Annotated in this window: 37 protein-coding genes and 2 pseudogenes; 18 read left to right on the top strand and 21 right to left on the bottom strand. The window is 60.1% G+C overall.

Features of this window, described 5'->3' with window-relative positions; translation table 11 throughout:
* Positions 1-2,619, top strand: a 2,619-nt coding sequence (locus tag AC1D1M_RS30250) for a beta strand repeat-containing protein (protein ID WP_477778519.1), incomplete at its 5' end; no start/stop codon positions are given.
* Between the two features lie 154 nt (positions 2,620-2,773).
* Positions 2,774-3,538: a tetratricopeptide repeat protein gene (locus AC1D1M_RS30255; RefSeq protein WP_477778520.1), complete on the top strand. Its 765-nt coding sequence runs from the start codon at positions 2,774-2,776 to the stop codon at positions 3,536-3,538.
* 85 nt (positions 3,539-3,623) lie between these two features.
* On the opposite strand, the gene AC1D1M_RS30260 is transcribed toward AC1D1M_RS30255, so the two are convergent.
* Positions 3,624-4,364: a Mut7-C RNAse domain-containing protein gene (locus AC1D1M_RS30260; protein ID WP_477778521.1), complete on the bottom strand. Its 741-nt coding sequence runs from the start codon at positions 4,362-4,364 to the stop codon at positions 3,624-3,626.
* Between the two features lie 262 nt (positions 4,365-4,626).
* Between AC1D1M_RS30260 and AC1D1M_RS30265 the strand changes: the two genes are divergently transcribed.
* From AC1D1M_RS30265 to AC1D1M_RS30290, 6 genes are all read left to right on the top strand, one after another.
* Positions 4,627-4,968, top strand: a complete 342-nt coding sequence (locus tag AC1D1M_RS30265; RefSeq protein WP_477778522.1) for a hypothetical protein — start codon at positions 4,627-4,629, stop codon at positions 4,966-4,968.
* A gap of 99 nt (positions 4,969-5,067) precedes the next feature.
* Positions 5,068-6,324, top strand: a complete 1,257-nt coding sequence (locus AC1D1M_RS30270; RefSeq protein ID WP_477778523.1) for a TolC family protein — start codon at positions 5,068-5,070, stop codon at positions 6,322-6,324.
* A complete protein-coding gene (locus AC1D1M_RS30275) occupies positions 6,321-7,802 on the top strand; it encodes an efflux RND transporter periplasmic adaptor subunit (protein ID WP_477778524.1) in 1,482 nt (493 codons plus the stop codon). Before AC1D1M_RS30270 ends, AC1D1M_RS30275 begins: the two co-directional genes overlap by 4 nt.
* The gene (locus tag AC1D1M_RS30280; RefSeq protein WP_477778525.1) at positions 7,799-10,957 is read left to right on the top strand and encodes an efflux RND transporter permease subunit; all 3,159 of its coding nucleotides are present in this window, start codon (positions 7,799-7,801) and stop codon (positions 10,955-10,957) included. The genes AC1D1M_RS30275 and AC1D1M_RS30280 overlap by 4 nt, the downstream gene beginning before the upstream one ends.
* Positions 10,954-11,304 (top strand): copper-binding protein, encoded by a 351-nt coding sequence (locus tag AC1D1M_RS30285; protein ID WP_477778526.1) that lies wholly within the window; start codon positions 10,954-10,956, stop codon positions 11,302-11,304. The genes AC1D1M_RS30280 and AC1D1M_RS30285 overlap by 4 nt, the downstream gene beginning before the upstream one ends.
* Positions 11,305-11,634: 330 nt before the next feature.
* Positions 11,635-12,369, top strand: a complete 735-nt coding sequence (locus AC1D1M_RS30290) for a hypothetical protein (protein WP_477778527.1) — start codon at positions 11,635-11,637, stop codon at positions 12,367-12,369.
* A 148-nt stretch (positions 12,370-12,517) separates the two neighbouring features.
* On the opposite strand, the gene arsH is transcribed toward AC1D1M_RS30290, so the two are convergent.
* Genes arsH through AC1D1M_RS30310 form a run of 4 tightly spaced genes read right to left on the bottom strand, consistent with a single transcriptional unit; the run spans position 12,518 to position 15,378 of the window.
* Positions 12,518-13,213, bottom strand: a complete 696-nt coding sequence (arsH, locus tag AC1D1M_RS30295) for an arsenical resistance protein ArsH (protein WP_477778528.1) — start codon at positions 13,211-13,213, stop codon at positions 12,518-12,520.
* A gap of 11 nt (positions 13,214-13,224) precedes the next feature.
* The gene (locus tag AC1D1M_RS30300; protein WP_477778529.1) at positions 13,225-13,695 is read right to left on the bottom strand and encodes an arsenate reductase ArsC; all 471 of its coding nucleotides are present in this window, start codon (positions 13,693-13,695) and stop codon (positions 13,225-13,227) included.
* A 28-nt stretch (positions 13,696-13,723) separates the two neighbouring features.
* Positions 13,724-15,007: an arsenic transporter gene (locus AC1D1M_RS30305; RefSeq protein ID WP_477778530.1), complete on the bottom strand. Its 1,284-nt coding sequence runs from the start codon at positions 15,005-15,007 to the stop codon at positions 13,724-13,726.
* 23 nt (positions 15,008-15,030) lie between these two features.
* Positions 15,031-15,378: a metalloregulator ArsR/SmtB family transcription factor gene (locus AC1D1M_RS30310; protein WP_442100536.1), complete on the bottom strand. Its 348-nt coding sequence runs from the start codon at positions 15,376-15,378 to the stop codon at positions 15,031-15,033.
* A gap of 159 nt (positions 15,379-15,537) precedes the next feature.
* On the opposite strand from AC1D1M_RS30310, the gene AC1D1M_RS30315 reads away from it, so the two are divergent.
* A complete protein-coding gene (locus AC1D1M_RS30315) occupies positions 15,538-16,044 on the top strand; it encodes a GNAT family N-acetyltransferase (RefSeq protein WP_477778531.1) in 507 nt (168 codons plus the stop codon).
* A 46-nt stretch (positions 16,045-16,090) separates the two neighbouring features.
* Here the strand turns inward: AC1D1M_RS30315 and treR are convergent, their stop codons facing one another.
* Positions 16,091-16,795, bottom strand: coding sequence for a trehalose operon repressor (gene treR / locus AC1D1M_RS30320; protein ID WP_477778532.1), 705 nt, complete (start codon positions 16,793-16,795; stop codon positions 16,091-16,093).
* A gap of 227 nt (positions 16,796-17,022) precedes the next feature.
* Between treR and treP the strand changes: the two genes are divergently transcribed.
* The 6 genes and pseudogenes from treP to AC1D1M_RS30350 all read left to right on the top strand — a co-directional run.
* Entirely contained in the window at positions 17,023-18,465 is a 1,443-nt protein-coding gene (treP, locus tag AC1D1M_RS30325; RefSeq protein WP_477778533.1) for a PTS system trehalose-specific EIIBC component, read from the top strand.
* Positions 18,466-18,516: 51 nt separating this feature from the next.
* A complete protein-coding gene (gene treC, locus AC1D1M_RS30330; protein ID WP_477778534.1) occupies positions 18,517-20,166 on the top strand; it encodes an alpha,alpha-phosphotrehalase in 1,650 nt (549 codons plus the stop codon).
* A 94-nt stretch (positions 20,167-20,260) separates the two neighbouring features.
* A complete protein-coding gene (locus AC1D1M_RS30335) occupies positions 20,261-21,484 on the top strand; it encodes a carbohydrate porin (protein WP_477778535.1) in 1,224 nt (407 codons plus the stop codon).
* A 61-nt stretch (positions 21,485-21,545) separates the two neighbouring features.
* Positions 21,546-24,080 (top strand): phosphoenolpyruvate--protein phosphotransferase, encoded by a 2,535-nt coding sequence (gene ptsP / locus AC1D1M_RS30340; RefSeq protein ID WP_477778536.1) that lies wholly within the window; start codon positions 21,546-21,548, stop codon positions 24,078-24,080.
* Positions 24,081-24,082: 2 nt separating this feature from the next.
* Positions 24,083-24,379, top strand: a complete 297-nt coding sequence (locus AC1D1M_RS30345) for a PTS sugar transporter subunit IIB (protein WP_477778537.1) — start codon at positions 24,083-24,085, stop codon at positions 24,377-24,379.
* A 23-nt stretch (positions 24,380-24,402) separates the two neighbouring features.
* Positions 24,403-24,516: pseudogene (locus AC1D1M_RS30350) on the top strand (aldehyde dehydrogenase family protein); the annotation flags it as partial.
* Between the two features lie 27 nt (positions 24,517-24,543).
* Here AC1D1M_RS30350 and AC1D1M_RS30355 read toward each other — a convergent pair.
* The 8 genes from AC1D1M_RS30355 to argH form a co-directional block, all read right to left on the bottom strand.
* A complete protein-coding gene (locus tag AC1D1M_RS30355) occupies positions 24,544-25,722 on the bottom strand; it encodes an MFS transporter (protein ID WP_477778538.1) in 1,179 nt (392 codons plus the stop codon).
* A 78-nt stretch (positions 25,723-25,800) separates the two neighbouring features.
* The gene (locus AC1D1M_RS30360) at positions 25,801-27,150 is read right to left on the bottom strand and encodes an MmgE/PrpD family protein (RefSeq protein ID WP_477778539.1); all 1,350 of its coding nucleotides are present in this window, start codon (positions 27,148-27,150) and stop codon (positions 25,801-25,803) included.
* The gene (locus AC1D1M_RS30365) at positions 27,147-28,034 is read right to left on the bottom strand and encodes a polysaccharide deacetylase family protein (RefSeq protein ID WP_477778540.1); all 888 of its coding nucleotides are present in this window, start codon (positions 28,032-28,034) and stop codon (positions 27,147-27,149) included. The genes AC1D1M_RS30360 and AC1D1M_RS30365 overlap by 4 nt, the downstream gene beginning before the upstream one ends.
* Positions 28,027-28,875: a polysaccharide deacetylase family protein gene (locus tag AC1D1M_RS30370; RefSeq protein ID WP_008001403.1), complete on the bottom strand. Its 849-nt coding sequence runs from the start codon at positions 28,873-28,875 to the stop codon at positions 28,027-28,029. Before AC1D1M_RS30370 ends, AC1D1M_RS30365 begins: the two co-directional genes overlap by 8 nt.
* A 166-nt stretch (positions 28,876-29,041) precedes the next feature.
* On the bottom strand, positions 29,042-29,866 hold the full coding sequence (locus tag AC1D1M_RS30375; RefSeq protein ID WP_477778541.1) for an ABC transporter substrate-binding protein: 825 nt from the start codon (positions 29,864-29,866) through the stop codon (positions 29,042-29,044).
* A gap of 39 nt (positions 29,867-29,905) precedes the next feature.
* Positions 29,906-30,670 (bottom strand): amino acid ABC transporter ATP-binding protein, encoded by a 765-nt coding sequence (locus AC1D1M_RS30380; protein WP_008001408.1) that lies wholly within the window; start codon positions 30,668-30,670, stop codon positions 29,906-29,908.
* Between the two features lie 10 nt (positions 30,671-30,680).
* Positions 30,681-31,559: an amino acid ABC transporter permease gene (locus tag AC1D1M_RS30385; RefSeq protein ID WP_057396441.1), complete on the bottom strand. Its 879-nt coding sequence runs from the start codon at positions 31,557-31,559 to the stop codon at positions 30,681-30,683.
* A 67-nt stretch (positions 31,560-31,626) separates the two neighbouring features.
* Positions 31,627-32,994 carry an argininosuccinate lyase gene (gene argH / locus AC1D1M_RS30390; RefSeq protein ID WP_477778542.1) on the bottom strand — a complete coding sequence of 456 codons (1,368 nt, stop codon included), beginning with the start codon at positions 32,992-32,994 and terminating at the stop codon, positions 31,627-31,629.
* A 295-nt stretch (positions 32,995-33,289) separates the two neighbouring features.
* Here argH and AC1D1M_RS30395 point away from each other — a divergent pair, with 295 nt between their 5' ends.
* Both AC1D1M_RS30395 and AC1D1M_RS30400 read left to right on the top strand, forming a co-directional pair.
* Entirely contained in the window at positions 33,290-34,255 is a 966-nt protein-coding gene (locus AC1D1M_RS30395) for a LysR family transcriptional regulator (protein WP_477778543.1), read from the top strand.
* A 165-nt stretch (positions 34,256-34,420) separates the two neighbouring features.
* Positions 34,421-34,657 (top strand): annotated as a pseudogene (locus tag AC1D1M_RS30400) (diguanylate cyclase); the annotation flags it as partial.
* A gap of 110 nt (positions 34,658-34,767) precedes the next feature.
* Here AC1D1M_RS30400 and AC1D1M_RS30405 read toward each other — a convergent pair.
* From AC1D1M_RS30405 to AC1D1M_RS30435, 7 genes are all read right to left on the bottom strand, one after another.
* Positions 34,768-35,673 carry a DUF2950 domain-containing protein gene (locus AC1D1M_RS30405; RefSeq protein WP_477778544.1) on the bottom strand — a complete coding sequence of 302 codons (906 nt, stop codon included), beginning with the start codon at positions 35,671-35,673 and terminating at the stop codon, positions 34,768-34,770.
* Between the two features lie 26 nt (positions 35,674-35,699).
* Positions 35,700-37,223, bottom strand: coding sequence for a DUF3300 domain-containing protein (locus AC1D1M_RS30410; RefSeq protein ID WP_477778545.1), 1,524 nt, complete (start codon positions 37,221-37,223; stop codon positions 35,700-35,702).
* A 160-nt stretch (positions 37,224-37,383) separates the two neighbouring features.
* A complete protein-coding gene (locus AC1D1M_RS30415) occupies positions 37,384-38,661 on the bottom strand; it encodes a flavohemoglobin expression-modulating QEGLA motif protein (RefSeq protein WP_477778546.1) in 1,278 nt (425 codons plus the stop codon).
* Between the two features lie 152 nt (positions 38,662-38,813).
* Positions 38,814-40,352 (bottom strand): DHA2 family efflux MFS transporter permease subunit, encoded by a 1,539-nt coding sequence (locus AC1D1M_RS30420; protein ID WP_477778547.1) that lies wholly within the window; start codon positions 40,350-40,352, stop codon positions 38,814-38,816.
* Positions 40,345-41,424, bottom strand: coding sequence for an HlyD family secretion protein (locus AC1D1M_RS30425; protein ID WP_477778548.1), 1,080 nt, complete (start codon positions 41,422-41,424; stop codon positions 40,345-40,347). Before AC1D1M_RS30425 ends, AC1D1M_RS30420 begins: the two co-directional genes overlap by 8 nt.
* Entirely contained in the window at positions 41,417-41,830 is a 414-nt protein-coding gene (locus AC1D1M_RS30430; RefSeq protein ID WP_477778549.1) for a MarR family winged helix-turn-helix transcriptional regulator, read from the bottom strand. The genes AC1D1M_RS30425 and AC1D1M_RS30430 overlap by 8 nt, the downstream gene beginning before the upstream one ends.
* Positions 41,831-42,024: 194 nt before the next feature.
* Positions 42,025-44,151, bottom strand: coding sequence for a TonB-dependent receptor family protein (locus AC1D1M_RS30435; RefSeq protein WP_477778550.1), 2,127 nt, complete (start codon positions 44,149-44,151; stop codon positions 42,025-42,027).
* Positions 44,152-44,406: 255 nt separating this feature from the next.
* Here AC1D1M_RS30435 and AC1D1M_RS30440 point away from each other — a divergent pair, with 255 nt between their 5' ends.
* On the top strand, positions 44,407-44,979 hold the full coding sequence (locus AC1D1M_RS30440; protein WP_477778551.1) for a hypothetical protein: 573 nt from the start codon (positions 44,407-44,409) through the stop codon (positions 44,977-44,979).
* Positions 44,980-45,398: the final 419 nt, after the last annotated feature.

Raw genomic sequence — 45,398 nt, forward strand, 5'->3', positions numbered from 1 at the left:
GATGCATTGGGTTCAGAAACGCTCAGCCTGAGTGGGGCCGATGCTGCTTCGTTTGCGATAGTCGGCAACGAACTGCGCTATGTCGGCGCATCGCCCAATTTCGAGGTGAAATCGTCCTATAGCGTGACGGTAAATGCCAATGACCCGACTGTCGGTGGCAATCCAGATGCGGCGCAGAGCTTCACGCTCACTATCAATGATGTTGTCGAGGACAGCACAGCGCCGACGGTGACAGGTGGCAGTTATGGTACTAACGATGGCACGGTTAAGGCAGCTGAGACGGTGACGCTGAACATCACCTTCAGCGAAGCCGTACTGGTCACCGGTTCGCCGACGCTCAATCTGAACACGGGCGGGACGGCGAGCTACACAAGTGGTTCAGGCACCAATACGTTGACATTCACCTACACAGTGACTGCGGGTCAAAATACCGCCGATCTTGCCCTTGCTGCGTCGCCATTCACCCTAGGAGGCGCGACGATCAAAGATGCTGAGGGGAATAATGCCGATCTTGCAGGTGCCAATAGTCTCAACCCAGCTACCACGCTGATCGTCGACACACAGGCACCTACGGAAAATCCTCCAGGAGGGATTAACAATACTTGGACCAGTCCGACTTTCTCACTTGGGGTTGCCGATAATCTTTCCGGTGTGACCTCGGTGCATGTCGACACGGTTCGTTCCTCCGGGCCGCAAGTGTCTTTCGATGCATCCTTGACCAGCGGTTCCTCAACCAGTGGAACTTGGACGCATTCGACTACAGCGCTCGTAAACAATGAAAACTTAAATATTAAGTTCACCGACGCTGCAGGCAATATGGTCACAGTGACAGGCAAGGCCCCTGCCGGTGCCGCCGGAGAGCCCATCAATCTGGCCCTCGAGGTACCCGCCGCAGGGATAAGCGGCCTGATTACCCTGATCATCAGAGGTCTGCCCGCAGGCTGGCTGTTAAATGTCGGCACCGACAACGGCGACGGCACCTGGACAGTGCAAACCAATGACCCTGGCTCACTGACCGTTACCACCCCATCGGACTTCGCCGGTGCGTTGGTCCTCGGCGTCAACATGAGCTGGACCAATGCCGACGGCAGCATTGGCAATGCCTACGTGGCTGACAACGTCGAAGCCTTTGCCCCTGGCAATCCAATCTTCGCCTTGTCGACAGACGACAACCTGACCGGCTCGTCCGGTGCCGACACCTTCGTGTTCGCCCAGCCAATCGGCAACAACGTCATTCACAGCTTCGACGCGGCGGCGGACAAGATCGACTTGATCGGCTTCACGGGCGTCAACGGCATGGCGGATGTGAGTATCGCCAACGACGCGAACGGCAATGCCGTGCTCAGCATCAGCGCCGACCAGACGATCACGGTCAAAGGTGTGGATGCTGCGGCGTTGAGCGGGGCCAATCTGCTGTTCGATGTGGACCCGGTCACGACTAATACGGGCACCATCACCATTGCCGACGGCGCGATCATGCCGTTCGGTGGCCGCATCGACAACAGCGGCACCATAGCGCTCGGCTCCACCGGCAGCGGGACCGATCTTGAGATCCTGTTCCGTGGCGCGACGTTGAGCGGTGGCGGGCAAGTGGTGCTGTCCGACAGCGCGCAGAACGTGATCTTTGGTGGCAGCGCGGACACGGTGCTCACCAATGCCGACAACACCATCTCGGGTGCCGGCAAATTGGGAGCGGGGCAGATGATGCTGGTCAACTCCGGCCTGATCCTTGCCAGCGGCGTCAATGCGCTGGTGATCGATACCGGTAGCAGCGCCGTCACCAACACGGGTGTGCTGCAAGCCAACGGCAGCGGCGGATTGGTGGTTGAAAGTGCGCTCGTCAACAGCGGCAGCCTGTGGGCGAACGATGGCAACATCACCGTCCACGCAGATGCCAGTGGCGCGGGAAGCGCGACGATCAGCGGTTCGGCGATGCTGGAGTTCGGTGCTGCCTCCGATCAGCATGTGACGTTCGACAGCGGCGCAGCAGGCACGCTCAAGCTTGATGAGTCGACGGCGTTCAGTGGCAGCGTCAGCGGTTTTGCCGCAGGTGACACGCTGGACTTTGGCGATGTTGCGTTCGGCGCCAATACGCAGATCACTTATGCAGCGAACGACACAGGCACCGGCGGCATGCTGAGCGTGAGCGATGGTGCGCATGTGGCGCAGGTCGCGCTGAATGGCCAATATGCGGCCGCGGGTTTGCAGGCGAACGCCGAGGGCAGCGGCAGTGAGCTGGCCTATGATGCAGCGGCGGCAAACCACACGATGCTGGGCGGCCAGGCCAACGACATTCTGGTCGGCGGCGCGGGTGACGATCTGTTCTTCGGCGGGTTGGGCAACGACACGCTCAACGGCGGCTTCGGCAACGATACCTTCATGTTTGCTGCGGCAGGCTTCGGCAACGACTCGATCCAGGACTTCGATATCGACCCGGCCGGAGGGCAGGACTTGCTCAATATCGTGGGGCTGGGGATCAGCAGCGAGACGTTCGCTGCCAACGTGAGCATTGCGGCTGACGGGGCAGACACAGTGATCGGGATCGGAATGGACTCTATTCGCCTTGTCGGTGTTAACAGTGCAGGTATCGATCAGGCGGACTTTATCCTGGCAACATGAGGCCTTTGCTGCTGGCCGCACGTTGCTACGCGGTTTCAGCGGGAACTTCAGGGTCCTGGCCAGGTCAATTGGGGCCCTGTATTGGAGATGTCGAGCAGCGCTGTGGTCTGTTTTACTTCAGTGCTGTCCGAGATCAGTCGAGTCCGCCCCCCTGATGCCAACCAAGAGTTTTCTGTCGGGTCTTATCCTGGTGTTCTGCGCCGTCGCGTCGCTTTGTTCGGTTGCTGCCGAGCGAAGAGCGCCCGCGCAAAGTAACAGCGCATCCACCACCCTGATCGAAACCGCCTCGCGGCAGTATGAAAATGGCCAGTTGGACCAAGCCGCTGCCACGCTGGAGCGTGCCCTGCATATCCAGCCGAACAATCCCGCGACGCTGCATTACCTCGGTGTGTTGCGTCTTCAGCAGGGGCAGTACCAGCAGGCTGAAACCTTGGCGGCGCGCTCGAACATGCGGGTTGGACGCAACGTCGAGCTCCGCAACCGCAACTTCCAATTGATCCAGGCAGCGCAGCAGGCCCAGTCTTCGAATACCCCACCCAATGCCAAAGAGGACCTGCTCGCAGTACAGAAGGGGCTGGAGGAGGAGGCCCAAAAGCACCGCGAAGCAGACATGGCCGTTGCTCAACAATCCACTGCGGACAATGGGCGCGACGCTGGCAACTTCGCTCGCGCAAAGGCCGATTGGACATCGGATTCACCGACGGCTGACAGGCAACAGCCCGAAGGAGAAGTGCAAGTGGCTTCCGCCCCGCCGGCGCCCGCGTACGGTGAGGTTGAGATTCCCCGCGGCTATTTACCGCCTCCGGGTAAATGCCGGATCTGGTTCCCTGATCGCCCGCCGGGGCATCAGCCCGCACCCGGCAAATGCAAGAAGCTGCGATATCGGGTTCCGTCAGGGGCCTACCTGGTGCACGGTTGAGTTTCCGAGTGCCCACTTCTGGCTGTTATCTACCTGATGCAAAAGCCAGTTATCCCTGGCAACGCAGCCGGCCCGATGCGCGCGGCTATCGGTTCAGCAGCGGTGCCAGCAATGCACACATACCGCGCCAGTGCGAACCCTCCCAGTAAACCCGTTGGCAGGCGTCGCAGCGCAGGAAGTGCGAATAGAGGGCGCCAATGCGTGGCGGCACCTGCGTCAGGGCCAGTTCCAGGCTGATCTCGTGCAGCGGCAGGTTGCAATGAAGGCACAGGCTGAATGGCCGCGCACTACGCGCCAGGTCGAGGCGCTCGTACAATTCGCGCAGCTGCAGCGACGGTTTCAGGGCGTGCACATAACAGCCGTGGCTGATGATTCGCCGCTTGAGCAGTTCGCGGTCGCGGGTCAGCACGATGCGTCCTTGCTGCGCAGCGATCTCGGCGATCTCGCCATCCTCGAAGCCATTGTCGTAGAGCGTGTCGAAGCCGCTCATGCGCAGCAGGCTGGCCAGCCCGCCAAGGTGCGCATCAGCGACGAAGCGCAGCACCCGTAAAGGTTGCGCACGAACCTTCAGCAGGGGGCTGATGTCCAGCGCTTCGAACTTGGGATACACCGCCAGCCGGTCACTGTCGAGGATCACCCGCTCGAAGCCCGCCGACTCGCCGTTGAGCAGCACCAGCTCGACCTCGGTGTGCGGCACCCCGAGCGCCTCGATCATGTGCTTGACCGTCGCCCCTTGCGCGCACTGGCAGGTAAAGGTTTGCCGCCGCCGGTCGGCCGGCAGGAAATCGTTGAGCTCCTCGTAGAAGCGGAAAGTTGCACTGGTCATGTTGAACAGTATGGCAGGGCTGCAGGATGAGCGAGTCTGGTCCGGACATTTTCTCCGGCAGGCCCCAAACTACCAAACACCCGCTGAATGTTGCCCATGCGACGTGATCCCGAGAGTGGGCTGACGAACTATTTTGTGTCAGTAATGCTGGCTTAATACTGATTCGCTGATATCACGCGCAATCGGCGCCTTGCGCAAGGCAACCGAGAGCATGCGTTCAATTGATTGTTAGTACTATTTCTGACGGCTACACTCCAACCCCATGAAACGCTACCTGCGGTTTTGCCTCATTTTCGTGATTAGCCTGGCGCTTCCCCTCAGCGGGATGGCGGGCGTTCAGGCACCGACAGAACCTTGCCCGATGAAGACCATGGGCATGGCGATGATGGACGACATGGGGATGGACTGCTGCAACGATATGAAAAGCCCGACCGAGCACGGCAAACCCTGCAAACCGGGCCAGGAATGCAAGACTGGCGGTATGCTGCAAGTCTCGATCGGCAAACCTCCTGTTACGTTGTTCAGCCCTGTAGTGCTTTCCTCTTCCAGCGATTCCGTACCGGTACCGACCCCGTCCGGGGTATGGCGACCGCCTCGCGTTTGATTCCTGTCCCACATTGAGCCTCATTCCGCATTAGCGGGATGGACTAGCTGTGCGCATGTCTTTTGACGCGTGCAGTGGATGATCACAGGAAGCGTAAACATGAACTCCAAGTGCTATTGCACAGGTTGGCCCCTGGTGGCCGGTCTGGTGGCAAGCGTATTGGCATTGCCGAGCTTCGCAGCCGTATTGACACTCGATGAAGCGTTGCGGCTGGCCGAAAACAATGCACCGTCGCTGGCCGCACAAGATGCAAAAATTCAGGCTGCCAGCAGTGCGGCTATTCCAGCGGGTGAATTACCCGACCCCAAGTTGCTGGCAGGTGTGCAGAACTACCCCATCGGCGGTCCGGATCGCTGGAGCATCAACGATGACTTCATGACCATGCAAATGGTCGGAGTCAGGCAGGAGATGCCCAACGGCGACAAGCGAAAAGCTCGCATCGAGGTCGCCAGCGCCGCCGTTGATCGTGCTGCCGCCGAGCGTCGGGTCGAACGTCTGAACGTGCGCCAATCCACGGCACTGGCCTGGATCAGCAGCTATTCGGTTGAGCGCAAAGATGCACTGTTCCAGGACTTCTACAAAGAGAACCGTCTGCTGGCGGACGTGGTACGGGCGCAGATTGCCGGTGGCCGCGCTCAACCTGCTGATGCAGTGACACCCAAGCAGGAGGCGGCTCAACTGGCAGAGCAGCAGGACGATTTGATTCGCCAGCGCGCTCAGGCACGAGCGGCACTAAAACGCTGGATTGGTTCAGCCGCCAACGAACAGCCAGCAGGTCGCCTGCCGGAATGGCCCGTCGATACCTCAAGCTACGCCCATAAATTACAACACCATCCCGAGTTGGCAGCGTTTGCGCCGATGACCCGCGAAGCGCAAGCCAAGGTTCGTGAAGCCGTGTCGCAGAAGCAGTCGGACTGGAGTTGGGAACTGGATTACCAGCGTCGTGGCCGTGAGTTTGGCGATATGGTCAGCGTGCAATTTTCCTGGGACCTGCCGCTGTTTCCTGACGCTCGGCAAAACCCCAAAATCGCAGCCAAACAGGCTGAACTCAACCAACTTGAGGCCGAGCGTGAAGCCCTGTCACGCGAGCATACCCAGCAACTGGAGAGCGAACTGGCTGACTACGAGCGCCTGAATCGTGCGGTACAGCGAAGCCAGGAAAGCCTGTTACCACTGGCCAAGGAAAAGGTCGAACTCAGCATGGCCAGCTACCGTGCCGGCAAAGGCGATTTGAACGCCGTTGTTGCCGCCCGACGTGACCTCATCGAGGCCCGCCTCAAACAGATTGACGTGGAGGAGCAGCGAGCGCTGACCAGCGCGCGTCTGTATTTTGCTTATGGGGAGTCCAGCCAATGAACCTTAAATGGAACGGAGCATTGCTGGCAGGCATCTCGCTGGCATTGGGTGTTGCCGGTGGCTACTGGATCGCTCACCAGCGCATGAGCGGATCACCTGTTACCGCCCCGGAGCAAAGCCTCAACTCACCGGACGAGCGCAAGGCACTGTATTGGTACGACCCCATGTACCCGCAGCAAAAGTTCGATAAGCCGGGTAAGTCTCCCTTCATGGACATGCAACTGGTCCCTCAATACGCCAGTGGAGCAGGCGACCGTGCGACGGTCAGTATCGATCCGGGTTTGACTCAGAATCTCGGTCTGCGCTTTGCGACTGTCAGCCGCGGGATCTTTGATTCCAGCCTCGACGTGACTGGTGTCCTGGCATTCAACGAACGGGATGTCGCGGTGATCCAGGCACGCACGGCTGGCTTCGTGGAGCGGGTCTATGCCCATGCTCCCGGTGATCTGCTCAAAGCCAATGCGGCATTGGCAGATATCCTGGTGCCAGAATGGGCAGCAGCTCAAACAGAGTTCCTTGCCCTCAAACGTAATGGTGATGTCGACTTGCTGGCTGCGGCCCGCCAGCGACTGCGGCTCACAGGGATGCCGGCAACACTGATTGCTCAGGTAGAGCGCGGCGGTAAGATTCAGCCCTACCTGACGCTCACCAGCCCCATGGGTGGTGTGCTGCAAGAACTGAATGTACGTGCGGGTATGACCGTGGCGACTGGCGATACTCTGGCTCGCGTCAATGGCTTGAGCAGTGTCTGGCTAGCCGTGGCCGTTCCAGAATCGGATGCCGGGTCCATCACCGTGGGGCAAGCGGTTGAAGCGCAATTGCCAGCCTTCCCGGGGATAAAGCTCAATGGCAAGGTCAGCGCCATTCTGCCTGAAACCAACCCGGACAGCCGTACCCTGCGCGTGCGGGTGGAACTGCCCAATCCAGACGGACGCCTCCGACCGGGTTTGACGGCGCAAGTGCGCTTGAACCGCTCAACTGAGCACAGTGTGTTATGGGTGCCGAGCGAGGCTGTCATCCGTACTGGCCGACGTGCGCTGGTGATGCTTGCCGAAGACGCCGGCCGCTATCGTCCCGTGGAAGTGCAACCCGGGCAGGAAAGCGATGGCAAGACAGCAATAATCAAAGGTCTGGATGAAGGCCAGAAAGTGGTGACATCCGGCCAGTTCCTGCTCGATTCGGAGGCCAGTCTCAAGGGTGTCGTTGCAGGCTCAGGGGAAGAGTCACCTCCCGGCGCAGCAGCCTCCGGTTTGCATGAGGCGGATGGGCAGATCGTCGAGATCAACGACAAAGAAGTCACGCTCGCCCATGGTCCCTTCAAGACGCTGGGCATGCCTGGCATGACGATGACTTTCCCACTCGCCAACCCCGCTCTGATGCAGGGCCTCAAAACGGGCGACAAGGTTCGGATCGCGGTTAGCCAGGCCGACGATGGCTTGCGGGTCGAGCGTCTGGAAAAATCGGGGGGCCAGCCATGATCGCTGCCCTGATTCGTTGGTCGGTGGCCAACCGATTCCTGGTGCTACTGGCGACGTTGTTCGTCACGGCTTGGGGTATCTGGTCGGTGCAGAGCACGCCCATTGATGCATTGCCGGATCTCTCCGATGTTCAAGTCATCATCCGTACTCCCTTTGCGGGCCAATCACCGCAGATCGTCGAAAACCAGGTGACCTATCCGTTGGCCACCACCATGCTTTCGGTGCCGGGTGCCAGGACGGTGCGTGGTTACTCGTTCTTTGGTGACAGCTTTGTTTACGTGCTGTTTGAAGACGGCACTGACTTGTATTGGGCTCGCTCGCGGGTGTTGGAGTACCTGAGCCAGATACAAAGCCGGTTGCCGGCCAGCGCCAGGCCGGCGTTGGGGCCGGATGCGACGGGAGTAGGCTGGATTTATCAGTACGCGTTGGTGGATCGCAGTGGCGGACACGATCTGGCGCAGCTTCGAGCACTTCAGGACTGGTTCCTCAAGTTCGAACTCAAGACCCTGCCCAATGTGGCGGAAGTGGCCACCGTGGGGGGGATGGTCAAGCAGTACCAGGTGCAGCTTGATCCGCTCAAACTGGCCAGCCTCGGCATCACTCAGGCAGAAGTGACCGAGGCTATTGGCAAGGCCAACCAGGAAACCGGTGGCGCGGTGCTGGAGATGGCAGAGACCGAGTTCATCGTGCGCGCTTCTGGCTATTTGAAGACGCTCAATGACTTTCGGGCGATCCCACTCAAGTTGGGTGCGGGCGGCGTGCCAGTGACCCTCGGCGATGTGGCCACGATCCAGTTGGGTCCGGAAATGCGGCGTGGCATCAGCGAACTCGACGGTGAAGGTGAGACGGTCGGCGGCGTAGTGATTTTGCGTAGCGGCAAGAACGCTCGCCAGACCATTGCTGCGGTCAAGGCCAAACTCGACGAACTGAAAAGCAGTCTGCCGGCCGGTGTGGAAATCGTCACCACCTACGACCGCAGCAAGCTGATCGACCGCGCCGTGGAAAACCTCAGCCACAAGCTCATTGAGGAGTTCATCGTCGTCGCGTTGGTGTGCGGGATCTTCCTCTGGCACCTGCGCTCATCCCTGGTGGCGATCATCTCCCTGCCTGTTGGTGTGTTGATTGCCTTCATCGTCATGCGATACCAGGGGATCAACGCCAACATCATGTCCCTGGGCGGGATTGCCATCGCCATCGGCGCCATGGTCGATGCCGCCGTGGTGATGATCGAGAACGCCCACAAGAAGGTTGAGGCGTGGCACATAGCCAATCCTGGCGAAGAACTGAAGGGTGAGCGTCATTGGCATGTAATGACCGAAGCGGCGGCAGAGGTAGGCCCGGCTCTGTTCTTCTGTTTGTTGATCATCACGCTGTCGTTCATTCCGGTGTTCACGCTGGAAGCTCAGGAAGGACGGCTGTTCGGCCCGTTGGCGTTCACCAAGACCTACGCCATGGCCGCAGCGGCGGGGTTGTCAGTGACCCTGGTGCCAGTGCTGATGGGTTACTGGATTCGCGGGCGAATTCCCGGTGAACAACAGAACCCGTTGAACCGGTGGTTGATTCGGATCTATCAGCCAACCCTGGACGCAGTCTTGCGTCGACCAAAGACCACGATGCTGGTGGCACTGTTGGTTTTTGTCAGTGCGCTATGGCCAATGTCTCGCTTGGGTGGCGAATTTCTCCCCCCGCTGGATGAGGGCGACCTGCTCTATATGCCTTCGGCTCTGCCGGGATTATCGGCGCAGAAAGCGGCGCAACTGCTGCAACAGACCGACCGCTTGATCAAGACCGTACCAGAGGTCGAACACGTCTTCGGTAAAGCCGGTCGTGCCGAAACCGCCACCGACCCGGCACCGCTGGAAATGTTCGAAACCACGATCCAGTTCAAACCACATGAGCAATGGCGCCCAGGCATGACCCAGGAAAAACTGGTGGAGGAACTGGATCGCGTGGTGCGCGTGCCCGGCCTGACCAACATCTGGATTCCGCCGATTCGCAACCGTATCGACATGCTGGCGACGGGTATAAAGAGCCCGATCGGTGTGAAGGTTGCCGGCAGCAATCTGGCGGAAATTGATGCTGTCACCCAGGCGGTCGAGCGAGTGGCCAAGGACGTGCCCGGTGTCAGTTCGGCGCTGGCCGAGCGACTGACCGGCGGCCGCTATATCGATGTGGATATCGACCGCAAAGCCGCCGCCCGCTACGGACTGAATATCGCCGATGTGCAGTCCATCGTCGCCGGTGCCATCGGCGGTGAAAATGTCGGCGAGACCATTGAAGGGCTTGCACGTTTCCCGATCAACGTACGTTACCCACGAGAGTGGCGCGACTCGCTCGGCGCCCTGGAGCAACTGCCGATCTATACCCCGCTGGGTAGTCAGATCACCCTTGGCACGGTGGCGAAGGTCAAGGTCAGCGACGGTCCGCCGATGCTCAAGAGCGAAAACGCACGACCTTCAGGCTGGGTGTACATCGATGTGCGTGGTCGGGACATTGCCTCGGTGGTTGCCGATCTGCGTCGGGTCGTCAATGAACAGGTCAAGTTGCAACCGGGCATGAGCCTGAGCTATTCCGGGCAGTTCGAGTTTCTCGAAAGGGCCAACGCACGCCTCAAACTGGTGGTGCCAGCCGCGCTGTTGATCATCTTCGTGCTGCTCTACCTGACGTTCGCCCGATTCGACGAGGCTTTGCTGATCATGGCCACTCTGCCGTTCGCGCTGACTGGCGGGGCATGGTTCCTCTATCTGTTGGGATATAACCTGTCGGTTGCCACCGGGGTCGGCTTTATCGCACTGGCCGGGGTTTCTGCCGAGTTCGGCGTCATCATGCTGCTCTATCTGAAGAATGCCTGGGCCGAACGTGAAGACCTTGGCGACTGCACTGAGCGCGGACTGGTGGCGGCGATTCGTGAAGGTGCTGTGCAGCGGGTTCGCCCCAAGGCCATGACCGTGGCCGTCATCATTGCCGGCCTGTTACCCATCCTGTTGGGCAGCGGTACGGGCAGCGAAGTGATGAGCCGCATCGCCGCGCCGATGGTCGGCGGTATGGTCACGGCGCCCTTGCTCTCCCTGTTTGTCATTCCGGCTGCCTATCGCTTGATGCGGCGTCGGCAGCTCTCTACCGAACCACTCACCCTTGAAGGAAAAGTCGTATGAAGCTGACCCTTGTTGCAGTCGCAAGCACGGCCGTTGTGTTGTCGCTTTCTACCTACGCGCAGGACATGCCAGGAATGAAAATGGGGGGTATGGGCGACATGGAAATGAAGCAGGAATCGAAGCCGGCTCCTGTTGCCAGCGCCGAGGGTACGATCAAGGCGATCGATCCTGCGAAGCATGCGGTGACCCTCGCTCACGGCGCCGTTCCAGCGGTGCAATGGCCACCGATGACCATGGCTTTTTCAGTGACGGAGGATCAACTGAAAGGGCTGGAGGTTGGAGACCATGTATCGTTTTCCTTTCGGTTGGAGGGCGGTAGAGCCACGATTGTGTCCATAAAAAAATGAAGGACTGATGTTGCAGGTAACCGGCACCCATCGTCGTGCCGGTTTTAACCATTCGGGTCAGGTTGAAGTTTTTGCTCAACCCATACGTCAGTCCTGATGCTCTTTTGTTGAACTCGGGCTGAATGCACTTATCTAAAAATACTGTGGGAATGTTTCCCACACAATGATGCCAACTGGCTCTCAGGGATCGTGCGGATACCGCAGTTGCACGTGATTGCTGCAGATTTATGGCCGTGCCGGTTGGCTGGCTGCTCCAATGGGCGGCCGGGAACTCACTGGACATTGCGTTCGATACGGAGATGGCGACGCAACTCCAAGCGGAGGTGCATCATGCTGCTCAAGAAATGTTTATTGGCTCTGGCAATCGGTGGAGTCCTGTCGGCATCGACAGTCCTGGTGCCTGATTACATCGGTAGTTTCTCCAGCGTATATGCCAAAGATGGCGGCGGTGGTGGAGGCGGTGGTGGTCACGGTGGTGGCGGTGGCTCCGGAGGCGGTGGTCACGGTGGTGACGGCGGAGGCGGTCACGGTGGCGGCGACCATGGGGACGGAGGCGGCCATGGCGGTGAAGGCCATGGCGCTGACGGTCATGGAGGCCCGGGGCACGGCAACGCTGACCGTGGTGGTATGGCCGGGAACAGAGGCCCGGGCAATGCGCATGACAACGACGATGACAACGACAACGCGAATGACAATGACAACGACGCCGCAGATGCAGCCAGGGACGCTGCCAGAGCTGATGCCAATGCAGCCAGAGACGCTGCCAGGGCTGATGCAGATGCCGCCCGGGATGCGGCAAAAGCGACTGCAGATGCAGCCCGGGACGCAGCCAGAGCTGAAGCAGATGCAGCCAGGGATGCCGCAAAAGCTGCTGGCGTAGCGGGCGCAGATGCAGATGCAGCCAGGGACGCTGCCCGGGCCGCTGCAGATGCAGCCAGGGACGCCGCCAAGGCCGACGCAGATGCCGCCAGAGACGCTGCCAAAGTCGAGGCGAAAGACGCCCGAGAGGATGTGGCGGACGCCCCGGACGCCCCGGATTTCGACGCGGTTGAGGTGGAGAACTAAACCTGCACGTTCGGCAATGAACATGGCAGGCATACCGTAGAAAACGTCCCGGGAGCTTGAGGGACGTATCGCAAAGAGTCGCAAGCCCTGAAGCGTTGTGGGGTTTGCGACTTTTTCGGTTATCGGGCCAAGGGGTACATCTCTACATTCAGATCGACCGCTGATTCACGCGCTGAGTCAGTTCCTGCGCTGACTCTTTTCGTTCCGAGTAGCGGTCAACCAGATCGGGGCGATCCCGTAGCAGCAGGGTAAATTTCACCAGTTCCTCCATGACGTCCACCACCCTGTCGTACAGCGACGAGGGTTTCATGCGATTGGCGTCGTCAAACTCCAGAAAAGCCTTTGGCACGGAGGATTGATTGGGGATGGTGAACATGCGCATCCAGCGCCCCAGCACACGAAGTTGATTCACCACATTAAAGGACTGGGAACCGCCGCAGACTTGCATGACCGCGAGGGTTTTCCCCTGGGTCGGGCGAACGGCGCCCAACGCCAGCGGCACCCAGTCGATTTGCGCCTTGAACACCGCAGACATGGAACCGTGGCGCTCTGGCGAACACCAGACCTGTCCTTCGGACCATTGCATCAGTTCGAGCAGTTCCTGGACTTTCGGGTGATCGTTCGGTGCATCATCCGGCAACGGCAGGCCTGATGGATTGAAGATCCGCGTCTCGGCGCCGAAGTGTTCGAGCAACCGGGCGGCTTCCTCGACCAGCAGGCGACTGAACGACCGCGCACGCGTGGAGCCGTATAACAACAGGATGCGCGGCTTATGCTGGTTGTCGCGTCCATTGGCGATGGGTTGAGTCAGTGACGTGTCGAGATTGGGCAGGGGATGGGTCATGGGGGCTCCGGTTACAGCGTGCCGATGCGGTCGAGTTCGCGCTTCAGCGCATCGCGGTCAAGTTGTGCAAACGGCAGGTCCAGAAATGCCCGGCAGCGCGTTTCGATGCGCGCCAGGGTCAAGTGGAAGGCCGCCGCTACCGTTGCTTCATCGCCCTTTATGTCCGATGGGTCTTCCAGGCCCCAATGCGCTTTCAGTGCCGGCCCGAAGTACACGGGGCACGCCTCACCGGCAGCCTTGTCGCAGACCGTGATGACGATGTCCGGCGGGTTGGTTTCGAAAGCCTCATTGCCCTTGCTGCTCAAGCCGTCGATGGCAATGCCGGCCTCTTGCAACGTGCTCAGGCTACGGGGCAACACCTGACCCTTGGGGAAGCTGCCGGCACTGATCGCCTGAAAACCTTGCGGGGCAAGATGGTTGAACATGGCTTCGGACAGGATGCTGCGGCAGCTATTGGCGGTACACATAAACAGAACGCGCATGGTGACTCCTCTTTGCAGTCGCACAGGGCTAAACGCTCAGGCGCAAGGCCAGGGCAGACAAGGTGATGAGCAGAATCGGCAGCGTCAGAACCACGCCGACCTTGAAGTAGTAACCCCAGGTAATGCGGATGCCCTTGCGCTCCAGCACATGCAGCCAGAGCAGGGTGGCCAGACTGCCGATGGGGGTGATTTTGGGGCCCAGATCAGAGCCGATGACATTGGCGTAGATCATGGCTTCACGCACCACGCCGGTGGCGTCACTGGCTTGAATCGACAGTGCGCCCACCAACACCGTGGGCATGTTGTTCATGCCCGATGACAGTAAAGCCGTGAGCAGACCGGTGCCCAATGCAGCGCCCCAGATGCCGAATTCGGCCAAGTGGTTCAGCGCCATGGTCATGTAGGTGGTCAGCCCGGCGTTTTTCAGCCCGTACACCACCAGGTACATGCCCAGCGAAAAGATCACGACCTGCCAGGGCGCCTCACGCAGCACCCGTCGGGTGGAAATCACATGCCCACGCGCAGCCACAGCGAACAGCATCGCGGCACAGACCGCTGCGATTGCACTGACTGGAATGCCCAAGGGTTCCAGCGCAAACAGCCCGATCAACAACAGACCGAGGACCATCCAGCCGACGCGGAAGGTCAGGGGATCACGCACGGCGCGTCGCGGATCCATCACGTCATCGAGAGAGTAGTGCCTGGGGATGTCACGCCGGAAAAACCGGTACAGCACCACGAGCGTGGTCGCCACGGCAACGCAATTGACCGGCACCATGATGGCGGCGTATTCGCTGAAACCCAGGTCGAAGTAGTCGGCTGAAACGATGTTGACGAGATTGGACACCACCAGGGGCAAGCTCGCCGTGTCGGCGATAAAACCGGCCGCCATGACGAACGCCAGGGTAGACGTTGGCGAAAAGCGCAATGCGAGCAGTATGGAAACAACGATGGGGGTCAGAATCAGGGCCGCACCGTCGTTGGCAAACAGAGCGGATACGCCGGCCCCCAGCAGTATCGTGAATACGAACAGGCGACGCCCGTCACCCTTGGCCCAGCGCGCCACATGCAAGGCGGCCCACTGGAAGAACCCGGCCTCATCGAGCAACAGACTGATGATGATCAGCGAGATGAACGTCGCGGTGGCGTTCCAGACAATGGCCCACACCAGCGGAATATCGTCCAGCGTCACGACGCCAGCAAGCAGTGCCAGAACGGCTCCCAGGGAGGCGCTCCAGCCGACGCCCAGACCCTTGGGTTGCCAGATGACCAGCACCATGGTGAGCAGGAAAATGGTAAATGCAGTGAACATGCGCAGTCTCGATGAATGAAGGGTCAGCAGCAGGCGGAAGTGTTGAGCGGACGGTCACCCATCGCGGCAAGGCGAGTGCTGTTTTGCGCAAGCCAGTCGGCGTTCGCCAGCAACGTTGCCTCGAGAACGTCACGAACCCACGCGGGCAGATCAGGGTTGAGCCGGTAATACACCCATTGCCCTTGGCGGCGGTCCAGAAGCAGGCCGCAGCCGCGAAGCTGTGCAAGATGGCGGGAAATTTTAGGCTGACTGTCGTCCAGGGCGCAGACCAGCTCACAAACACATAACTCGCCTTCACGAGTGATGAGCAAAGTGGCTCGGGCGCGGGTTTCGTCGGACAGGCATTTGAATACGGCGGCAGGGTTGAGCATTGGCGCGGCTCGATACATATGGTTATCTGAATATACGTTTATCCATATGTTTTGTGCAAGCCGCTCGGACTCGAGGCGGGGAAGGCTCGGCCCGGCAAGGTTGTTCAGGTATGAGATAAACTTGAGCCATTTCGGCACAAGGCAAAGGAGAGGTGATGAATGGAATCGTATAACGTTCGCGAGCTGAAAAAGACTGACGCTGAAGCGTTATTGGCTTTCGAAATCCATAACCGTGAATGGTTCGAATCCCATATTGATGCGCGCGATCCTGCTTTTTACTCGTTGCAGGGTGTCGCCGATCATATAGAAAGCTATTTGTCCGATTTTGCCATCGGCGCCTGGCACCCGTTTGTCATCGAGGATTCCAGTCAAAGAATCGTGGGGCGAGCCAATCTGAAAAGCATCGACTCATCGACCCGTTCTGCGCAAGTCGGCTATCGGATTGCTCAGAGCGCGTGCGGGCAGGGGCTGGCCACTCTGGTGTTGAGGCATCTGATACAGGAAGCAAAGACGCGCTGGGGACTTACGCAATTGGTTGCGTATGCCTTCAAGGAAAATGTTGGCTCCAGAAAAGTTCTCGATCGTTGCGGATTCCAACTGGAACAACCCTCCTGTAACGAAAACACGGGGAACGAAGACCGATTTGTCCTGTTGATCCAGAGATGATCCCCCAGCGATTCCGAGCGTCGGCAGCAGGTCGCTACCGATGCTTTCATCGTCTAGCCACATCCGAAAAGTAAAACTTGTCCAGGGTATGCCGCGACTCGGTGTACTCGAACTGTCGGCCGTCCTGCAAAAAGGTCTGGTTGCTGACCACGATCACATGGCTCTGCCCCTCCAGGTCAAGGTGCTGCTGGTCGTCCTTGCCTCGCGGTACGGCTTCGATGGTGCGCTGGGCGTAGCTGATTTGCAGTTGCAGCGTCTGTTCGATGAAGGCATAGATCGAATGCTCGGCAATCTCGCAATTCAGCCCCGGAATGAGATCGGCGACGAAGTGGTTGATGTCGAGGATGACCCGTTTGCCATCGATTCGACGCACGCGTTTGATCCGCGTGATCAGGCTACCTTCTTCGGCTTTCAGGTGTTCGCGCAAGGCACCTTGCAGGGGGAACTGCTCGAACGCCACCACCTCGGTGCTGACATCATTGCCCAGCCTTGGGTGGGTTTCCTGGAAACTGACGATACCGCCGAGCTGGAATTCGATCGGATTGGGCGACAGCACGAAGGTGCCTTTACCGTGAATTTTTTGCGCGAAGCCGCGTTCCTGAAGCAGTTCTATGGCTTTGCGCACAGTACCGCGACTGGCCTGGTAGCTGTCCATCAATTCGGTCTCGGAAGGCAGTCGGGCGCCGCGTTCCAGACGTTCGGTGGTGATGCTGGTAAGCAGATCGCTGTAGATCTGGTTGTATTTGCTCATGGGAATGGCTGCGTTGTGCTCAAGGCAGGAACCTTAGGGAACGCGTGAGGGTTTGTCTATTGCACAAATGGCGGGGCGGTCGTGGCTGTTGGAAATATCGCCGCTGGACGGGTCATCGATAAATAAACCCAAACTCGTCTGTACGAGTTGTTGCTTTAACTCGTACAGACGAGTATTTTTCGCTTCGGTGTGCTGCCAAACAACAAAAAACACAGTGGATGAAAAGCATGAGCCATGACTACGCGACTATCGCCAGCGAGCTGCTTCATAGCCTCGGTGGTGCCGACAACCTTGAACAGGCCGCACATTGCGTCACGCGACTGCGCCTGGCCCTCAAAGACCCACAGCGGGTCGACAGTACGACGCTGAATCAGATCGACCTGGTCAAAGGCTCGTTCTTCACCGGCGGACTGTTTCAGGTGGTCATCGGTCCCGGCGAAGTCGAGAAGGTTTACGCCGCGCTGCGCGAGCAGACAGGGCTTGCTGCGTCGACCATCGCCGACGTGAAACAAAAGGGCGTCGATAAAACCAATGCCATGCAGCGTCTGGTGCGGGTGTTCTCCGATGTGTTCATGCCGATTCTGCCGGCGCTGATCATTGCCGGCCTGCTGATGGGGGTGAACAACCTGATCGGCGCCAAAGGCATGTTCATTGCCGGCAAGACCCTGCTTGAGGCCTACCCGACGCTGGACGGTGTCTGGAGCTTGATCAATCTGATGGCCAACACCTCGTTCGTGTTCCTCCCGGCGCTGGTCGGCTGGTCGGCAGCCAAGCGTTTTGGCGGCAGTGAAATCCTTGGCATCGTGCTGGGGCTGATGCTGGTTCACCCGGACCTGCTCAACGCCTGGAACTACGGCAAGGCGGTGGCCGGGCTGGACGGCCAGAGCCTGCCGTACTTCGATATTTTTGGCTGGTTCAAGATCGAGAAGGTCGGCTACCAAGGTCAGATTCTGCCGATCCTGATGGCCGCCTACGTCATGAGCGTCATTGAAAAATGGCTGCGGGCGCGGGTACCCAATGCCATTCAACTGCTGGTGGTGCCAATTACCACGATCGTCGTGACCGGGGTGTTGGCGCTGGCCGTGATCGGTCCGGTGACCCGTCACCTGGGGATTCTGATCACCGAAGGCGTGGTGACCTTGTTTGACCTGGCGCCGATGGTCGGCGGGGCGATTTTCGGTCTGCTGTATGCGCCGCTGGTGATTACCGGCATGCACCACATGTTTCTTGCGGTCGATTTGCAGCTTATTTCCACCCAGGGCGGCACCTTCATCTGGCCGATGATCGTCATGTCCAACCTCGCACAAGGCAGCGCGGCACTCGGGGTGTTCTACATGACCCGCAGTGTGCGGGATAAAAGCATGGCCTCGACCTCAGCGATTTCCGCCTATTTCGGCATCACCGAACCGGCCATGTTCGGCGTCAACCTGCGCTACAAGTTTCCGTTCTACGCAGCGTTGATCGGCTCGGCGCTGGGCTGCATGTTCCTGTCGCTGAACAAGGTTCAGGCCTCGGCGATCGGTGTCGGCGGCTTGCCCGGTTTCATCTCGATCATCCCGCAATACATCCCGATGTTCGTGGTCGGGATGGTCATCGCCATGGTCGTACCGTTCCTTTTGACCTGTGGCTTGAGCATGAAAATCGTTCGGCCCGGGTATCGCGTCGCCTGATAGATCGCCATCGCCCGTAGGGGCCAGTACATATTTAAGAAGGAATACGCCATGCAAGACTGGCAGCGTTCGGTGATCTACCAGATCTACCCGAAGAGTTTTCACAGCCACGCCGGCAACCCCACGGGCGATCTGCTCGGGGTGGTGGCCAAGCTCGATTACCTGCAATGGCTGGGTGTCGATTGTCTGTGGATCACCCCGTTCCTGCGTTCGCCCCAACGCGACAATGGCTACGACATCAGCGACTACTACGCCATCGACCCGAGCTACGGGACCATGGCTGACTGCGAGTTGCTGATCGCCGAGGCTGGTAAACGCGGTATCAAGTTGATGCTCGATATCGTGGTCAATCACACCTCCATCGAACACCAGTGGTTCCAGCAGGCCCGCAGCAGTCTCGATAACCCATACCGCGACTTCTATATCTGGCGCGATCAGCCGAACAACTGGGAATCCAAGTTCGGTGGTTCGGCCTGGGAGTTCGAGGCGCAAACCGGTCAGTACTACCTGCACCTGTTCGACCACACTCAGGCCGACCTGAACTGGGATAATCCGCAGGTGCGCGCTGAAGTCTTCAAGATGATGCGCTTCTGGCGTGACAAGGGCGTGGGCGGTTTCCGCCTGGACGTGATCAACCTGATCTCCAAGCCAGCAGATTTTCCCGAGGACAACAGCGATGGTCGGCGTTTCTACACCGACGGTCCGAACGTGCACGACTACTTGCAGGAAATGCACCGCGAAGTCTTTGAAGGCCATGACCTGATCAACGTCGGCGAGATGTCTTCCACCAGCCTGGAACATTGCATTCGTTACTCGCGAGCGGACTCGAAAGAACTGTCGATGACCTTCAACTTTCATCACCTGAAGGTTGATTACCCGAACCTGCAGAAGTGGATTCGCGCTGACTTCGACTTCCTCGAACTCAAGCGCATCCTTTCCGACTGGCAGACCGGCATGCAGGCCGGTGGCGGCTGGAATGCGCTGTTCTGGTGTAACCACGATCAGCCGCGAGTGGTTTCGCGGTTTGGTGATGACGGCGAACACCGCGTGGTGTCGGCGAAGATGCTCGGCACCGCGCTGCATTTTCTTCAGGGCACGCCGTTCATCTATCAGGGTGAAGAGTTGGGCATGACCAACCCGGGCTTTGAGAGCATCGAGCAGTACCGCGATGTCGAGACGCTGAACATCTTCCGGCTCAAGCGTGATGCCGGTGAGTCCGAGGCTGAAAGCATGGCGGCGATCATGCAGAAGTCCCGGGATAACGGCCGCACACCGATGCACTGGAATGATCAAGCCCACGCCGGTTTCAGCAGCATCGAACCCTGGATCGGCGTGCCGGAGAACGCGGCGCAGATCAACGTCGAGCAGCAGTTCAACGACCCGGCCTCGGTGCTGTATCACTACCGCGAACTGATCGCCTTGCGTCGTAGCGAGCCGCTGATCCAGGACGGTGTCTATCGCCAGCTCTTGCCCGAACACACGCAAGTCTGGGCTTACCTGCGCGAAGGTAAAGGTGAGCGTTTACTGGTGGTGAATAACTTCTATGCCGCGGCGTGTGAAGTTGAATTGCCCGAAGGGGTGATCACTGACGCGATGGGGCAACGCTTGGTGATTAGCAACTACGAGGACTGTTCAACCCGCAATCGGCAGCTATTCCTGCGGCCTTACGAGTCGTTCGTCCTGCACCTGACCGACCACTAAAAACACGCTCTTCAAACAACGCGCAGAGCACTGCGTGGGGTTTCTTGCGCGCAGATTTTACCGGATGAGCACTATAAAAATAATGAGGCGGCTCTTGAAAACAACAATTAATCGCAAACTTGCAGCATCGTGCGCATGCCTGATGTTGCCGTTCTCGGCCCAGGCTTTGGAGTTCGCCGGTTACTTGCGTAGCGGCGTCGGGACTTCGGTCAACAGCGGTCCTCAGCAGTGTTTTCAACTGCAGGGTGCCCAGTCGAAATACCGCTTGGGCAACGAATGCGAGCAGTACGCCGAGCTGGAGTTGCGTCAGGACGTGTACACCCTGGACGACGGCTCGGTGCTGAGCGTCGACGGCATGGCTTCGTTGTACAACCAGTACGACAAAGACCTGACGTTCAACGGTGATAACGGCTCGGTGCGCATGCCGCAGATGTACGCACAATGGTCGAACTTGCCGAGTCTCAATGGTGGTTCGTTGTGGGCCGGGCGGCGTTACTACAAACGAAACGACATCCATATTTCCGACTTCTACTACTGGAACCAGAGCGCCACGGGTGGTGGTATTGAGGATGTGAAGATCGGCGACCTGAAATACAGCTACGCCTTTTCGCGCAAGGACAACCTGTACCAGAAGGATTATGTCACCCGGCAGGATTTCAACGTCGCAGGTTTTCAGACCAACCCCGGCGGTGAACTGGAGTTTGGCCTCAGTTACATCGAAAAACCTCACCGCAGCGATGCGCACGCAGGTTGGGCCATCACCGCCCAGCATGTGCAGAAAAACTTCCTCGGCGGTAAGAACAAACTGGCGCTGCAATACGGCGAAGGGCCTGGCACCGGGTTGGGTTACACCGGCGATGTGGGCCTGGACGACAGCAACAAGAGCTACCGGCTGGTGGAGTTCTTCGACTGGCAAGTGACACCGCGTTTTGGTGGCCAGGTCGAAGCGGTCTATCAGAAGGATATCCGCCCGGACGGTAACGGCCAGAACTGGATTTCCCTGGGCGTTCGCCCGGCTTATGCGATCACCGACCAATTCAAGTTGGTGACTGAACTGGGGCACGATCAGGTCGAGGCCCCAGGAGGTACGCGCAAGTTGAGTAAATTCTCCTTTGTCCCGACCTGGTCGCCAAAAGGCCCGGGGTTCTGGGAACGTCCCGAGGTGCGTTTGTACTACACCTATGCCAGCTGGAACGAAGCGGCCAAACGTGCGGCCAATGAACTGGCACAAGGTTCAGCGTTGTCCGATACCGGCGCGTTCGGCACGGCGCTGCATGGTGCGAACGTCGGATTGCAAGTCGAGTACTGGTGGAAATAAGCGATGCTGTCGGAGCTCGCGCTCCATCGGCACTTCAAAGAACAAAACCGCAGGTGAAGTCATGACCATAACCCAACCATTGCAATTGCTGGCGCCGCTGTCCGGGGTGCTGGTGCCACTTGATCACGTGCCGGATCCGGTGTTCGCCAGCCGGGTGATCGGCGACGGCCTGTGCATCGATCCGACCTCGCAGACCCTTTGCGCGCCGTTGGCCGGCGTGATCAGCAACCTTCAACACAGTGGCCATGCGATCAGCATCACCGATGACAGCGGCGTACAGGTGTTGCTGCACATTGGTCTGGACACCGTGAACCTGGCGGGTAAGGGGTTTAGCGCCTTGGTCGAGCAGGGCCAGCGTGTCGAGGCCGGACAACCGTTGATCGAGTTCGATGCCGACTATGTAGCCCTGCATGCCCGCAGCCTGTTGACCTTGATGCTGTTGGTCAGTGGCGAGCCCTTCAGCCTGCTGACACCTGACGATGGTCTGGTGGCGTGTGCCCAGCCCGTGTTGCGCCTGAGCCTCGGCGATCCGCGTTCGAGCGTTGCGCAGGAGGAGGGCGAAGCGCTGTTCTCCAAACCGGTCCACCTGCCCAACGCCAATGGTCTGCACGCGCGGCCGGCGGCGATCTTTGCGCAGGCGGCGAAAGGTTTTGCGGCAAGCATTTGCCTGCACAAGCAGCAGGACAGCGCAAACGCCAAGTCCCTGGTGGCGATCATGGCGTTGCAGACGGTTCACGGCGATGCGCTGCAGGTCAGTGCGGTGGGCGAAGATGCCGAATTGGCAATCAGCACGTTGGCCCAACTACTAGCAGATGGTTGCGGTGAGGCCGTGACTGCGGTGGCGGTCGTAGCGCCGGTGGTTCAGGCGCAGGAGGTGTCGACGAAGCTGTTGCGCGGAGTCTGTGCTTCGGCGGGTTCGGCCTTTGGGCAGGTGGTGCAGGTGGCTGAGCGCGCCCTGGAGGTGCCTGAGTTTGCCGCGGATCAACGCGTGGAGCGCGAGTCGCTGGAGCGTGCGCTGACCCGCGCGACGCAGGCACTGCAACACTTGCGCGACAACGCTCAAGGCAAGGCGCAGGAGGATATCTTCAAGGCACATCAGGAGTTACTGGAAGACCCGAGTCTGCTGGAGCAAGCCCAGGCCCTGATTGCTGAGGGCAAGAGCGCGGCGTTTGCCTGGAACAGTGCTACTGAAGCCACCGCTACGCTGTTCAAGTCGCTGGGCAACACCTTGTTGGCCGAGCGGGCGTTGGACCTGATGGATGTCGGCCAGCGTGTGCTCAAGCTGATTCTCGGGGTGCCGGACGGTATCTGGGAGTTGCCGGACCAGGCGATTTTGATTGCCGAACAACTGACACCGTCGCAGACCGCTGCCCTGGATACCGACAAGGTGTTGGGTTTCGCCACTGTGGGCGGCGGTGCCACCAGCCATGTGGCGATACTCGCCCAGGCCTTGGGTTTGCCAGCGGTGTGTGGTTTACCAGTGCAGGTGCTGTCGCTGGCCAGCGGAACCCGAGTGCTGCTCGATGCGGACAAGGGTGAGTTGCACCTGGACCCTGAACTGTCGGCTATCGAACAGCTGCGCGGCAAACGTCAGCAGCAACGGCAACGGCATCAGCGCGAACTCGAGCAGGCTTCGCTGGCGGCCTGTACCCGTGACGGCCATCATTTCGAGGTGACGGCCAACGTTGCCTCACTGCTTGAGGTCGAGCAGGCGATGACGCTAGGCGGCGAGGGTGTCGGTCTGCTGCGTTCGGAGTTTCTTTATCTGGAGCGCAACAGCGCGCCCAGTCATGACGAGCAAGCGGTCACCTACAGCGCCATCGCCCGGGCCCTTGGGCCAGAGCGCAATCTGGTGGTGCGCACACTGGATGTGGGCGGCGACAAACCGCTGGCCTACGTGCCAATGGACAGCGAGGCCAATCCGTTTCTGGGCATGCGCGGAATTCGCTTGTGCCTGGAGCGTCCGCAGCTGTTGCGCGAGCAGTTCCGGGCAATTCTGAGCAGCGCCGGTCTGGCCCGTCTGCACATCATGCTGCCGATGGTCAGCCAGTTGTCGGAGCTGCGCCTGGCGCGGCAGATGCTGGAAGAAGAGGCGCTGGTGCTCGGGCTCAAGGAGCTGCCGAAACTGGGCATCATGATCGAAGTCCCGTCCGCGGCATTGATGGCGGACCTGTTTGCCCCCGAGGTGGACTTCTTCTCCATCGGCACCAACGACCTGACCCAATACACCCTGGCCATGGACCGCGATCACCCGCGTCTGGCCAGTCAGGCCGACAGTTTTCACCCCTCGGTACTGCGCTTGATCGCCAGCACCGTGAAGGCCGCCCATGCCCATGGCAAGTGGGTCGGGGTGTGTGGCGCGCTGGCTTCGGAGACTCTGGCGGTGCCGCTGTTGCTGGGGCTTGGGGTGGATGAACTGTCGGTCAGCGTGCCGCTGATTCCGGCGATCAAGGCCGCGATTCGCGAGGTCGACCTCAGCGACTGTCAGGCAGTCGCGCATCAGATACTCGGGCTGGAGAGCGCTGAGCAGGTCCGCGAGGCCTTGTCTTCGCAGCAGCAGGCGATGGTCGAAACTTCACAGGTGTTGGAGAACTGAACATGTTCGAGAAAATGCAACGGGCGTTCTGGAGGGCATTGACCCCGGATCTGCTGGTGGATGAGCCGAAGGTGGCTGCCAGGCTTTCTACGGACCTGCCGTCGAGCGTGGTCACCGCGCTGGGTGGGCTGGATAACCTGGCGTCGCAACAGCGCATCGCGATAACGCGAGTGCGGGTCCAGCTGCGTGATGTAACCCGACTGGACGAACAGGCCTTGCGTGCGGCGGGTGTGCCGGGGGTGATGGTGCTGGCGGATGGCGTGGTGCATGTATTAACCCGGTGCCCAAAGTGGGACTGACGGTCTGCGCGTGATCCGCGCAGGGTTCGCTGTCGTTCAACGGCCAGCGTTGCACCGCCTTGAAGATCCTCTTTGTGCACGAGCAGGTCGTCGACAGTTTTCTGGAGAAATTCAACCACCAGCTCGTGCCACTGAAAGGTTCATATTATTGCGGTTCCAATGCATTATTTTTGCACTATAGCCACCCGACGACCGCTCATGAAACACAGGAACCCACCCATCGCGGTCAGTGTGCTCAAGGCATAGAACATCGTGGGCGCGGGGGAGTGCATCAATAGAAAGCCACAAATCATCGGGCTCAGGGCGCCACCGAGGGCCGCCAGGTTCTGGGCTCCGTAATAGCTGCCGCGCAGCTCTTCCGGGGCCAGGGTGTCGACGAAAAGGAATTCGGCCGGGTAAATGATCATTTCACCGAGGGTGAAGATGAACATCGCCACGCACCAACTCACCATGCTGTCGGCCAGGCTGAAGCCGATCAGGCCAAGGATGAACAGGCTGGTGCCCGCGGCAATCCAGTAGCGCAGCTTCTCGCGATTGAGGAACCGGCCGATCTGGTACTGCAGCAGGATCACGCTGATGGCGTTGCAGGCGAGCAGGGCGGCCATGATTTCCAGGGCGCGTTTGGAATCGTGGGTCACCAGCAGGTATTGCGACAAGTAGAGGGTGTAACGCCCGTGCACCACGGTGCTGAGCAGGCAGCCGCAAGTGAACATGATCAGGGTGCGGTCGTTTTTCAGGGTGACCAGGGTTTTCAGGAAACTCTGGGGTTGCCCAATGGCGGGTGTCTGCGCCGAATCCCTGGGAATGCCTGTCATCAGGAAGATGCTGAAGAACGCGATGCCACCGGCAATCAGGAACGGTGCGATCGGATAGACCCCGGCAATCACCACGCCGAGCATGGGGCCTGTGGCATAGCCGATGTTGGTCAGCGTGTAGCGCAGGGAAAACGCCTTGGCCCGCTGGCCCATGGGCAGGTTTTCGCTGAGGATCGCTTTGGAGCCGATGAGGAACAGCGCTGACGCGGTCTCGGTGATCACCAGGGTGGCGGTGGTCAGGTAGAGGTTTTCGGCAAAGGTCAGCAGTACGAAGCCGATAGCGCTGGAGAGCATCGCCAGGATCAGCAGCCGGCGCTTTTCCAGGCGGTCGATGATATAGCCGCCGTAAAGCGCCAGCAGGGTGGAGATGAACACCGCGATACCGAGCAGCAAGCCAACGTCCTGTTGGTTGAGGCCCAGCTTGTTGCTCAGGAACAGCGTGAGCAAGGGGCTGGTGATGGCGCGGCTGACCACGATCGTCAGTGAAACGATCATCAAGCGGCGGATAACGAGCGAGTAAGTGGCCACGGTGGTGCAAATGTCCTTATTCAGATTGTTGGTGTTCGCCGCAATATCGCGTCGCTGCCATCGCGGATGGCACAAACATCAAGTCAGCCACCGATCCAGAGTACGAACCGATTCCAATTCTTCAATCCGCCACAACTGCCCGAGCAGTTCCTCAACCCGCTCCCGGGACATGACCCGCATCGCCAAACTGAAGAACTTCTCCGCAAGCAGCCCATCACTCAGCGGATTACCCGGCGCGCCCAACGGCACTTCAACGCACAGGCTCGCTTGCCGACCGTCCACGGTCCGCAGTGTCACCACGGGCTCGCCATCCTCGGACAGTAGCGGGTCCACTTCAAGGCGAATGCGTGACATCCACTGGACAATGCGTGGATCGTTGCGCGCTTCATCGTCATAGGCCTGCAATCGACAATGGCCATGTACCAGCCGTGCCGCCAGTGCATACGCCAGGCTCATCTGTGCCGCCGCGAGGGTGCCGACTTCCTGGCCGCCACACATGTCCTTGAGAAAACTGCACAGCGAAACCTGTATGTCTTCGACCTGATCGACTGGCACATTCAATTGGTCGAGCAAAAGCCCCAACGCATCGATGGCCGAATGCGTGCCGCGACACGAGGCGTAGGGCTTGATCGAGCAGCGGGCGAGTTTCCATACGGCGCCGAGATCGGCATCCAGTGCTTCGGGGGTTGAGTTGGCGCTGGCAAGTGTCTGCAAAAAGCCGCCCCAGACATCCTCGAACAACTTTGTTGGACCACTGATGCCCTGCTGCGCAAACCGCGCCGCCAGCAATCCCCCTTCGGCGGCCCGGCCACTGTGCAGTTTTTTACTTTGCGAGCCGTCGTGGATGAAAGCCCACAAGCCACCGCTGAAGCTGCCGGCGATGCCCAGTGCCGACAAGGTTTGCCCGGCATTCAATCGAAAAATCCGTGCACTGGCGGCTGCGGCGCCGAACACCCCGCAGGTCGCCGTGGAGTGCCAGCCAGCGCCGTTATGGGCTGAGTAGCCGCCGCAGGCTTCGAGCACTCGGCGCCCGACTTCGTAACCGATCACCACGGCCGTGATGAACTCGCGGCCGCTCACCGGTTGCCCGGCCATCGACACCGCCGCCATGACCGCCGGCAGCACTACGGCGCCGGAGTGATCGCAGCCACCGGTGTCGTCCAGTTCCAGGGCATGGGCGGCGATGCCGTTGAGCATGGCTGCCTGGGCGGCGCCGACCCGCTGGCGAGTGCTCCAGACCAAGGTGTCGCCCGTTTCGTCTTCGAATACCTGCCGTGCCGTTTTCGCGACTTCGCTGTCTGCCCCGGCTAGGGTCGCGCCGAAAGTATCGAGGATGTGACGCTTGGCCTGTTCCACCAGTGCGGGTGGCAGGTCCTCGAACCGTGTATCCACGCAAAATTTCGCCAGTCGTTGCATGCGTTCTGTCATAGCACGTAGTCCCGATAATGCCGCTCATACACCGACGCCGGATGATCTTCGGTGATGGGCGCTGCGGATTCCGCCCACCACTGGGCGACATCAGCACCGGTAGCGATCCATACGTCATCGTGCTGCAAAATCCCTTCGAGCAACTCACGCAACACACCAATGCGCCCTGGCGTAGCGATGATTTCCGGATGCAGGCGCAACACGTAGCACAGACCGAAGCGATGAAACCCGGCGAAGTCCATTTGCAGGTTGCCCAGGGTGTGGCTGTAGGATGCGATCCGCGATTGCGCCGGCGGCACCGCCGGGCTGAGATTGAAGGCGAAGTAGGGTTCGTCCTCCAGTTCGTAATGCAGGGGCAACTCGATCACGTCGGGCGCGGTCGGGTGAGCGAACGGCAAGTCATCACCACGCCAAGACGACGACCAGCGAATGCCTTGATCCCTCAACGCCTCGATGAAGCCCGGTGCACCGTTGCCGGCGGGGATGCGGAAACCGGTGGGACGCTGACCGGTCAGCGCCGTCAACGCCGCGCATCCTTTGGCAATGTCGGCGCTCTGCGCGGCGAGGTCGAGGCTGTCGTAGTTCTGATGGTGATACCCGGCGCAGGCAATCTCATGTCCGCCCGCCTGGATCGCACGAATATGCTCGGGGTTTTCCTCGGCGACGATACCGGGTACGAACCAGCTGCTGGAAACACCGAGCTCCTTGAACAAAGCGAGCAAACGCTCCACGCCGCGTTGGGTGCCGTAGCGCCAGACCGACAGGGTCTTGTCGCGTCCGGCGACTTCCGGGGCCTGGGTGAGAATGCCGTGGATGTCGTTGTAGTCGACGGTCAGTACCACGGCGCAGCGGTAGCCCTTGGGCCAGACAGTGGAATCAACCATGGTGATGTTCCTTCAGCCACCACTGGGCGACGTCGCGGCAGGTGGCGAACCAGACGTCGTCGCGTTGGCGCATGTGTTCGAAGAGTTTTTCCAGCAACAGGATGCGTCCTGGTTTGCCGGTGATCTTGGGGTGGAACAGGGTGGTCAGGCACAGCCCTTCATCCATGGCACCGTCGTATTCGCGGCACCAGTTGTCCAGGGTCAGGGCGTAGCTGGCGGTGCGGTCCAGCCCCGAAGGGAAGTCCGGCGCGCGGGTATAGGCGATGGAGGCGTAGTCGTCCATTTCCCAGCGACCGGGGATTTCCACCAGCGGCGTGGCGTGGCCCGGTACATTCACCAGGTACGGCCGGTCATCGCCGCGCATGCTGCTGGAGTAAGTCACGCCGGCCTCCACCAGCATCGCCGGGGTTTCTGCCCGCCAGTCGCCGGACGGCGTGCGGAAACCTTCGGCGCGGATGTGCAGGTGCTTCCAGAACACCTCGCGGGACCGCTTCATCACGTCCTTTTGCTGTTCCAGCGTCAGGGCGTAGAAGGATTCGTGTTTGTAGCCGTGATAAGCCACCTCATGCCCGCGCTCGACAATCGCCTGACACTGTTTCGGCCAGTTCTCCACGACCCAGGCCGGGACAAAGAACGTCGTCGGCAGACGGAATTCGTCGAGCAGATCGAGAATCCGCGGCAGCGCCCGGTACGGGCCATAACCGCCGAAGCCGAAATACTCGGGCTTGCGCCAGATCGAGCCGTTGAGCATGGCATCGCCGGTGGGGCCGTCGAGGTCGAAGGCCAGGGCCAGGCAGGCTTTGTGCCGGCCGGGCCAGGTGGGTTGGGGTGAGGAGGACATCGTTAGTGCTCCGACGATCTATAAACAATCACAAGACCTTGTGGGAGCGAGCTTGCTCCGGGCGGCGTTCCGACGATGAGGCCAGTACATTCAACATCTTCATTGACTGATACACCGCTATCGCGAGCAGGCTCGCTCCCACAATGGATTCGGGTCGCCTGTGCGATTACTTCCCGGCGTTCACCGTCACCGTCTTGATCGCTCCCAGTTCCAGATCCCACTTCTTCAGGATCGCCTGGTAACTGCCGTCGTCGATCATGCTCTGCAGCGCAACCTTCACCGCTTCACTGAGCTCAGGTTTTTTCTTGCTCACGCCCATCCCGCTGTACTGCTCGGAGATCGGCAGGCCCACGGTTTTGTACATATCCTTTTCCTGGGTCTTGAGGTAGGGCAGGGTTTCGCTGCCCTGCATGGCCGCGTCGATGCGGCTCTGGCGCAGTTGCGCACGGGCATCGGCCGAGCCTTCGGTGCCGATCACATTGATTGCAGGCTTGCCGGCGGCTTCACAGTTGGCCTTGCTCCACTCGGCGATTTCCGCCGGGAAGGTGGTGCGGCGGCTGGTGCCGACCTTCTTGCCGCACAGGTCGACGATTTCGTTGGTGTCCTTGTTTTTCTGCAGGGTGTAGAACTGCGGACCGCTGGTGAAGTAGTCGACGAAGGTCACGCTGGCCTGACGTTCGGCGGTGTCGGTCATGCCCGACAGCACCATGTCCACGCGGTCGGTGGTCAGGGCGTTGATCATTTGCTCGAAGCCGGTTTCCTGCCATTTGATCTTCACGCCCAGACGTTCGGCCAGGGCATTGCCCAGGTCATAGTCCAGACCGGTGAGGGTATTGGTGGCCGGGTCCTTGAAATCCATCGGCGGGTAGTTCGGCATGATCGCTACGACGATCTCGCCCTTGGCCTTGATGCTGGCCGGCAATTCGGCTGCGAAGGTGAAGCTGGATGCCATAACGCCGGCGAGTACTGCTGGAATAACGAAGTTCTTCATGGTCGTTCTCTTATGAGTGTTGTGAGCGCCAACGGGCACTTAGGTTCGAACGGCAGAAATGAAGCTTTGGGTGCGAGGGTTTTGCGGACTTATTAGTATTTCTTCGGGGCTTCCAGCCTCCACGATCTGCCCGCCGTCCATGAACACCATGCGGTTGGAAACCTCGCGAGCGAAGCCCAGTTCATGGGTGACGACGATCATGGTCATGCCGGTCTGCGCCAGATCGCGCATCACCGACAGCACCTCACCGACCAGTTCCGGGTCGAGTGCCGAAGTGGGTTCATCGAACAGCATCAGCTTGGGGCGCATGGCCAATGCACGAGCAATGGCGACGCGTTGTTGCTGACCACCCGACAGTTCGATCGGGTAGCTGTTGCGTTTGTCGGCCAGGCCGACGCGGGCGAGCAATTCCAGGGCTTCTTCATTCGCCTCCTTGGGCGAACGCTTGAGCACCTGGCACGGCCCTTCGATGATGTTTTGCAGCACGGTCATGTGCGGGAACAGGTTGAAACGCTGGAACACCATGCCGGTGGACAGGCGCTGGCGGGCGATCTGCGTTTCGTTGAGCTCGTGCAGTTTGTTGCCGACGATCCGGTAGCCCACCAGCTCGCCGTCGACCCACAGGCCGCCCTTGTCGATCTTTTCCAGCTGGTTGACGCAGCGCAGCAAGGTGCTTTTGCCGGAGCCGGACGGGCCGATGATGCACAGCACTTCGCCTTGCTCGACTTCGATGTTGATGTCCTTGAGTGCGTGGAATTGGTCGTAATACTTGTTCAGGCTCACGGCCTTGACGATGCTTCTCATGTGCGGCTCCTCAGGAACGCTTGCCGGCGCCGCGGGCGAAACGACGCTCCAGGCGGCTTTGACCAAAGGACAGGACGGTGACGGTGGCCAGGTACCAGATACCGGCGACGATCAGCAGCTCCATCACGCGGGCGTTGGCGTAGTAGATGTTCTGCGCGTTGTAGAGCAGTTCCGAGTACTGGATGACGCTCGCCAGCGAGGTCATTTTCACCATGCCGATGAACTCGTTGCCCACTGGTGGAATGATGATGCGCATGGCCTGGGGCAGGATGATTCGGCGCAGCGCTTGCAGGCGCGGCATGCCGATCGACTTGGCGGCTTCATACTGCCCGGTGTCCACCGAGAGCAGGCCGGCACGCACCACTTCGGCGGTGTAGGCACCCTGATTGATGCTCAAGCCAAGCAGGGCTGCCACGAATGGGGTCATCAGGCTCACGGTGTCCATTTCGAACAGGCCGGGGATGCCGATGGTGGGGAAGATCAGCGCCAGGTTGAACCACAACAGCAGTTGCAGAATCAGCGGCGTACCGCGAAACAGCCAGGTGTAGGTCAGCGCCACATAGCGCAGGATCGGGTTGGCCGACATGCGCATGATCGCGGTGATCACGCCGAACACGATGCCCAGCGCCATCGCCAGCACCGCCATGACGATGGTGTTGAGCAAGCCCCACATGATCGCCTGGGAGGTGAGGAACTGGCCGATGTACGACCATTCGATCTTGCCTTCGGCGAAGGCGCGTACCAGGCCGATGATCGCGATGACGATCACCGTGGCGAAGAAAATCCGCCCGTAGTAACGCCGCGGTACATGATCGTACTGGGTGATGTCGAACTGGTTTTCCGCCAGTTTTCGCTCCGCCTGGAGTCGTTCTGCCTGTGTCTGGCTCATGTTGGTTCTCCGAACTCGGTTTCAACGCTATCCCTGTGGGAGCGAGCTTGCTCGCGATAGCGGTGGGTCAGTTCACATTGATGTCACGCACCTGTTGTGGCGCGGTCCCGCCCCAGCCGCTGCGGGCGGCGATGGCGGCTTCGAGGGTCAGGCTTTCGCGTACTTCTGGTGTGAGGCGCGGGTCGATTTCCGCCAGCAGTGCCGGGGAGGCTTCCCACAATTCGATGTCGTGTTTCTCGCAAGCCTGGACCAGCGCACCGGTGATTTCGTGAGCTTCCTTGAACGGCACGCCGCGCACCGCCAGCCAGTCGGCGACTTCGGTGGCGAGGGTGAAGCCCAGCGGTGCCTGACGACGCAGCTCTTCGACGTTGACCTTCATGGTCGCGACCATTCCAGCCATGGCCGGCAGCACCAGCAGCAGGGTGTCGACGCTGTCGAGCACGCCGTTCTTGTCCTCGCTCAAGTCGCGGTTGTAGGACAGTGGCAAGGATTTGAGGGTGGACAACAGTCCGGTCAGGTTGCCGATCAGGCGACCCGCCTTGCCCCGCGCCAGTTCGGCGATGTCCGGATTCTTTTTCTGCGGCATGATCGAGCTGCCGGTGGCGTAGGCATCGTCCAGCGCGACCCAGCGGAATTGCCGCGACGACCACAGGCAGAACTCTTCGGCGAGGCGCGAGATGTTGATGCCGAGCATGCTGGCGATGAACAGGAACTCGGCGACGTGATCGCGGCTGGCCACGGCGTCGATGGAGTTTTCGCAAACACCGCTGTAGCCCATTTCTTTTGCCGATTGCTGAGGTAAACGAGCGATAGCCGAGCCAGCCATGGCCGCCGCACCGAGTGGCGACAGAGAAGTGCGCGCGTCCCAGTCCACCAGGCGCTGCACGTCGCGCAGCATCGACTGGGCGTGGGCCAGCAGGTGATGAGCAAACACGATCGGTTGTGCCTGCTGCAGGTGGGTGAAGCCGGGGCAGATGCTCTCGATGTGTTGCTCGGCCTGGTCCACCAGCGCCTGCTGCAAGGCCAGCACTTCAACGGCCAGGGTGCGCACGTGGTCACGCAGGAACAGCCGCAGGTCGTTGGCCGTCTGGTCGTTGCGCGAACGACCGGCGCGCAGCTTGCCACCGAGGGTGCCAAGGCGTTCGGTCAGCAGGCGTTCGATGAAGGTGTGGACGTCTTCGTCGTCCAGGGTCGGGGCGATGCTGCCGGCGCGGAAGTCAGCGCCGATACGCTCCAGGGCGTCGAGCATGGTCTGGGTTTCTTGCTCGCTCAGCAGTCCGGCGCGCTGCAGTTCCCGGGCATGGGCCTTGGAGCCGGCGAGGTCGTACGGGGTGAGCCGGAAGTAGCGCTCAGGGCAACGGGACAGGGCCGCCAAGGCTTCGGAAGGGCCGCTTTTGAAGCGAGCACCCCAGAGACGGTCGGTGGTTTGAGACATTGTTGTTTTCCTCGTCGGTAACGCGAACTGAAATGGGTATGCCGGGCCGCAACGTCGCTAAAAAGTCAGCGAACGAAATCAGGCCAGAGCAGTTTTCAATAGGGCAGTTGCAAAGTGGCGAGAGCTGATCGAAGTGTCAGCTTTTAATGTTTTGAGATCAGTGGTTTGGCACTGATGTTCGGGATTTATTGGCGGTTGCCAAGCCTGGTTTTCTGTGTTCATTATTATTAGGCCAGCTATGTTTTTGTTGTTGGGCACAGATTGTTGAATAGGGCGCCAGAGGTAAATAAGCATTATGGAAACCCCACTTTCCAATTCCGGAAACCCGCCGCCGAAAACGCTGCAACGGGCACCGTTAGCCCTCAGTGGGCTGGACTTCAAACTGCTCAAAGTATTCAAGGCCGTGGTCGAGGCAGGTGGCTTCAGTGCCGCGCAAAATGAGCTGAATGTGGGGCTGGCAGCCATCAGCAAACAGATTTCCGACCTGGAAATCCGAATCGGCATGCGCCTTTGCACGCGGGGGAGAGAGGGCTTTCACCTGACGGAAGAAGGGCGTCTGGTGTATCAGGCGTCGATAGACTTATTTGCCTCGGTCGACAACTTTCGCGATCGCCTTAGTTCAGCGCAAAACGAACTTGTCGGTGATCTTGGTGTGGGGGTTATTGATAACACTATCTCTGACGCCAATTCGCCGTTAGTTGCCGCGCTTAGAAAAATAAACGAGCAGGCGCCCAAGGTTAGATTTCAACTTCAGGCCACGCAACTTGATGAGGTTGAAAGAGGTGTCGTCGAGGGGCGGTTGGTGGCGGGAATTGTGCCGGTTTATCAAAAACGCGAAGAGTTCGATTACTACGAACTATACGAAGAACGCTCGGAGGTTTATTGCGCGCTCGGCCACCCGCTGTTCTCCATGGCGGACGCTGACATGGGGGGTAATGTGCTCAAGGATTACGAGTGCATCAACCATCGCTACGCGATTCATCGCGACAAACTGAAATTTGCCCACTACGACAGCTTTTCCGCCTCCGCAACCCAGGTGGAGGCCGTTGCGCTGCTGATCAAGACTGGTCGTTTCCTGGGGTTCCTGCCCCAGCATTACGCCGCGCCGATGGTGGCGCGGGGAGAGTTTCGCGCGGTGCGCCCGGACTTGATCAACATCGTCACGCCGTTCAGTCTGATCCTGCGCCATAACACTGTGCGCAGCCCCTTGGTGAAGGCATTTGCCCAGGCACTGGGCGTGGATTTAAAAGCCTCGGTTTGATTGTTCACCGCGTTGAACACTAACTAACGAACACTGACGGCCAATGGGGATGATGGGACCAGGCTTAAGGCTTCAGCACTTGCAGCAACACGAAATCGTTTTTATCGAAACGTCCGCTCAATACTGCTTGTAGAGTTCCCAATGCCGTGCCGTGAAGATCGCGATAATAGCAATTGCCGCTGGATTGTTGCTGTGGGAATGATCGGCGAGGGAACTGATATCCCTCGGCTCCAGGTATGCTGCTACCTGAGTAGAATTCGTACTGAACTGCATTACCGTCAGGTCCTGGGAAGAGTCCTTCGACGTAGGGGCGTGATTGACGATCAGGCTTGGTTGTTTGTCTTGGCGGAGCCGACACTGAAGCGATTTTCTCAGCGTATCGCCGATGATCTACCGGATGATTTCGTTTATGCGAAAAAACCACCTTGGCACGTTGGTTTGGGTGGTTTTTTCATTTTTTGCACTGATTGATGCGCTAAAGCGTTCTCATGTCAGGTCATCGTGACAACGTGTCAATGCATCGTGACAAATGGGGCCTGATCTTCAGGCACCTCCTTCCAGCTGTCATCCGGATCGAAGCGCTTCATCGATTTCGCCAGTTTTTCACCACCTGGCCCCAGGTCTTTCTCGAACACCTGTCCCTCATGACTGATCATGAAACTCATCACCCCGGTGTCGTTGTATTTCGCCGGCCAGGCGATCAGCGCAAAGCCCCGGCTCATCTTGTCACCGATGAGGTAACTGTAGGTGCCACCCGGCGCCGAAGGGCCCTGGCCATTAAGGATGCGGAAGCGGTAACCATGCCACTCTTCGTCGGCAATGGCTTTGCCGAACGAAGGTCCCAGCGGGCTGATCTGCCCGCTGTCGTCTTCAGCCCAGTAGAGTCCATCGTGCTTGCCGGGGGTGCTGAAGATTTTCTGCGCGTACTCGAGTGCGCCATCACCGTCTCGATCGACTGACGCATAGTCCATTTGGGCGTCGTGATAGGCCAGCACCGATTGCACCGCGGCGAGTTCATTGCGGCCGATTTGACGGGCACGGATCTCGGCACTGCCGGCCTTGATGTCGAAGCGCCAACCGTTCGCGTCTTTTGTCATGGGGATGGGCAGTGTCCAGTTCTTGCTGCCGACTGCCAGGACTGCCTTGCGCTCGTTGGTGTTTTCAATGTGATGTTGCTCGCGGTATTGCTGCAAAAACGCATCCACATCTTCGCGCTGCACGCCTTCACGGGGGATGTAAGTGTGCCAGTCACTGCCCAGCAGCTCGGTCAGGCGTGCCTGGTCGGAGTGTTCCGTGCCCAGTGCATCGACGAAGGCTTCTGCGGCTTTTTCTGGCGTTGGAAAGGCCTGCTGCGCCGTCGCCATGCTCGACCACAACAAGCCGGCAGATATTGCAAGGACATGAGGGAGCAAGCCCATGAGTCCCTTCACTCGAGGTTGGTTTTTCAACGACGACCCCCCCTTTGACGCGCTGGTGGATTGGACGGCCGACTGACCTGGTGACCGGCCGATCGCGCGGCACTTGGGCGTTGGGCGGATGCCTGGCTGGCCCGGCCACGATTGGCCTGGACGTTGGCCTGGGACGGTGAACGTGCGCCGGCGAACGCATTGTTGCGGGCACTGCCGGTACTGGCGGCCGGCCGTTGATTCGCCGTTTGACGCGTCTGCGCCTGGCCCTCTCTGCGCTGATTCAGCTGAGCGCTCTGGTTCCTGGGTTGTTGATTGGCCTGCTGGGTCTGTTTCCTGGGCTGCTGATTCTCCCGGGTGTTTCTGGCCGTGCCCTGGCCTCTGTCAGCCGCCTTCGGCCTGTCTGCACCGGCCTGTAACCGATTGTCGCTCGCGGTTCCGGACTGGAGTTTGCGCGTTTGATCACGAGCTTCGCGGTTGCTGGTGGCAGGTCGTTCGATACCGTGCCTGTCCATTGAGCTGCGGGCATTTTCACGTGCCTGGGCGCGCTGGGCATTATCCCCGCGATAGGCTTCACGCTGATTGGCGCCGTTCAGTTGGCGGCCGTACTGTGCGCGGCTTGCGCTGTCTCGATAGGGCACGCCATTGCGGTGCACCGGGTTGTGCTGCCATTTGTTCTGGTTATTGGTGATCCGGTTGTTGGCATTGATGTTGTTGTAACGATTGACGTCGATATCGACGTCGTTATTGCCCCAGTCACATTCACCCCACAACGCCCCGACGATGGCCACGCCGGTACCAAACGCCAGACCGGCCATCAAGGCTTGACCGGGGTAATAGGCGGGTGGCGGCGGATAGTACGCGGGCGGCGACGCCGGGTAGGCCCAGGTGCCGTAGGTGGTAGTCGGGTTATAGGTGGGGACGTACACCACCTGCGGATCGGAAGGCTGGATGATGATGGTGGAACTGCTGGCTGGGGCTGCTTCCGGAGCAGGAGCCGGTGCCGCAGTCGTGGGGGCCGGTGCCGCGACATTCTGGATCGTCACGTTCTGATACTGGTTGCTCTGCAGATTGCCAGCGGCCTGGGCCTGATGACGCAAGCGTTGCACGCCGTTCATGACATCGTCGGGCTGCGCCAGGAAGGCATCACCCAGGCGTTGGACCCAGACGGGATCCTGCCCCAGCGTTGCCAGAACCTGCGGAAAGGCAACCAGTGCCTGCACGCTCGGATCCCAAGGCTGGTTCGCCACCTGTTTGACCGCATCGTCGCCCTTGGCGTCGGGGTGCGCTTTGGACCAGTTGACCGCCTCGCCGACTTCCCCGGGGTAGGTGGTGGCCATCAGTACCTGTGCCAACAGTGGGTCCGGGTAAAGCGCAATGGGCGCCAGCATTTGATCCAGCTGTTCCTGGGTAAACATGGGATCTTTGGCAGGCGCAGTGACGGGCGCTGTATCGGCAGCGGGTGCCGGTGCGGCGGCGGTGGTATCCGCAGCCTGTGCCAGGCAGGAGGGTCCACTCAAAAACAGTACGGCTGACAACGCGTAAAAAAATGGAATGCGCATTGCACCCCCTATGTGGTCAGGCAGGCTTGAAATGAGTGAGTCAAGGCACGAGAGGTGAAAGCTGACTTTGCAAGCCACAGAGCTCAGCTTCGTTGGTGCTTCCTAATGGTAGCAGTTCATTTGAAGGATCAAGGTTGCCTTAAAAACAGCGTCAATCCGATCACTGGGCGCTGGCATCGCTTTCGTGTTCTTCGGCAAATGCCATGAACACCTTCAGGTCCAGCACGTCCAGTTTGATCTGGGCAATGAACGCAGAGAAGGCCAGGTTGGCCGCGAGCAGACGCAGATCGGAGGCCCAGGCCGGAAGGTAGGTCGGTCCTTTGAGCCAGCCGGACTCGAACAGTGGCGCCAGGCGCACGGTGTCACCCAGGCTGAGGCGCCCGGCAAACAAATGCCCCACCAGTTCCGGCCGGTTATCGCGGATTGCAATGCGCAGCAGGGTGTGGACGCCGAGCAACCCGGTCAGGTAGGCAGCATCCTTGGTAAACGCCGAACCGCCACGCAGGTCGGCGCCGCGGAACACCCGTTGGGTTGAGCGGAAGGACTCCTCTTGTGACTGCCCGGCCGCCAGAAAACCTTCGAACACCTGGATGAAGTCGGCACCCTCCAGCGCCTGCTGGACGGCAAGCACACGCAGGGCCAGGCGACGCAGGCGGTTGATGTCCATGCTGCCGGTGAACAGCTCGGCCAGGGTGGCAATGCCTTCCTGGGTCTGGGTCGTGCGGGGCGCCCCCAGGCCGAGGCTTATGAGGTTGGGCTGCCGCGCGCCGTTTTGTGCCGTGGCGACATGCACGAAGGCCTCGTGTTGCAACAGCTGATGCTTGTCCAGCTCCGAGAACAGCGCGCTGGCCCGCAGGCGAATGCGGCTCGATCCGGCGATGGCCTTGGCGGCCAGGTTCGGATCGAGCACGACCGTGATCTGTCCGGCGCCGAAGAAACGGTCCAGTTCCGGTTGAATCCAGGCGGCGAACACCTTGGCCGGGATCTCCGCCGGGCTCGGTGGAATCCGCGCGCCCCCCAGCAGGGCGTCGGTGGTCTTGAGAAAGAAACGGGCGGCATCGAGCATGCTCAGTTGCAAGCGCGTGTAGTAGAAGTCCGGACGCCGGTACAGCGCTGACGAATATTGCGTAAAGGCGGGAGTGCCAATGGCCCCCAGCATGTGTCCGGCGGTGGCATAGCTACGGGCGGTCATGGCGAGGAAATTCCCGGCCGGATGCCCCACATCGCAACGGCTGATGAAGGTTTCCAGGGCAGCGATGTCGGCGCTGTGGTCGCGGGGCTGCAACTCGACATTGGGTAACTCGGCACGCCCGCCGCGCCATTTCGCCAGGAAGTCTTCCTCGACGCCATCGGGCCAGGACAGGGCATCCAGCACGCGGATCTTGCGGGTCAGACCGGGCAGGGCGGCATCGAGTTCGGACAGGGCGGCGGCGCTCATGGATATCTCCTTGAGGGACGAAGTGACGTTACAAAAGCTTAGTCGTCGCGCGCGGTTACGTGTTGAGCTGGCGGGCCGCGCGGGCAAAGGTTTAGAAAAAAACCGGGCGGGTCCCGGCTCTTGCGTTTGCGAAGCCAAGTACCCGGCTGTGATTACTCAATGACCGGTGCCGGCTCTTCATTTGCCTGGGTTGTTGGGGTTTTGATGATCAGCAACAACGGCATGACCGCCAGTGACAACAGCATCAGCAACTTGAAGTCATCCACGTAAGCGATCCAGCTGGCCTGCACGTTGACCAATGCGTCCAGGGTGGCGCGGCCGGAGGCGGCCATCGGGTCCAGGTAACTCTTGATCGACCCTGCGTCGAAGGCCCGGTTGAAGGGCGTGATGTAGGCACCGATCTGCTCGTGGTTGGCCTGGATGTTCTGGGTGAGCAGCACGGTCACGATGGAGATACCGACGCTGGAACCGACATTTCGCGACAGGCTGTAAAGCCCGGTGCCTTCGGCGCGCAAGGAGGCGGGCAGGGTCGCGAAGGCAACCGTGGTCAGTGGCACGAACAGCATGCCCAGGCTGGTGCCCTGGATGAAGCCGACCCAGATGACGGTTTGCATCGACACGTCAGGCGTCCAGCCGGTCATCAGCCCCATCGACAGCGCCGACAAGCCCAGGCCCGACAGCAATAAAAGACGGGTATCGACTTTGCCCAACAGTCGGCCGGCGAGGAACATGGTCAGCATCGTGCCCAGGCCACGCGGGCCCATCACCATGCCGGCGGTCAGCACCGGATAGCCCATCAGGGTTTGCAGGTAAGGGGTCATCAGCGCCAGTGAAGCCAGGTAGGTGATGCCAACGATGAAGATAAACACAACGCTGATCGCAAAGTTGCGATCCTTGAACAGCTTCGGGCTGATAAAGGGGCTGTCGGTGGTGAAGGTGTGGACCAGGAACACGTACAGGGCGACAGCGGCCACGATCGCTTCGACCAGGATTTCACCGGAAGCGAACCAGCCCAGTTGTTCGCCCCGGTCCAGAAACAGTTGCAGGGCCATGATCGCCACGCTCAGCGAACCGAAGCCGAGCCAGTCCAGGCGGGTGGAGGTGTCGGTGGTCGTTTCGCTGACGTAATAGACGATCCCGGCCAGCGCCAGCAAACCAATGGGCAAATTGATGAAGAACACCCAGCGCCAGCTGAAATTCTCGGTCAGCCAGCCGCCGAGCATCGGCCCCAGCACGGGGCCGACCATGACCGACACGCCGAACAGCGCCATGGCGGAGCCGCGTTCCTTGAGGCTGTAGATGTCCAGCAGAATGCCCTGGGACAGCGGCACCAGCGCCGCGCCCGCCAGGCCCTGCAGCAGGCGGGCGAGGATGATTTCTTCCAGCGATTGCGCCAGACCGCAAAGGATCGACGAGACCACAAAGCCGACAATCGCCCACAGCAGCACGCGTTTGCGCCCGAAGCGCCTGGCCAGAAAGGCAGACGGCGGGGTCATGATTGCAGCGGCGACGATATAGGACGTCAGCACCCAGTTGATCTGGTCCGAGCTGGCCGAGATGCTGCCTTGCATGTAGGGCAGGGCGACGTTGGCGATGGTGGTGTCGAGCGCTTGCATGATCACCGCCAGCACGACGCAAGCGGTGATCATCCCGCGATGGGCCACCGCTTCGGTCGGTGCCGGGTTATTCATGGGCCAGAGCCGGTGCAGGGATCTTGCTCGCCAGCAGCCCCGAGAACAGGTGCGGCAGGCCACGGGCCGAACCGGTATCGATCTCGGCCTGCACACTCATGCCGGTGCGCAGCGGCGGTTTTTCCCCGGCATCATCGATGCTGATGCGCACGGGAATCCGTTGCACGACCTTGACCCAGTTGCCCGTGGTGTTTTGCGCAGGCAGCAACGAGAAGCTTGAACCCGACGCCGGGCTGATGCTGTCGACGGTGCCGTGCCACTGCACGCCGGGGTAGCTATCGACGCTGATATCGACAGGCTGACCGGGCTTCATGTGGGTCAGCTCGGTTTCCTTGGGGGACGCAGCGACCCACAAGTGGTCGGCCGACACCAGGCTGATGCCCGATTGGGGTGGTTGCAGGTAGGAACCGACTTGCAGTGAATCAACGTTGGTCACGACACCGTCGAACGCAGCCCTGACCACCGAGTTGTTCAGATTGCGTTGCGCTTCGTCGACGGCGGCCTGGGCGATCAGATACGTGGATTGTTGTTCGACGGGGAGCTCGATATTTCCGCCCAGTTGCGCCAGCACCATTTGTGCGGTGGCCTTGGCCACGGTGATTTTTTGCCGGGTGCTGTCCAGCGCGTGCTTGGCATCGTCGTAGTTGGTTCTGGACACCGCCGAGACGCTGAGCAGGGTTTGCTGGCGCTGGAAGCTGGCCTGGTAGTAGGCGAGGTCGATTTGCGCCTGGTCGATTTCGGCCAGCGCCTGCTTGTAATTGGCCTGGAGATTGAGGATCTGATTGCGCACGCTGCTCAGCTGCGCCGTGGCACTGGCCAGCGCGATCTCAAAGGGCTCCGGCTTCAGGGTGAACAGGACTTGACCCTTGACCACCCGCTGGTTGTCCTTGACATCAACCGAGGCGACCAGGCCCGAGACATCCGTGGAGACACCGACATGATCGGCTTGAATGTAGGCATTGTCGGTGGAAATGATCTGCCCGCCCGTGACATACAGATAGCCGCCGACCACTAGCGCGATGGGTAGCAAGGCAAAGAGCGCGGTGCGCACGAGTTGCCGTCTCTCAATCATGACGATGCTCCTGTTCTTCAACAGGGAGACTGCAGGCTTCGATCAGATTGGACCTCATCCGCTTCATCATCCCCAGCAGCAGTTGTTCCTCCTCGGCAGAGAATCCGCGCGTGGCTTCCTGACGAGTCACCCGGCCCATGTCACGCATGAGTTGCAGCAGCGGATGGGCCTGTTCCGTCAAAAACAGCAGGGACAGACGTCGATCCGTGGGATGACGACGGCGCTCGACTAAACCGCGTTCGGCCATTTTGTCCAGCAGGCGCACGAGGGTGATCGATTCCAGCTCCAGTAAATCCGCGAGCCCTTTTTGATGGATGCCTTCATTGGTCGACAGCATGGCCAGCACTTGCCACTGCGAGCGAGTGAGCCCGACATGCCGCGCGCGTTGTTCAAATCGCTTGCGCATCAGCCGGGCACTGTCATGCAGGGCAAAACCTAGGGTCAATGGGTCAGTCATGGTGAAGTCTGCTGCGGAAGAGTTAGCTCATCATAGTTGAGCTTGTAATTAGTCAGCTATCTATATTTACGAAATAATTCAGGTGAATCGATTCTCCCCGTGAGCCTGCTTTTCGAGTTGTCTTACGGCCGGTGAACCCGGCCTCAGAGCAGACTCCACGACACCCCGAGGTACATCGCCATGCCCTCGCCGGGGGTGGATCGTGCCGTGTCCAGCCCTTTGTCGTCGTAGCCCGGCGTGACCGTGGCGGCATAGTGCTTGTCGGTCAGGTTGCGCAGGTCCAGCCAGGTCTGCCAGTCGCCCTTGGGTGCGTTGTAGCCCAGCGTCGCGCCGAATATTGCGTAAGGATCGGCGTAGTAGCTGTTGGCGTAATCGACTGCCACTTTGGACGCCCATTGCGTGTTGAACGCGGCGAAAAAGCCTTGTGGCCAGTCGTAACGCAGTTCGCCCTGGTAATAGTGCATTGGCAGGCCCGGCAGGCGGTTGTCGCCGAAACGGTCATCGTCGCGGTAGTGGAAGTCACTGAAGGTATAGCTCTGGCGCAGGCTCAATTGGCCGCCATCATCCGGCGACCAAAGGGGGCTCAGCAGGCTGGCTTCCACGCCCTGGTGCACGGTGGGGCTAGCGTTGAGTTCGTAGGGCGTGGTGGCGTTGGGGTCCGGCAACACCGAAAGCAGTTCATGGCGCACTTGGGCGTAGTACCAGGCCAGGCTCCACTGCCCCAGCATGCTGTCACCGCGGCCGCCGATTTCCAGGGTGGTGGCGGTCTGGTTTTGCAGCGTGACGGGATCGCGCTGGGCTCCTGTGGCGACGCCGCTGCCTGCGGGGAATCGGATGTTCGAGCTATAGATCAGCGACCACGGGTGCGGTGCCTCGACCGAGCGGCTGAGATTGCCGAACAGTTGCAGGTCGGGTGTCAGTTGGTAGCGCAGGCCCACGCGCGGGGCGTAGTCCCAGTCGTGCAGGCTGGTCTTGCCACCTTCCTGCGGGTAGGTGACATCGCTTTCACGGCGGGTGTAGATCGCGGCGAGACCGGTGGTCAGCCACAGGTCGTCGGCGATCTCCAGGTCATTGCCGACATGCAGGACGCTGTCCGAGCCCTGGTAGGTGAAGTTGCGAATCAGCGTGCCCGGTGCGTAACCGGCGGTGTTGCCGGTGGGGATGCGCACGAATTCGCTGGCGCCGGCATTGGGCAGGTGTTTGGTTGTTCGCAGGCCCACAGTGCTGACGCTTTCCAGGCCCCAGAGCGTGTCGCGACGCTTGTAGTCGAACGTGCCGCTGACATCCGTGTACGCCACCTTCAGACGGTTAGGGCCCTCACGCAAATCCATTGGGTAGTCGTGGTAGACAAGGCCGGTCTGGATGCTCGAATCGTCATCAATGTAGTAGGTGGTCTTGTTGCCGATAAAGGTGCTGCCCGGCTCGTCGCGGCGGTCGTCCCGCGCCACGTAGGCCGGGTTGGCCGCCCGTGGGTCGTGCTCGATGGAGTACTTGGTCACGCGTCCCGCGAGGTCGTTGTCAGTCTGGCGGTGGCGCAGGTAGACGCGCGTTTCAAGGTTCGGGTTGAAGCGATAACCGAAGTTGGCGATGACGCCCTGGCTCGCGCTGACCGTGTGGTCCTGGTAGCCGTCGGCGTTGGCGTCGGTCATGGCCACGTAGTAATCGAGGTCGCCGAGCACTTGCCCGGAACTGACCTGGCGCTGGAGATAGCCGTGGCTGCCCGTCGCGTAGCGCACCTGCAGCAGCGGTGAGTCGTAGCCGGTATGGCTGGTGTAATCGATGGCCCCGCCCAAGGCCAGGGCGCCCCGGTCGAAACCGTTGGCGCCGCGCAGCACTTCCACATGGTCGAGCCACAGCGGCTCCAGCAATTCATAGGGTGTGCCGCCGGGGCCGGTCAGCGGCAGACCGTCGAGCATGGCGTACAGCCCCGAGGCATGGGCGCCCGGGGCACGGTTGATGCCCGATCCGCGGATCGAGATCTTCACCCCTTCGTTGCCCGCCGACTGGGCATAGATCCCGGGCTGGTAAGCCAGCACATCCTGATTGCTGGCCACGCGGCCCTGCAACGGGCGGCGCATGTCGACCACATTGGTGCCGCCGGGCACCTGGGCCAGCCGGGCCCTGGCGTCCTCGATCCCCTGGTTTTCGTCACTCTGGTCCTCGGCGCCAATCAGCACTTGTTCCAACTCCAGGCCCTGAGCCTCGGTCATGGCCGGACAAACAAGGGCCAGGCCCAGCAGCGCAGCGGGCAAGGAATGAGGCGAGGGCATTGGGGAAACTCCAGACGTACGGGAACGGGCAATGAACAGTGCGACGCAAGAAAGAACGAAGGGAACACATGGCAATTTTGCTTTTTGCCGCCACAGGAATGACCGCCTCCATGTGCGACGAAAGTTGCATGGCGGTCGATGCCGGCAAATGTTAGTGAGCGTTTATCTTGAAAGTGCAATTGCTAATTTGTATCATTCGTTTTCAATTCAGCGAAGCAGGGAACGCAGCGCCCAAACAATAATAAGGTCAAGGCAATGCTCAAAATGCTTCTCGTGTACGGTCATCTGCTCGCTACGTGTATTGCCCTGGGGAGGGTGTTGCAGGCGGATCACAAGCTTTGGAGTTGGCGCAAGGAGATACTGGACCAGGCGCGGCTTGAGTACCTTGATGAAACTCAGAAGATCGTCAGCCTCGCACTGCTGGCCCTTTGGGCAAGCGGATTGTTGCTGGTGCTTGAGGGTTACCTCAATGAAGGCGACGCGTATCTGCTCAATCAGAAACTCTGGGCCAAGGTGACTGTCGTCGCGCTGCTTAGCCTGAACGGTGCATTGTTGCATCGAGTTGGTTTCCCGCTGCTGCAAAAGGCTCCATTCGTTGCACTGCGCAGTGCAGGGCGCACGCGGCTTGCCTTGTTGGGTGCGCTTTCCATGAGCGGTTGGCTATTCGCCGCATTCCTGGGGGTGGCTCGAGCCTGGAATCACGTGTTGCCTTATCTGCATGTGATGGGCGCATTCGCCGCATTCTCGTTACTGGCTTGTTGCGTGGCACTTGCAGTCGCCGGTAGGGCGGGCAGTGTCGGTACGCAAAAATCCTCGGTACCGGGGTAGCTATCGACGAAGCACGCCAAAAACCAAGCCCATGTCACCCCCCACATGGGCAACCCTCCCATCCCATCCCATCCCATCCCCATCCCCATCCGTCGGTCGGCTTTCTCCTGCGCCGGTTGACCCTGAGCCAGAAAGGGCTAACTTCGTTGTGTGGGAAAAAATCCCACGCGTAGAATTCAGGAGAAACTGTAAATCTGATGGATTGCTCCAATGCCGCTCCCGGATTGCAACGCGTATTGCGTTGACGCTGCTCGCGGTAAATCACCAGGAGAATGCACGATGAACACTTATCTGCTTTTCAAGAGAGGATTACTGGCGCTGGCAATTGGTGGCGTCCTTTCGGCTTCCATGGTTTTGGTGCCGGATTCCGTTTCCCATGACTCGAGTGCCTATGCCAAGGATGGTGGTGGTGGTGGTGG

This window comes from Pseudomonas sp. P1_F7, from assembly GCF_056405655.1.

Bases quoted from the DNA above. Each gene is read 5' to 3' on its own strand.
- AC1D1M_RS30255 (WP_477778520.1), top strand. From the start codon at position 2,774: ATGCCAACCAAGAGTTTTCTGTCGGGTCTTATCCTGGTGTTCTGCGCC.
- AC1D1M_RS30260 (WP_477778521.1), bottom strand. From the start codon at position 4,364: ATGACCAGTGCAACTTTCCGCTTCTACGAGGAGCTCAACGATTTCCTG.
- AC1D1M_RS30265 (WP_477778522.1), top strand. From the start codon at position 4,627: ATGAAACGCTACCTGCGGTTTTGCCTCATTTTCGTGATTAGCCTGGCG.
- AC1D1M_RS30270 (WP_477778523.1), top strand. From the start codon at position 5,068: ATGAACTCCAAGTGCTATTGCACAGGTTGGCCCCTGGTGGCCGGTCTG.
- AC1D1M_RS30275 (WP_477778524.1), top strand. From the start codon at position 6,321: ATGAACCTTAAATGGAACGGAGCATTGCTGGCAGGCATCTCGCTGGCA.
- AC1D1M_RS30280 (WP_477778525.1), top strand. From the start codon at position 7,799: ATGATCGCTGCCCTGATTCGTTGGTCGGTGGCCAACCGATTCCTGGTG.
- AC1D1M_RS30285 (WP_477778526.1), top strand. From the start codon at position 10,954: ATGAAGCTGACCCTTGTTGCAGTCGCAAGCACGGCCGTTGTGTTGTCG.
- AC1D1M_RS30290 (WP_477778527.1), top strand. From the start codon at position 11,635: ATGCTGCTCAAGAAATGTTTATTGGCTCTGGCAATCGGTGGAGTCCTG.
- arsH (WP_477778528.1), bottom strand. From the start codon at position 13,213: ATGACCCATCCCCTGCCCAATCTCGACACGTCACTGACTCAACCCATC.
- AC1D1M_RS30300 (WP_477778529.1), bottom strand. From the start codon at position 13,695: ATGCGCGTTCTGTTTATGTGTACCGCCAATAGCTGCCGCAGCATCCTG.
- AC1D1M_RS30305 (WP_477778530.1), bottom strand. From the start codon at position 15,007: ATGTTCACTGCATTTACCATTTTCCTGCTCACCATGGTGCTGGTCATC.
- AC1D1M_RS30310 (WP_442100536.1), bottom strand. From the start codon at position 15,378: ATGCTCAACCCTGCCGCCGTATTCAAATGCCTGTCCGACGAAACCCGC.
- AC1D1M_RS30315 (WP_477778531.1), top strand. From the start codon at position 15,538: ATGGAATCGTATAACGTTCGCGAGCTGAAAAAGACTGACGCTGAAGCG.
- treR (WP_477778532.1), bottom strand. From the start codon at position 16,795: ATGAGCAAATACAACCAGATCTACAGCGATCTGCTTACCAGCATCACC.
- treP (WP_477778533.1), top strand. From the start codon at position 17,023: ATGAGCCATGACTACGCGACTATCGCCAGCGAGCTGCTTCATAGCCTC.
- treC (WP_477778534.1), top strand. From the start codon at position 18,517: ATGCAAGACTGGCAGCGTTCGGTGATCTACCAGATCTACCCGAAGAGT.
- ptsP (WP_477778536.1), top strand. From the start codon at position 21,546: ATGACCATAACCCAACCATTGCAATTGCTGGCGCCGCTGTCCGGGGTG.
- AC1D1M_RS30345 (WP_477778537.1), top strand. From the start codon at position 24,083: ATGTTCGAGAAAATGCAACGGGCGTTCTGGAGGGCATTGACCCCGGAT.
- AC1D1M_RS30360 (WP_477778539.1), bottom strand. From the start codon at position 27,150: ATGACAGAACGCATGCAACGACTGGCGAAATTTTGCGTGGATACACGG.
- AC1D1M_RS30365 (WP_477778540.1), bottom strand. From the start codon at position 28,034: ATGGTTGATTCCACTGTCTGGCCCAAGGGCTACCGCTGCGCCGTGGTA.
- AC1D1M_RS30370 (WP_008001403.1), bottom strand. From the start codon at position 28,875: ATGTCCTCCTCACCCCAACCCACCTGGCCCGGCCGGCACAAAGCCTGC.
- AC1D1M_RS30375 (WP_477778541.1), bottom strand. From the start codon at position 29,866: ATGAAGAACTTCGTTATTCCAGCAGTACTCGCCGGCGTTATGGCATCC.
- AC1D1M_RS30380 (WP_008001408.1), bottom strand. From the start codon at position 30,670: ATGAGAAGCATCGTCAAGGCCGTGAGCCTGAACAAGTATTACGACCAA.
- AC1D1M_RS30385 (WP_057396441.1), bottom strand. From the start codon at position 31,559: ATGAGCCAGACACAGGCAGAACGACTCCAGGCGGAGCGAAAACTGGCG.
- argH (WP_477778542.1), bottom strand. From the start codon at position 32,994: ATGTCTCAAACCACCGACCGTCTCTGGGGTGCTCGCTTCAAAAGCGGC.
- AC1D1M_RS30395 (WP_477778543.1), top strand. From the start codon at position 33,290: ATGGAAACCCCACTTTCCAATTCCGGAAACCCGCCGCCGAAAACGCTG.
- AC1D1M_RS30405 (WP_477778544.1), bottom strand. From the start codon at position 35,673: ATGGGCTTGCTCCCTCATGTCCTTGCAATATCTGCCGGCTTGTTGTGG.
- AC1D1M_RS30410 (WP_477778545.1), bottom strand. From the start codon at position 37,223: ATGCGCATTCCATTTTTTTACGCGTTGTCAGCCGTACTGTTTTTGAGT.
- AC1D1M_RS30415 (WP_477778546.1), bottom strand. From the start codon at position 38,661: ATGAGCGCCGCCGCCCTGTCCGAACTCGATGCCGCCCTGCCCGGTCTG.
- AC1D1M_RS30420 (WP_477778547.1), bottom strand. From the start codon at position 40,352: ATGAATAACCCGGCACCGACCGAAGCGGTGGCCCATCGCGGGATGATC.
- AC1D1M_RS30425 (WP_477778548.1), bottom strand. From the start codon at position 41,424: ATGATTGAGAGACGGCAACTCGTGCGCACCGCGCTCTTTGCCTTGCTA.
- AC1D1M_RS30430 (WP_477778549.1), bottom strand. From the start codon at position 41,830: ATGCGCAAGCGATTTGAACAACGCGCGCGGCATGTCGGGCTCACTCGC.
- AC1D1M_RS30435 (WP_477778550.1), bottom strand. From the start codon at position 44,151: ATGCCCTCGCCTCATTCCTTGCCCGCTGCGCTGCTGGGCCTGGCCCTT.
- AC1D1M_RS30440 (WP_477778551.1), top strand. From the start codon at position 44,407: ATGCTCAAAATGCTTCTCGTGTACGGTCATCTGCTCGCTACGTGTATT.